Origin of the sequence: Alteribacillus sp. YIM 98480 (genome assembly GCF_009765375.1) — a bacterium.
Taxonomy (GTDB): Bacteria; Bacillota; Bacilli; order Bacillales; family Marinococcaceae; genus Alteribacillus.
The window spans coordinates 172,586-222,936 of the sequence record NZ_VTOK01000005.1 but is presented as its reverse complement, the minus strand read 5'-3'; the positions used below and the strand labels follow the sequence as shown (position 1 = coordinate 222,936).

53 protein-coding genes (1 of these 53 cut by a window edge) are annotated in these 50,351 nt (G+C 40.5%); 22 read left to right on the top strand and 31 right to left on the bottom strand.

Translation table 11 applies throughout. The annotated features are described in order from the left end of the window. The first annotated feature begins 45 nt into the window (after positions 1 to 45). Positions 46 to 318, top strand: coding sequence for a hypothetical protein (locus tag FZF09_RS22785; RefSeq protein WP_233269451.1), 273 nt, complete (start codon positions 46 to 48; stop codon positions 316 to 318). Here the strand turns inward: FZF09_RS22785 and FZF09_RS08595 are convergent. Next, positions 258 to 2,261 (bottom strand): bifunctional 2',3'-cyclic-nucleotide 2'-phosphodiesterase/3'-nucleotidase, encoded by a 2,004-nt coding sequence (locus FZF09_RS08595; protein WP_158736173.1) that lies wholly within the window; start codon positions 2,259 to 2,261, stop codon positions 258 to 260. The two genes, FZF09_RS22785 and FZF09_RS08595, sit on opposite strands and share 61 nt — an antisense overlap. Positions 2,262 to 2,488: 227 nt before the next feature. On the opposite strand from FZF09_RS08595, the gene FZF09_RS08590 reads away from it, so the two are divergent. Beyond that, positions 2,489 to 3,211, top strand: coding sequence for a hypothetical protein (locus tag FZF09_RS08590; protein ID WP_158736172.1), 723 nt, complete (start codon positions 2,489 to 2,491; stop codon positions 3,209 to 3,211). Here FZF09_RS08590 and FZF09_RS22645 read toward each other — a convergent pair. Beyond that, a complete protein-coding gene (locus tag FZF09_RS22645; RefSeq protein WP_199256764.1) occupies positions 3,208 to 3,384 on the bottom strand; it encodes a hypothetical protein in 177 nt (58 codons plus the stop codon). The two genes, FZF09_RS08590 and FZF09_RS22645, sit on opposite strands and share 4 nt — an antisense overlap. A gap of 119 nt (positions 3,385 to 3,503) precedes the next feature. Here FZF09_RS22645 and FZF09_RS08585 point away from each other — a divergent pair, with 119 nt between their 5' ends. Continuing rightward, on the top strand, positions 3,504 to 3,806 hold the full coding sequence (locus tag FZF09_RS08585; protein WP_158736171.1) for a hypothetical protein: 303 nt from the start codon (positions 3,504 to 3,506) through the stop codon (positions 3,804 to 3,806). Positions 3,807 to 4,011: 205 nt separating this feature from the next. Here FZF09_RS08585 and FZF09_RS08580 read toward each other — a convergent pair whose 3' ends face one another. Beyond that, positions 4,012 to 5,412: an NAD-dependent malic enzyme gene (locus FZF09_RS08580; protein WP_233269450.1), complete on the bottom strand. Its 1,401-nt coding sequence runs from the start codon at positions 5,410 to 5,412 to the stop codon at positions 4,012 to 4,014. Positions 5,413 to 5,554: 142 nt separating this feature from the next. Here FZF09_RS08580 and FZF09_RS08575 point away from each other — a divergent pair, with 142 nt between their 5' ends. Next, complete coding sequence (locus tag FZF09_RS08575; RefSeq protein ID WP_158736170.1) at positions 5,555 to 6,850, top strand: Glu/Leu/Phe/Val family dehydrogenase; 1,296 nt, start codon at positions 5,555 to 5,557, stop codon at positions 6,848 to 6,850. A 428-nt stretch (positions 6,851 to 7,278) separates the two neighbouring features. Here the strand turns inward: FZF09_RS08575 and FZF09_RS08570 are convergent, their stop codons facing one another. The 5 genes from FZF09_RS08570 to FZF09_RS08550 form a co-directional block, all read right to left on the bottom strand. Then, on the bottom strand, positions 7,279 to 8,022 hold the full coding sequence (locus tag FZF09_RS08570) for a 2-phosphosulfolactate phosphatase (RefSeq protein WP_158736169.1): 744 nt from the start codon (positions 8,020 to 8,022) through the stop codon (positions 7,279 to 7,281). Positions 8,023 to 8,165: 143 nt separating this feature from the next. Then, positions 8,166 to 8,327, bottom strand: coding sequence for a hypothetical protein (locus tag FZF09_RS08565; protein ID WP_158736168.1), 162 nt, complete (start codon positions 8,325 to 8,327; stop codon positions 8,166 to 8,168). Between the two features lie 225 nt (positions 8,328 to 8,552). Next, complete coding sequence (locus FZF09_RS08560) at positions 8,553 to 9,986, bottom strand: aldehyde dehydrogenase family protein (RefSeq protein ID WP_158736167.1); 1,434 nt, start codon at positions 9,984 to 9,986, stop codon at positions 8,553 to 8,555. Between the two features lie 16 nt (positions 9,987 to 10,002). Continuing rightward, positions 10,003 to 11,643 (bottom strand): acetolactate synthase large subunit, encoded by a 1,641-nt coding sequence (locus FZF09_RS08555; RefSeq protein WP_233269449.1) that lies wholly within the window; start codon positions 11,641 to 11,643, stop codon positions 10,003 to 10,005. A 723-nt stretch (positions 11,644 to 12,366) separates the two neighbouring features. Beyond that, the gene (locus tag FZF09_RS08550) at positions 12,367 to 12,567 is read right to left on the bottom strand and encodes a YuzK family famiily protein (protein ID WP_158736165.1); all 201 of its coding nucleotides are present in this window, start codon (positions 12,565 to 12,567) and stop codon (positions 12,367 to 12,369) included. A gap of 125 nt (positions 12,568 to 12,692) precedes the next feature. Between FZF09_RS08550 and FZF09_RS08545 the strand changes: the two genes are divergently transcribed. After that, positions 12,693 to 13,595: an aldo/keto reductase gene (locus FZF09_RS08545; protein ID WP_158736164.1), complete on the top strand. Its 903-nt coding sequence runs from the start codon at positions 12,693 to 12,695 to the stop codon at positions 13,593 to 13,595. 42 nt (positions 13,596 to 13,637) lie between these two features. Here FZF09_RS08545 and FZF09_RS08540 read toward each other — a convergent pair whose 3' ends face one another. Continuing rightward, positions 13,638 to 13,970: a metal-sulfur cluster assembly factor gene (locus tag FZF09_RS08540; RefSeq protein WP_158736163.1), complete on the bottom strand. Its 333-nt coding sequence runs from the start codon at positions 13,968 to 13,970 to the stop codon at positions 13,638 to 13,640. 283 nt (positions 13,971 to 14,253) lie between these two features. Here FZF09_RS08540 and FZF09_RS08535 point away from each other — a divergent pair, with 283 nt between their 5' ends. Next, positions 14,254 to 14,631 carry a sulfurtransferase gene (locus FZF09_RS08535; protein ID WP_158736162.1) on the top strand — a complete coding sequence of 126 codons (378 nt, stop codon included), beginning with the start codon at positions 14,254 to 14,256 and terminating at the stop codon, positions 14,629 to 14,631. Positions 14,632 to 14,805: 174 nt separating this feature from the next. Continuing rightward, complete coding sequence (ablB, locus tag FZF09_RS08530) at positions 14,806 to 15,657, top strand: putative beta-lysine N-acetyltransferase (RefSeq protein ID WP_158736161.1); 852 nt, start codon at positions 14,806 to 14,808, stop codon at positions 15,655 to 15,657. A 3-nt stretch (positions 15,658 to 15,660) separates the two neighbouring features. Here the strand turns inward: ablB and FZF09_RS08525 are convergent, their stop codons facing one another. The 5 genes from FZF09_RS08525 to FZF09_RS08505 all read right to left on the bottom strand — a co-directional run bounded on the left by FZF09_RS08525 (position 15,661) and on the right by FZF09_RS08505 (position 20,579). Continuing rightward, positions 15,661 to 17,634, bottom strand: coding sequence for a hypothetical protein (locus FZF09_RS08525; RefSeq protein WP_158736160.1), 1,974 nt, complete (start codon positions 17,632 to 17,634; stop codon positions 15,661 to 15,663). Positions 17,635 to 17,668: 34 nt separating this feature from the next. Then, positions 17,669 to 18,919 (bottom strand): ATP-grasp domain-containing protein, encoded by a 1,251-nt coding sequence (locus FZF09_RS08520; protein WP_158736159.1) that lies wholly within the window; start codon positions 18,917 to 18,919, stop codon positions 17,669 to 17,671. A gap of 179 nt (positions 18,920 to 19,098) precedes the next feature. Further along, complete coding sequence (locus tag FZF09_RS08515) at positions 19,099 to 19,389, bottom strand: hypothetical protein (protein WP_158736158.1); 291 nt, start codon at positions 19,387 to 19,389, stop codon at positions 19,099 to 19,101. Positions 19,390 to 19,476: 87 nt separating this feature from the next. Next, the gene (locus FZF09_RS08510; protein ID WP_158736157.1) at positions 19,477 to 20,235 is read right to left on the bottom strand and encodes a TatD family hydrolase; all 759 of its coding nucleotides are present in this window, start codon (positions 20,233 to 20,235) and stop codon (positions 19,477 to 19,479) included. Between the two features lie 74 nt (positions 20,236 to 20,309). Further along, on the bottom strand, positions 20,310 to 20,579 hold the full coding sequence (locus tag FZF09_RS08505; RefSeq protein ID WP_158736156.1) for a hypothetical protein: 270 nt from the start codon (positions 20,577 to 20,579) through the stop codon (positions 20,310 to 20,312). Between the two features lie 164 nt (positions 20,580 to 20,743). Between FZF09_RS08505 and FZF09_RS08500 the strand changes: the two genes are divergently transcribed. Together FZF09_RS08500 and mbcS are read left to right on the top strand one after the other, a co-directional pair. Beyond that, a complete protein-coding gene (locus FZF09_RS08500) occupies positions 20,744 to 21,976 on the top strand; it encodes a DNA polymerase IV (protein WP_158736155.1) in 1,233 nt (410 codons plus the stop codon). A 181-nt stretch (positions 21,977 to 22,157) separates the two neighbouring features. Next, positions 22,158 to 23,741 (top strand): acyl-CoA synthetase MbcS, encoded by a 1,584-nt coding sequence (gene mbcS / locus FZF09_RS08495; protein ID WP_158736154.1) that lies wholly within the window; start codon positions 22,158 to 22,160, stop codon positions 23,739 to 23,741. Positions 23,742 to 24,098: 357 nt separating this feature from the next. Here the strand turns inward: mbcS and FZF09_RS08490 are convergent, their stop codons facing one another. Continuing rightward, complete coding sequence (locus tag FZF09_RS08490) at positions 24,099 to 24,806, bottom strand: helix-turn-helix transcriptional regulator (protein ID WP_158736153.1); 708 nt, start codon at positions 24,804 to 24,806, stop codon at positions 24,099 to 24,101. 238 nt (positions 24,807 to 25,044) lie between these two features. After that, positions 25,045 to 25,605 (bottom strand): NADPH-dependent FMN reductase, encoded by a 561-nt coding sequence (locus tag FZF09_RS08485; protein WP_158736152.1) that lies wholly within the window; start codon positions 25,603 to 25,605, stop codon positions 25,045 to 25,047. Positions 25,606 to 25,985: 380 nt separating this feature from the next. Between FZF09_RS08485 and FZF09_RS08480 the strand changes: the two genes are divergently transcribed. Both FZF09_RS08480 and FZF09_RS08475 read left to right on the top strand, forming a co-directional pair. Then, on the top strand, positions 25,986 to 27,314 hold the full coding sequence (locus FZF09_RS08480) for an alanine/glycine:cation symporter family protein (protein ID WP_158736230.1): 1,329 nt from the start codon (positions 25,986 to 25,988) through the stop codon (positions 27,312 to 27,314). A gap of 360 nt (positions 27,315 to 27,674) precedes the next feature. Further along, complete coding sequence (locus FZF09_RS08475; protein ID WP_158736151.1) at positions 27,675 to 28,178, top strand: hypothetical protein; 504 nt, start codon at positions 27,675 to 27,677, stop codon at positions 28,176 to 28,178. Positions 28,179 to 28,278: 100 nt separating this feature from the next. Here the strand turns inward: FZF09_RS08475 and FZF09_RS08470 are convergent, their stop codons facing one another. Together FZF09_RS08470 and FZF09_RS08465 are read right to left on the bottom strand one after the other, a co-directional pair. Further along, positions 28,279 to 29,247: a 2-hydroxyacid dehydrogenase gene (locus tag FZF09_RS08470; protein WP_158736150.1), complete on the bottom strand. Its 969-nt coding sequence runs from the start codon at positions 29,245 to 29,247 to the stop codon at positions 28,279 to 28,281. 88 nt (positions 29,248 to 29,335) lie between these two features. Further along, complete coding sequence (locus FZF09_RS08465; protein ID WP_158736149.1) at positions 29,336 to 31,015, bottom strand: methyl-accepting chemotaxis protein; 1,680 nt, start codon at positions 31,013 to 31,015, stop codon at positions 29,336 to 29,338. Positions 31,016 to 31,284: 269 nt separating this feature from the next. Between FZF09_RS08465 and fumC the strand changes: the two genes are divergently transcribed. After that, entirely contained in the window at positions 31,285 to 32,673 is a 1,389-nt protein-coding gene (gene fumC, locus FZF09_RS08460; RefSeq protein WP_158736148.1) for a class II fumarate hydratase, read from the top strand. Positions 32,674 to 32,832: 159 nt separating this feature from the next. On the opposite strand, the gene FZF09_RS08455 is transcribed toward fumC, so the two are convergent. Both FZF09_RS08455 and FZF09_RS08450 read right to left on the bottom strand, forming a co-directional pair. Next, entirely contained in the window at positions 32,833 to 33,015 is a 183-nt protein-coding gene (locus FZF09_RS08455) for a hypothetical protein (protein WP_091273397.1), read from the bottom strand. Positions 33,016 to 33,306: 291 nt separating this feature from the next. Next, positions 33,307 to 33,858 carry a phosphatidylglycerophosphatase A family protein gene (locus FZF09_RS08450; RefSeq protein ID WP_091585004.1) on the bottom strand — a complete coding sequence of 184 codons (552 nt, stop codon included), beginning with the start codon at positions 33,856 to 33,858 and terminating at the stop codon, positions 33,307 to 33,309. Between the two features lie 152 nt (positions 33,859 to 34,010). Here FZF09_RS08450 and FZF09_RS08445 point away from each other — a divergent pair, with 152 nt between their 5' ends. From FZF09_RS08445 to FZF09_RS08435, 3 genes are all read left to right on the top strand, one after another. Beyond that, positions 34,011 to 34,727: an alpha/beta hydrolase gene (locus FZF09_RS08445; RefSeq protein WP_233269448.1), complete on the top strand. Its 717-nt coding sequence runs from the start codon at positions 34,011 to 34,013 to the stop codon at positions 34,725 to 34,727. A 501-nt stretch (positions 34,728 to 35,228) separates the two neighbouring features. Then, on the top strand, positions 35,229 to 35,741 hold the full coding sequence (locus FZF09_RS08440; protein WP_158736147.1) for a 2'-5' RNA ligase family protein: 513 nt from the start codon (positions 35,229 to 35,231) through the stop codon (positions 35,739 to 35,741). Between the two features lie 2 nt (positions 35,742 to 35,743). Continuing rightward, positions 35,744 to 36,199, top strand: coding sequence for a GNAT family N-acetyltransferase (locus FZF09_RS08435; protein ID WP_370514438.1), 456 nt, complete (start codon positions 35,744 to 35,746; stop codon positions 36,197 to 36,199). Here FZF09_RS08435 and FZF09_RS08430 read toward each other — a convergent pair. Both FZF09_RS08430 and FZF09_RS22780 read right to left on the bottom strand, forming a co-directional pair. Next, positions 36,196 to 37,101 carry an MBL fold metallo-hydrolase gene (locus FZF09_RS08430; RefSeq protein ID WP_158736146.1) on the bottom strand — a complete coding sequence of 302 codons (906 nt, stop codon included), beginning with the start codon at positions 37,099 to 37,101 and terminating at the stop codon, positions 36,196 to 36,198. The genes FZF09_RS08435 and FZF09_RS08430 overlap by 4 nt on opposite strands. A 244-nt stretch (positions 37,102 to 37,345) precedes the next feature. Next, positions 37,346 to 37,795, bottom strand: coding sequence for a hypothetical protein (locus FZF09_RS22780; protein ID WP_233269447.1), 450 nt, complete (start codon positions 37,793 to 37,795; stop codon positions 37,346 to 37,348). Positions 37,796 to 38,158: 363 nt separating this feature from the next. Between FZF09_RS22780 and FZF09_RS08420 the strand changes: the two genes are divergently transcribed. Continuing rightward, positions 38,159 to 38,638 (top strand): CotY/CotZ family spore coat protein, encoded by a 480-nt coding sequence (locus FZF09_RS08420; protein WP_158736144.1) that lies wholly within the window; start codon positions 38,159 to 38,161, stop codon positions 38,636 to 38,638. Between the two features lie 102 nt (positions 38,639 to 38,740). Here the strand turns inward: FZF09_RS08420 and FZF09_RS08415 are convergent, their stop codons facing one another. After that, a complete protein-coding gene (locus FZF09_RS08415) occupies positions 38,741 to 39,232 on the bottom strand; it encodes a CotO family spore coat protein (RefSeq protein ID WP_158736143.1) in 492 nt (163 codons plus the stop codon). Positions 39,233 to 39,398: 166 nt separating this feature from the next. On the opposite strand from FZF09_RS08415, the gene FZF09_RS08410 reads away from it, so the two are divergent. Next, positions 39,399 to 39,809 carry a hypothetical protein gene (locus FZF09_RS08410; RefSeq protein ID WP_158736142.1) on the top strand — a complete coding sequence of 137 codons (411 nt, stop codon included), beginning with the start codon at positions 39,399 to 39,401 and terminating at the stop codon, positions 39,807 to 39,809. Positions 39,810 to 39,874: 65 nt separating this feature from the next. Here FZF09_RS08410 and FZF09_RS08405 read toward each other — a convergent pair whose 3' ends face one another. Beyond that, positions 39,875 to 39,961, bottom strand: coding sequence for a YjcZ family sporulation protein (locus FZF09_RS08405; RefSeq protein ID WP_091584987.1), 87 nt, complete (start codon positions 39,959 to 39,961; stop codon positions 39,875 to 39,877). A 207-nt stretch (positions 39,962 to 40,168) separates the two neighbouring features. On the opposite strand from FZF09_RS08405, the gene FZF09_RS08400 reads away from it, so the two are divergent. After that, positions 40,169 to 40,543: a hypothetical protein gene (locus tag FZF09_RS08400; protein WP_158736141.1), complete on the top strand. Its 375-nt coding sequence runs from the start codon at positions 40,169 to 40,171 to the stop codon at positions 40,541 to 40,543. 353 nt (positions 40,544 to 40,896) lie between these two features. Here the strand turns inward: FZF09_RS08400 and ptsG are convergent, their stop codons facing one another. From ptsG to fabI, 3 genes are all read right to left on the bottom strand, one after another. Then, positions 40,897 to 42,954: a glucose-specific PTS transporter subunit IIBC gene (gene ptsG / locus FZF09_RS08395; RefSeq protein WP_158736140.1), complete on the bottom strand. Its 2,058-nt coding sequence runs from the start codon at positions 42,952 to 42,954 to the stop codon at positions 40,897 to 40,899. A 404-nt stretch (positions 42,955 to 43,358) separates the two neighbouring features. Beyond that, positions 43,359 to 44,195, bottom strand: coding sequence for a glucose PTS transporter transcription antiterminator GlcT (gene glcT, locus FZF09_RS08390; RefSeq protein WP_158736139.1), 837 nt, complete (start codon positions 44,193 to 44,195; stop codon positions 43,359 to 43,361). A gap of 117 nt (positions 44,196 to 44,312) precedes the next feature. Then, positions 44,313 to 45,101 (bottom strand): enoyl-ACP reductase FabI, encoded by a 789-nt coding sequence (gene fabI, locus FZF09_RS08385; RefSeq protein ID WP_091584978.1) that lies wholly within the window; start codon positions 45,099 to 45,101, stop codon positions 44,313 to 44,315. A gap of 244 nt (positions 45,102 to 45,345) precedes the next feature. Here fabI and prpE point away from each other — a divergent pair, with 244 nt between their 5' ends. Continuing rightward, positions 45,346 to 46,113 (top strand): bis(5'-nucleosyl)-tetraphosphatase PrpE, encoded by a 768-nt coding sequence (gene prpE / locus FZF09_RS08380; RefSeq protein WP_158736138.1) that lies wholly within the window; start codon positions 45,346 to 45,348, stop codon positions 46,111 to 46,113. A gap of 2 nt (positions 46,114 to 46,115) precedes the next feature. Further along, positions 46,116 to 46,562, top strand: a complete 447-nt coding sequence (locus FZF09_RS08375) for a hypothetical protein (RefSeq protein ID WP_158736137.1) — start codon at positions 46,116 to 46,118, stop codon at positions 46,560 to 46,562. Positions 46,563 to 46,601: 39 nt separating this feature from the next. On the opposite strand, the gene FZF09_RS08370 is transcribed toward FZF09_RS08375, so the two are convergent. From FZF09_RS08370 to FZF09_RS08355, 4 genes are all read right to left on the bottom strand, one after another. Next, the gene (locus FZF09_RS08370) at positions 46,602 to 47,501 is read right to left on the bottom strand and encodes an RluA family pseudouridine synthase (RefSeq protein ID WP_158736136.1); all 900 of its coding nucleotides are present in this window, start codon (positions 47,499 to 47,501) and stop codon (positions 46,602 to 46,604) included. A gap of 4 nt (positions 47,502 to 47,505) precedes the next feature. Further along, a complete protein-coding gene (locus tag FZF09_RS08365) occupies positions 47,506 to 48,300 on the bottom strand; it encodes an NAD kinase (RefSeq protein WP_158736135.1) in 795 nt (264 codons plus the stop codon). A 30-nt stretch (positions 48,301 to 48,330) separates the two neighbouring features. Beyond that, entirely contained in the window at positions 48,331 to 48,963 is a 633-nt protein-coding gene (gene yjbM / locus FZF09_RS08360; protein WP_158736134.1) for a GTP diphosphokinase, read from the bottom strand. Positions 48,964 to 49,038: 75 nt separating this feature from the next. Next, positions 49,039 to 49,422 carry a UPF0738 family protein gene (locus FZF09_RS08355; RefSeq protein WP_158736133.1) on the bottom strand — a complete coding sequence of 128 codons (384 nt, stop codon included), beginning with the start codon at positions 49,420 to 49,422 and terminating at the stop codon, positions 49,039 to 49,041. A gap of 154 nt (positions 49,423 to 49,576) precedes the next feature. On the opposite strand from FZF09_RS08355, the gene FZF09_RS08350 reads away from it, so the two are divergent. After that, complete coding sequence (locus FZF09_RS08350; protein ID WP_158736132.1) at positions 49,577 to 50,161, top strand: CYTH domain-containing protein; 585 nt, start codon at positions 49,577 to 49,579, stop codon at positions 50,159 to 50,161. Positions 50,162 to 50,258: 97 nt separating this feature from the next. Next, on the top strand, positions 50,259 to 50,351 hold the start of the coding sequence (locus tag FZF09_RS08345) for a lytic transglycosylase domain-containing protein (protein ID WP_483296079.1). 558 nt of this gene lie beyond the right edge of the window; the window shows 93 of its 651 coding nt (coding positions 1-93); its start codon is at positions 50,259 to 50,261; its stop codon lies beyond the right edge, outside the window.

The window sequence follows — 50,351 nt, the reverse complement described above, 5'->3', positions numbered from 1 at the left end:
GTCCTGTGACAACGCTGAACTGGCTTGCACAGGAGGTGTTGACTTTTGCGTTGCGACAGGACGTTCGCGGTTTTAGCAAAAGTTCCTCTTTATCGTGTGCGCCTGAGCGGCTGGGCGCTGGAGCTAGACATCAAAAACGCCAAAATGTATACTTCCTTACCCAATAAAATAAAGAATGCGGCCGGCTCCTTTTTTGAGCCGGCCGTTTTGTTTGAAAAGGTGGAACGATTTACGTTTCGCTGCCGTTCTATTTCTGATTATTCGTTTTCGTCGTGCGGATTGCCAGCATGGTCCGGCTTTCCTGGTTCACCAGCGTGATCTGGCTTTCCTTTGTTCCTAGCATGATCCGGCTTGCCAATCCCTTTTCCAGGGTGTTCTCTATTTTCTTCGTCGTCCTCTTCTGTTGCGTTAAACCGATAAGCAAACACAGCCATGCCGTTTTCTGTTTCGCGGAGGTAGTCGACGCCGTCTGTTTCAGAAGCTAAAGATTCTGCTTCAGATGGGCTTTCAAAGATAACATCTCCGCTTGTTTCAATATCAGACAGCTGCCAATTATCTGTCGGGTCTGGAGAAACCGGGCCGTCTTGCTCCATAATATAGTCAATGATAATTTGCCGGTTTTCATCAGTTGTAGCAAGTACCGTTTCCTGGTCGGCATCCGCGAGATGACCGCCTCCTCCGCCAGCACGGTAGTTATTGGTAGCTACTAGAAATTCCTGTTCATTTGACACACTTTCCCCGTTATACGTTAAATCTTTGATCCGCTCCCCAGCAGGTTCGGTTACATCAATTTCATATTCTACGCCTTCTATAATATCAAAGTTATAGCTGGAGAAACTTTGATCCACTAACCGCTGTTCTTCTTTTCCTTCCGGGTCAATCTGCTGAAAATTCTCTGCCGAGCGCTCGAGCCAGTTTTCAAGTTCAACCCCGTTCACTTTTACAACGTGAAGTGTATTCGGGTAAACATAAATGTCATTTACGTCTTTAATCGCAATATCCCCAGCTTCCACGTTTGTAAAATTACCGTCACGTCCAGCTCGAAACGGCGCCGCTGCAGAGAGCATTGGCAAATCTTTTTCTTCCCCTTCCACTTGCTCTTCCATATAATCAAGCTGAGCGTCATTGATTAATTGAACGACTTCATTATCTTTCACACGTGAAAAATAAGTATGTAAGTCTATGTCTGTTTCTCCAACAGGGGCATTCACGTACTCAATCGTTTCTTCATGAACGTCACTAATATAATTTTCTATCTCCTCATGAGACTCGTATTCAGCAATCTCTACTGTTTCCGCTGCTGAATTTACTATGTTCCATTCTCCTTCATCATTTGTTAACGTTAGAGTAATTTTCCCAAGATGACTTCCCCACGAGCCAGGCATTGCAGCCGGAACACCGTTAATCGTTCCTTCTTCTGCGTCGATTCCTTCGATGTCTTCATATGAATCAGACCCAGGAAATACATTATGCTGGTGGCCAAGTATCATGGCATCAATGCCTTCCACCTGGCTTAATTGGTACCCGGCATTTTCACTCGCTTCCTCCGAGACATCAATTCCCGTATGCGCCATCGCTGCAATAATATCGGCACCTTCGTCTTTCATCTCTGGTATAAACCTTTCAGCAGCGTCTGTAATTTCTTCTGTGTATACTTCCCCTTCTAAATGGGTTTGGTCCCACGTCATAATTTGAGGAGGAACAAAGCCAATAACCCCAACGTTTAATGTTTCTCCGTTGATTTCTTTTTCAATAATCGTATAAGGCTCGTACAATGGCTCGTCATTTTCTTCCTGTAAAACATTCGCCGACAACCACGAAAAATCGGCCCCTGTCACACTGTCTTCTAAAAATTCAAGACCAAAATTAAATTCATGGTTGCCGACTGCAGCCGCTTCATAGTCCATGATATTCATTGTTTCTATGACCGGATTGGTTTCATCATCAGCTAAACCTTCAGAAGCCAGCCGGTCTCCTAAGATGCTTCCTTGAATAATATCGCCATTGTCCAAAAGCATGGTGTTTTCATTTTCACTGCGAATATCTTCCACAGCACTATAAACCTTAGAAAGGCCTATCGTTTCGTCTTCATCATCCGCCATATAATCATACGGCAGGATATGGGCATGTACATCACTGGTTCCCATGATAACAAGTTCATCCGTGTGTTCTTCCGCCGCAGCATCTCCCCCGTTAGTAAATGCCAGCGCCGTTAATGCGGCAGCAGATGATAACAGACATGATATAGGTTTTTTTGACATATTTTCCCCTCCTTTGAAATAAATCGACTTTATCGTACAAAGAGAGGTATCGATTTACAATATAGTGTTTCAAAAAACCTACTATTTTATTGAATTTTCTTAATAATGAAGGAAGGAATAAGGACTATTTTTTTAGGACTTGTTTGTTTCTCTTTTCCCCCTTTCGTCTTTTTCGCATCCATTTATAAGATGAGAAACTTTATTAAGATGAAAAAGGAGAAATACTTATGACAAGATCTGCCCACCATGAAGCTGCCAAAAAGCACGTTTCTTTTACTACAGTTGAAGAAATGAATAACCACGTTTTAGAACATATCAAATCCGTTAAGATGAATCACACAGAAAAATACATTCTTACGATTCTAGCCCAACATTCTTTAAAATACCCAGGAGTAAGCTGGATTAAAGTGAAAAACATAGCCGCCCACGTACAAAAAAGCGAACGCATGACTAATTATGCACTATCTGCCCTTGAAAAGAAAAATGTTATTAAACGCATTCCTGTAATGAGAGACAAAACAGGCGGCAACAGCAGCAATTTGATTGTTATTTTGCAGGCTGCAATGTCAGGCCGTTCTGATTTCAGACCGTCTTTTTCAGAGCGTGCCCCTTCAGAAAATTCTGATATTCCAATGGTTTTAGAACTAGATTTGGATAAGGAATCTTTTTCTTTTAAAAAAAGATTTAAACAAGATAATAAAATATATAAATGCGAAGACCTTTTATATAAATTGTTTCAACACATATGGAAAGATAAACAAGTGTGCTACGGATCTGCTTACATGAACAAAGTGGTGGAAGCATTAATTAAAGAATATGAAAAAATCGAATTTGCAAAACGACAGCTTGAGAAAAGACGACAGTCTAAACGCATTCAAGTCCCGGATTATGACTGGCTGAATGAAATCGATTATACCAATTTTGAAGAACGCACCTCTTGGCTTTGTTAATCACCTTCTTGTTCCATTCGCTTTCGTACCTTTTCTTTTGGATCCCAGCAATTGAATTGGTATTTAGGATGGGTTTCATAGCCAAGCCTGATACAGTGATAGGTTGCTTTTTTTCCTTTCGTTTTTCTTACTTCATACCACCTGCAGGTTGCACAGCAATGGAATCTATTCATAATTCTCCCTCCCTTTCTTTCAGTATGATGGGTAAACATACTGCTTTCAAATAAATTTTTTAGCTGCCCTTTAAAATTAATCGCATTTTGTCGAAATAAGCAAAAAGGAGGTCACATCAATGAATAATGATGAAGTAACTCAAGCCATAAAGAAATTTCAAGAAATGATAGACACGTATCCTGACGATAAACATTCTGTTCATGACTTCAAAATGTTCCTAAGGTATTTTTTAAGAATTGAAACAAAAGACAATCCGCTCCCTACTTTAGAAATAATGTCGATTTTGAAATCAACAAAACCAAATGTCTTTTATTACTTGCGCCAACAAGGGAAAACAGATGTTATGCTAGAAGTGCTCACTAATGCTCCCATTTCTTTAGAAGTGGCAAAAAGCAAGCTCGAGCAATACATAAAACCCTAAATGAATGAGTGCTGGTTATGGGGAGGTGAAAACGTAGTATTAATAAAGTACGCCGTGTTCTTTATTTGATTTCTCGTATTTTAGGAGACGTAAATGCAGTAAAGCGCGGCACAGCCAGTAAACGTATAGCCAGACGAGCAGCAGGAAAACAAGCTGGAAAACTTCTGCGGAAACTATTTAAATGAGTTACTTGCTGCTTCCTTTTTCAACTGAAACGATGAGCTGCTCCTGTTTCATAACCGGCTTTCATAACCGCTTCACGGATGCTTGGAACAATTTTGTCGTTAAATACTCCTGGAATAATATAGTCTTCATTCAGTTCTTCTTCATCAATGACAGAAGCTATCGCGGTGGCTGCTGCAAGTTTCATTTCGTCATTAATGTCAGTTGCTCTGGCATCAAGAGCTCCCCGAAAAATTCCTGGGAAACATAATACGTTATTCACTTGATTAGGAAAATCCGATCTTCCAGTAGCCATTACTTTCACATAGGGTTTTGCTACTTCAGGTGAAATTTCAGGGCTAGGGTTTGCTAACGCAAACACGATGGGTTGATCTGCCATTTTTTTGATATCTTCCACATCAAGAATATCTGGAGCGGAAACACCGATGAATACATCTGCATCTTTTATAACCGCAGAAAGCGCCCCTTTTTCACCATAAGGATTTGTATTTTTCGCACACCAATCCCACATTTTATTGTCGTATTTTTTCTCACGAGTTAGTGCCCCGTCTTTGTCTACTCCAATAACATTTTCAGCCCCTGCCGTTAACAGCATTTTTGTAATTGAGATTCCCGCTGCCCCTAAACCGCAAACGATAACCTTGCAATCTGCTAATTCTTTTTTCGTCACTTTTAAAGCATTTAAAAGCCCAGCCAGGGCAACAATGGCTGTACCGTGCTGGTCATCATGAAATACGGGAATATCCAGCTCTTCCTTAAGCCTTTCTTCTACTTCAAAACATTGAGGCGAAGCAATATCTTCTAAATTAATTCCTCCAAATGAAGGACTAATTGCTTTAATGGTTTGAATGATTTCTTCTGAATCTTGGGATTGTAAACAGATGGGATATGCATTTACGTTCGCAAATTGTTTAAACAACATGGACTTTCCTTCCATGACCGGCATCGCTGCTTCAGGTTTGATTTTGCCTAATCCTAAGACAGCGGTAGCGTTTGAAACGACGGCAACAGCATTATTTTTCACCGTTAAATTATATGCAAGGGCGGGGTCTTTTTCTATAGCCATACAGACTCTTGCTACTTCAGGTGTATACACGTGAGAAAGTTCTTCCCTATTATCGATGGACTTTTTGGCGATAACTTCAATTTTACCGCCTAAATGCATTAAAAAAGTCCGATCGGAGACGTGCCGAATATGAACTCCTGATAAAGTTTTTATCGATTGAACAATATTGTCTTGATCTTTTTTATGATGGACATGAACACTAATGTCTCGCACTGTCGTTTCCGGACCTTCTTTGATTACATCAATAGCCACCATGTCTCCGCCCGATTCACTAATAGCAGTGGCGATGCGGCCAAAAGAAATGGCTTTCTTATGTATTTCTAAACGTAAAATCATCGTCATATTAGATTTAATCATCCTAATCAGTCCCCTTATAGCGAAGATTTCCTTATAGTATTCCTTACATTACAGGCAAATATTTGTCGGTATATTACTTACATATCCAAAGGGTAAATGCGGGACTTTATTAATATGCAGCCTGATTATAGGAGGTTATAGGATGACGCAAAATGATAAAGTCGAAGCAGATATTACGACACATAATAAAAACCCGTTAGAGATTGTGAAAGAACTGCTAAAGAGTTCAGTCGAAGAACTTGGATTTAATGAAAATATTTATCATTTATTAAAAAAACCGATTAGAGTGCTTGAAGTTTCTTTACCTGTTCGTATGGATGATGGGAATATTCGAAATTTTACGGGATACCGTTCTCAGCACCTTGATATACTCGGCCCTACCAAAGGCGGCATTCGTTTTCACCCAAACGTTCATATTGATGAAGTAAAAGCCTTGTCTATTTGGATGTCATTAAAGTCAGCCATTTTGGATCTGCCGCTTGGGGGCGGGAAAGGCGGGGTCATTGTGGACCCAGCTGAACTTTCTGAAAGAGAGCTTGAGGAATTAAGTCGTACGTACATTCGAAAAATAACTCCCATTATTGGTCCTCAAAAAGACATTCCTGCGCCAGATGTTAATACAAGTCCTACCGTGATGGGCTGGATGGTCGATGAGTATGATCAGTTAAGAGGCTATAACATCCCTGGGATGCTAACAGGAAAGCCGATTATTATTGGCGGGTCGCAAGGAAGACTAGCAGCTACAGGCAGAGGTGTCGTATTAACGATAAGAGAAGCAGCCAAAGTTCTCAGAATGGATTTAAGTGCATCCAGCGCTGCCCTGCAAGGATTTGGAAATGTCGGCAGCATGACAGCAAAATATTTATATCAATTAGGAGTTAAAGTGGTTGCAGTGACAGATGCAAAAGGAGGCATTTATGACAAAAATGGATTAGACATTCCTGAATTATTATCTTTTGTAAAAGATGGGAGAAGTGTGAGTGAATATACAAAAGCTGATCCATTAACTAATGAAGATTTATTTGGGTTGCCGGTTGATATATTCATCCCAGCAGCGATCGAAAATCAAATCACCAAAAATACAGCCCCCGCTATACAAGCAAAAATTGTCGCTGAAGCTGCAAACGGACCAACTACACCGGCAGGAGATCAAATTCTTGAAGAAAAAAATATATTTGTTATTCCTGATATTTTATGTAACGCTGGCGGGGTAACGGTTTCTTATTTCGAGTGGGTTCAAAATGAAATGAATTATTATTGGAAAGAAGAAGAAGTAAACAAAAAGCTGGAAGAACGAATGGTTTTCGGGTTTGAAAATGTCATAAAAATGAGAGAAGAAAAAAACATCCGAATGAGAAATGCGGCCTATATGGTTGGTATTAATCATATTGTAAAAGCATTAAGAGCAAGAAGCTGGATAAAAGAATCTGACTTATGATTGAAAAACGCATGTACCCTGAAAGATGAATTTAGGCAGCAAAGATAACCGCGTACAAAAAACCTTTGTCCCTATTTATAGGCAAAGGTTTTCATGTACTATTTATACCTAATCAATTTCATAAGTGCTATTTTGAATATCAAAAATGAGCATTATATCGATTGCAGCGCAAGGCGGCGATTCATGCGGGACAAGCTTGAGCTAAATACCCCGCAGGAGTTTGCGCCGAGGAGGCTGAAGCCACGCCCCGGCAAAGAAGACACTACGATAACAAACAAAGAAAATTGGAGTAAATGTCGCGCTTGTGCCCCGAGAGTGAAAGCGTCCGCCTCAAGCGAAAATCGAATGATAAACGAGGAAATGTTATAATATGTTCGTTTATAATGATATAGAAATGAATGATGGAATGCATTCACCTATCTAAAAGATTATCTCACTTCACTGCCGACAGAAAGAAAATATAATTCCCCCTCCTGATTAACGCCTATAATGGAATTAGAAGCACCGACATCCACCGTAAACTCAAATAAGTTTTCTAGTCCTAATTTAAGAGTATTATGACCTACACGGCCTTTTGCTATAAGTTCTCTTAATTTTTCTTTTAAATCTATCTCTTGTTCCAAAGCAAACATGGCCGCATCGTTTAATTTAACATTCTCTAAATGCAATTGGGATAAAATTAATGATGCACAAACGTAATCCTCCATTGAAAAATGGCCGCTGGCACCGGAGCATATAATGTATAGATTTTCTGTCGACTCACGGTTAAGATAATCTGCGACAGCATTTACGTTTCTTAAATTAGCCAGAATTATCTTTTGCGCATTTTGTACTTTCTTGATCGCACGGGTTCCATTGGTAGATAAAAAGATAATATCTTTGTCCTTTACCCGTTCTGGCATGTAGTCATCTAACAAATGAGAACAGTCAAATTCGTCTACAGCTTTCCCACCTTGTTCTCCCCCAGTAAGAGTAGTGGAAGGATCCAACTGCGACTTCAAATGATGAGCTTCTTCCATACTTTCTACTGGCAGTACACGACGAGCTCCACGTTCCATGATCGTAACAAGCGTTGTTGTTGCCAGCAGCACGTCGATCACAACGACGGTTGCTCCTTTTAATCGTTCTGGCTCTATTTCTTCTTTTGTCAACCATAGACTGCATCTTTCCATATCGGCCTCCTTGGGTCTAGTAAGATTTAAATGATTCACTCTTTAATTAATTCTGTATTTAAATCATTTTTCCTCTATAGACCCAGGAGCGGGGACTAGTATCGACCATTTTCTATCTACTTAGCCAGCTGTGGTGCTGCTAATTAATCTATTTTTGTGGTTGGCGAGTATTTTCTGGTTTTTGGATAGTATTCCGTCGCAAACGGCGAGTAAATCATCGAAATCGGCGAGTATTTGAAATTTTTTCCAGAAATAAACCGAGCGCGCCATCTCTGTAACGAAGCTTCTTCAACCAGTAATACCATTCGCCGCTCTCCTTTAGTTCTACTTTTTCGAGGGAATCATAGAAAAAGACATCCATTTTTTATCTGGATGTCTTTTTTCACAGCCGCTTGAAGAAGATTGGTAAAACTTTGCCAGCTGTTTTGCTGCTGATAATCTAAATTTTTGGATGGTGAGTATTTGTAAATATTTCCAGTTGTCGAGAGCACCGCCGTCTCTGCACGAAGCTCAGTATTACCGCGGACAGCTCATCCATTTCGTTTTATCCCGATAAATTTTATTTCAGTCATATCTTCTATCGCATATTTAACGCCTTCTTTTCCTATTCCGCTTTGTTTCACACCGCCGTAGGGATGATTGTCTTGACGGTACGTAGAAATTTCATTAATCCATACTCCGCCCGTTTCTAATTGATCAGCTAAACGCAGCGCTCGGTCGATATCTTTTGTAAAAACACCAGCTTGTAGTCCGTAAATGGAATCATTGGCAAATGCAATCACTTCTTCTTCATTATCAAAAGGAATGACGGATACTATCGGTGCGAACACTTCCTCACCGATAATTTTCATATTTTTATCCACATTCGTCATAATGGTCGGGGTCAGGATGGTCCCATCTCGTGTCCCGCCGGTTTCAATGTTCGCTCCTTTTTCTGCCGCGTCATCAATCCAGCGTTTTGCACGTTTGGACTCTTCTTCATTAATCATCGGGCCAATATCTGTTTCTTCCCTCTTTGGATCTCCAATTTTTAATGCGTTTGTTTGTTTGACATACTCTTTAAGAAATGTGTCATAGACATTTTTTTGTACATACACTCTTTGGGCTGATATACAGACCTGGCCAGAAAAAGCAAAAGCCCCTTTTACGAGAGCCGTTACCGTTTGATGAATATCAGCATCATCAAATATTATATTGGGTGAATTGGACCCCAATTCTAACGTCACTTTTTTAAACCCAGCATTTTCACGGATATTTTTTCCTACTGGCAAGCTCCCAGTAAATGAAATTTTATGCACTTTATCGTGTGCCACAAGCGGACTTCCAACTTCTTCGCCTGTTCCTATAAGTAAGTTTAAAATCCCCTTTGGCAGACCCGCTTCTTGAAATAAATGAACCAGCTTATACGCTGTAATTGGTGTTTTTTCAGCAGGTTTAAACACGATCGTGTTTCCTGCTGCTATAGCCGGAGCGATTTTATGCAGAGACAAGTTTAATGGGAAATTAAAAGGCGTGATCGCTCCGACTACACCTAAAGGCTCCCGTTTTACTATACCTATTCTATTCTCCCCGCCTACAGCGGCATCCATGGGAATAACTTCGCCCATTATATGCTTGGCTAGTTCAGAGGAAAAACGCAAAACTTGAACGGATCGTTTAATTTCTGCACGGCTGAACGTAATAGGTTTACCTGCTTCTTGCACGATGGTTTCAGCAAAATCTTCCGCTTGTTCTTCAAGCAGGTCAGCTGCTCTTCTTAAAATATCTGAACGTTCATGTGCCGGCATCGTTTTCATGATAGAGTGGAACGTTTCAAAGCTATTATTTACGGCTTCTTCTAAATCCGATTCGTCCGCTAAAGCCAAATCCGCTACTTTTTCTTGATTGTACGGGTTCCGTACTGGAAGCGTCTCCCGGTTTTCTTCTTTTCGTTCGATCCCATCTATAATAGAACCAATCCGCATGCTTTCCCTCCTATAATTAACAAATAATATCTCCTAATTTTTTCGTTAATTTCATGTTTTCACTATAATCGACTGGACAGTCAATCAACACAGGTTTCTTCATTGCTATGGCTTTTTCTAAGGTTTGCTTGACATCTTCTGCTTTATTCACTTGCAGGGCTTCAAAACCATAAGAAGAAGCGAGCTGGATAAAATCTGGATTTCCGAATTTAATATAGGCAGACCGATTAAAATTTCTCATTTGATGCCATTCAATTAATCCGTATCCTTCGTCTCTCCATAATAAAACGATAATAGGAAGGTTTAATCGTTTTGCGGTTTCTAATTCGGCACTTGTCATTTGAAAAGCACCGTCTCCGCAAACGGCTACAACTGTGCGATTGGGGTGAACCATTTTCGCTGCAATCGCCCCAGGAACAGCTATTCCCATTGATGCCAGGCCATTTGAAATCAAACATGTATTGGGCTGATACGTATGGTACATCCTTGCCATCCACATTTTGTGAGCACCCACATCCGAAATCACGATGTCGTCTTCTTTTAATACGGAACGTAAGTCTGAAATAATTTTTTGCGGTTTTACTGGAAAATGATTGTCTTCTTTGAATTCTTCTAATTCATTCAGTGCTTCTTTACGAACTTCACTCACCCAGCTGTTATCTCTTTCTGTAGGTGACAAAAATTGATTCAGCTTTTTTAAATTTTCATTGATATCACCTATTACGTTTAATGTAACAGGATAATGTGCATCCGTTTCTGCTTCTTCTGCGTCAATGTGTAAAATAGAAACGGCTCCTTCGGGGTTCCAATTTCTTGGCGGATATTCAGCCATGTCAAACCCAATCGCCACAATCAAATCTGATTCACTAAAGCCGCAGGTAATGTAATCTTTACCGCCTATACCTGCGGTTAATAAACTTAACTCATCTTCAAATGACAGTGCGCCTTTTCCCATAAAAGAGTGAACCACAGGTATGTTCGTTTTTTTCACGAGTGTCCGTAAGCTCTCCACTGCATCGCCCCGTGTTATTCCATTTCCCGCCAAAATAAGAGGGTGCTGCGATTTGTTTATAATAGAAGCAGCTTTTTCAATCACTTGCTCTCCAGCTGTGGAGATAGAATGAGCAGTAATTTCCAGCGGAGCTGCGTCAAATTTCATCCCTGCAATATCTTCTGGAACATCAATATGGGCCGCACCCGTTTTTTCCTGAGTGGCTACTTGAAATGCTTTACGCACGACTTCAGGTACAATGTCTGCTTTTTTTATTTGAGCGCTCCATTTTGTTACAGGATCATAAATCGATACTAAATCATAGTACTGATGGGAAATTTTATGCTGCCGGTAAAGACCTGCTTGCCCGGTTATAGCAATAATCGGATTTAAGTCCATATTGCTGTTTGCCACACCGGTTAAAAGATTGGTAGCGCCTGGCCCTAACGTTGCTAAACAAACACCGGGCTTCCCCGTTAATCTGCCATACGTTCCAGCCATAAAAGCTGCACCGGTTTCGTGTCTTGTTACGATAAATTCAATGTTTGAATCGAGAAGTGCATCCATAATATCGATGTTTTCTTCTCCCGGCACTCCAAACATGTATTCTACGCCTTCATTTTCTAAACATTTAATGAGCAATTCTGCAACTTTCAATGTAAACACCCTTTTCCGTTTAAGGTCCTGTTTACTATGTATTTTCTGTATAAATTTCGTTTTTACACTCTATTTTAGAAAATAGCCCAAATTATATAATAGAGCTAAGAAAAGCGTAAGCGCCTTAAAAGAAGGAAGTTCGGCTACGAGCGTCACGTCCTGTGACAACGCCGAACTGACTCCCATCCTGGGAGCCCGCGACAGGTTTTGGAGCTTTCGCGCAAGGTCGCCTGCGGCCCGGAGTCGAAAGGGAAGACATAAGACGTTCAGCTCATTTTAATGAACTTCTACTAAGATCGCACACGTCGACGCATAGGATGTGCTAATGTCGCCAATGCCACAGGACGTGGCGTTTTTGGCGACGAGTGTGCAACGTAGAAGTCACCACATTCGTGTGGAAGGACGTCCTGTGACAACGCTGAACGGGCTTGCACAGGAGGTGTTGACTTTTGCGTTGCGACAGGACGTTCGCGGTTTTAGCAAAAGTTCCTCTTTATCGTGTGCGCCTGAGCGGCTGGGCGCTGAAGCTAGACATCAAAAACGCCAACTATTTATAATTTCTTACCTTTCAAAAAAATCGCACCCAGCCGTAATTGTGGGTACGATCTTTTTTTAATATCCCCTTTTTCTTCGTGTTAACAACCGTTTGCCATAACGAAACAAGTATCCAATCACGGCTGTTTTAATAAATTTTTTAATCATCTTATTGTTCCTCTCCCTCATCGGTTTGTCCTATTTTTTCATATGATTGTCGACTTCAGTTTGGATTTCTTTGTTTTTCTTATAATCTTTTTCTCTTTCTTTTTCCACTTCAATCTTTTTATCAAGACTTCGTTTATATTCTTCTTGCGTCACTCCATGAGCTTTATGCATACTTTTTTCTAGATTTTCTGTTGTTTCCTGTTCCTTGTTTGATTTAGTTTCGTCTGTCATGATGTGAAGCCTCCTTCTTTGTTTATTACTATTCCTGATTTTTTCTTACTTTAAACGTAACAGATCTGCTTCTCCATACATGCTGATTTCTGTAGAATATGTAAGACAAAGAAAGGAGAGAGAACATGAAACGTATTCAGATCACGGATGATTTATCATTTTCTTCTGTTATTCACGGCTTATGGCGGTTAAATGAGTGGGGGCTTTCGACAAAAGAGCTGCAGGAATTGATGGAGTGGAACATCGAACAGGGGATTACTACCTTTGATCATGCCGATATTTATGGCAGCTATACTTGTGAGGAGCTTTTTGGCAAGGTGTTAAAAGAAGTTCCTTCACTGCGTAAGAAAATGGAGATCGTAACGAAGTGCGGCATTGTTCTCCCATCTGAAAACCGTCCAGCGCATAAAACCCATCATTACAATACTAGTAAAACTCATATTATAGCGTCGGTTGAACGTTCACTTCTAAACCTTCATACAGACTATATTGATACGCTGCTCATTCATCGACCTGATCCGCTGATGGATCCCGCTGAAATGGCAGACGCCTTTAACACATTACATAAACAAGGAAAAGTCCGTACGTTTGGTGTTTCTAACTTTAAACCCCGCCACTTGCGAATGTTGTCATCTCATATGAATGTGGAGCTTGTCACAAATCAAGTTGAAGTTTCTGCTTATCAGCTTGAAAATATTTGGGACGGCACACTTGATTATGCTTTAGAAAAAAAGATGCCGATCATGGTCTGGTCGCCGCTTGCCGGTGGTAAGATTTTTACTAGTTCAGATGCTAAAGCAGTTCGGATTCGAGAAGCAACGAAAAAAATTGCATCAGAAATAGATGCCTCTTCTATCGATGAAGCTCTTTACGCCTGGATTTATCAGCATCCTTGCCAAGTTATGCCTATCACCGGCTCGCACCAGAAACATCGTATTCAAGCAGCTTTAAAAGGAAGCAAGTATACTCTTACGCGGGATCAATGGTTTGAAATACTTCATGCCTCGATGGGACATGATGTCCCATAAGAAAAGCTGTCCGGTACCACTTTTAGCCGGACAGCTTTCTTTTTAATTTTCCGGTACGCCAAGTGCTATTTTCGCGTAACGGGACATCTTGCTTTTATCCCAAGGTGGATTCCACACAATTTCTACATCGACTTCATTAATTTCTCCAAATTCTTGCAGATCCTTTAGTGCTGATTTTATATCATTTACAATCGTTCCAGCTAGCGGGCATCCCATAGCCGTCAATGTCATGGTGATAAATACATTTTTTTTTTCGTCAAGGTCTACACCGTACACCAGTCCTAAATTTACAATGTCGACGCCGAGTTCAGGATCAATTACCTTTTCTAGCTCAGCATATATGCGATCAATAAGCTCTTGTTGTTCCTCTGACATTCCGATCACCTCCTGCTATATCTTTCCTTCACTGTATCAAATATTCTACTGTTTCTAAATTCATTTGCATTTTTCTATTCTTATCTCTATGCCAACAGCTTGTCCTTGTAGTATACTATTTCTTGTTGTGTGACATGCATTTTATTTGCTCTTCATACCCGGTTCCCTATAAAGTAAAACATGACTGGAACACAAATACAGGCGCTGGAGTATAAAGATACATTTCCAGTAAGAAATTAATGTCTATCAGTACATGATGATAAACATTCGGGAGGGAAACTCATTGACGTGGTCGATCATCGTTCTACTAGGTGCTTTACTGCTGGTCGTTGGATATAAAAGATGGATACCGGTCCCTGGTATAAAATGCGCTCCACTTCCGGATAAGCCGCTTCCATCAGACATGGTAATCCTGGACATCCGCGACTATCAGGAGGCGGACCGCTACCCTGTAAAAGAAGCGTATACTTTGCCGTATCCTTATTTAAAAAGACATATTAACACTATTCATGCTGATACTGTTTTCCTTGTTGCTCCAGATAAAGTGTCTAAAAATCTGAGCATACGACTTCTGCAAAAACATGGTATGACCGTTCAAAACTTTGCCGTTGTACATGGAAACCAACACTCCTCCCAGCCAATAAAAGCCCATTGCAGTTAGAATAGCTTCGCACCCTGTATGATTAGGTAAGTCGTTTCTGAATTTTTCGGGAACGGCTTTTTGTTTCATTAAATTGCAAAAATATTTACATTCTAATTCCCTGTTTTCCTTCGTATAGATAGTACGACACGCCGGAATAACACCGGTCATTTTTCGGAAGACTGGAGGGCTATCATGAATCAACTCATAAAACATTTTCCGATGTTATTAACCAATTATATGCAAATAGAACCATTTAGCGAACGTATAAAAATTTATGCTTTACCAAAAGAAGAAAAAATGCCTCTTTTCCTTGATTCGTTAAAAAGAGTCGCAAGAACACAGCATTGTGATAAACTGATTTTTTATGTGACACAAGAAGATAGAACAAGGGAATCTTTAAAACAATTTGAATTAGAAGGAGCAATTAAAGGATTTTTCAAAGGCAAAGATGCTTTCATTTATTCCTTCTTTTTACATCCTTCCCGTAATTATACTGTGGACCCTCAAAAGGAAAAAAGGGTGATAGAGCAGGCTTGTGCGGTGACAAAAAAAGCAGGCAGATCGATTCTGCCCGCCAAGTACACGATGCGCCGTCCTACCGAGAACGATGCCGAAGAGATGTCTCGGTTATATCGTTCTGTGTTTAAAACGTATCCAACTCCGATGCATGATCCAGACTTTATTCGTGGAGTTATGAAAAACGAAGTATACTTTACTGTCATTGAGCATAAAGACCGGATTATCAGTGCCTGTTCAGCTGATGTCCTGCCATCGTTTCAGTCAGCAGAAATGAGTGATTGCGCCACGATAGAAGAGCACCGAAACAAAGGGCTGCTTTCTTATCAATTTTCTTTTTTAATTCGCCTGATGCAGCAAAAAAAGATATGGACCTTGTTTTCTTATTCCCGTTCCCTATCGCTTGGCATGAACGTAGTAAATATCTATCACGGCTTTACCTATGGAGGCCGGATGGTCCGCAACAGCAACATTTCTGGTCAACTTGAGTCGATGAATATTTGGTACAGACAGCTTCGTACCACTTAACTATTACAACCATTGAAATTCTTGCCCCCAACTTTCTTTAGCAAGACGTTCAATCTCCTCTAAATTATTCGAATCAACCGCAAACGAATCACCTTGTTCATAAGGATTGTAATGAAAAGCATACAAACGTGAAACAAATTCATGAAATGGAAGAGAAGATTCTCCTTCTATTTCACCGTGTCCTTGTACAGCAGGCTCAATTCCCTGTCCCCAATTTTGAGAACTGTCATTATTAGGATTATAAAAATACACGCGGTAATTACCTTCGGAGTCTTTGGCAATCCGTTGAATCGTTATCGCGTGGAATCCTAAAAAGTTTCCATAGACGGTTGTAATAGCGATCCCTACAGGATTAGGATAAATCATTTCGTGGCCTTCATTGTACTCTGGGTGATGGGTTGCATAAAATAAACGGACAAATCCTTGATAATCGACGATGTTTTGCGTGTTATGCTGAAACACTTTACTGAACCCTTTTGGAATCCAGTCACCATAAAACGCTGGATTTACCCATTTATGTGGGTCATCTCCTCTAAATTGTACGCGTCTTACCATTTCCGCATAAATTCGATCTAAATGCGGAACCAGAACAAGGGAAACTGGATCTAATTCTTCATGCAGCTCTGGAGCAAGTCCTCCCGGCAAATCTTTTGAATGGATAGGCTGCCCTTCAAAACTAACATCAATATCTCCATCTCTAGCTGCTCTTGGTATTAATTCAAGCAAATAGCCCGGCGCATGAATAGACCACAGACTTAGAGCTCTTGCGCTTTGACAGGTAGGATTTAATCCTTGGCCTATTCCAAGCGGCTGACCGAGCACACTCATAACACCTGCTGTCAATACATCATTGGCGGTCAGCCCTTCCTTTTTGCTATGCGTCGCATCCATGAGCGTATTACGGACATCCTGGTTAATATCAAGTTCAATTAAACGTCTTAAACCAGGCTTTACCGGGGTTTGGGACAAGACTCCTCTTTCTAAAAGACGCGCCAGTCCATATATCGATTGCCTTGTAGGTATGTGAACCGCAACTTTTATTAATTGCTGCACCATCTCATAATGTTCTTCTAGGTGAGCATAACCATTATCACTCAGTCCTAAAGCAAATTTCATTAATTCTTTTTTATCATTTCGATTTAAATGCCTCATTAAAACAACATGATAAGGAGAAACAAGTCCGGTATCGTGCAAGGAGCTGCCAAAAGCTTTTGCTTCTTCTTCTAATTCTTCCTCACTTATTTCTTTTAGCTGCTGCCTGTACTCTCCATAGTCCTCAAATTCTCTAGTCAAAGGAGTGAGAGTCGAAATAGCATAATGAAAGCGTTCAATCTCCTCTCTGTCTTGTTCATCAACATCTTCATGCATTAATTGCTCTGCTTTTCGGATCATGACACGAATCCGATTGGTCATAATCGGACGCTGTACGGTAAGCCGTTTAATCTCTGATATAAGCGTGCTCGAAATCGATTGTAGTGTTAATTCATCAACAACCAATTCGAAAAGGCGCTGCGCCCTCTCTGTTTCTTTGCCTTGTTCATCGCCGTCTTCATCTACTTCTTCTGGAAAAATAAAATCTAAATTATTAGCCATCACTTCGTTTAAATATTCATGTGCATCTTCTGCCGTCACGTTTTCGTGAGTATACGTTTCTTTTGCAAGTGCGAGCATACGAAGCTCGCTCAAGAGCGCCACAATGGATTCGACACCGTCTACTCGTAAGGAGCCGTTCACCAAGGCCGGCTGTAATTTAGATGGGTTTTCCCATGGTCCTCCCTCAAACACACCGGCTTCTTCAAACTTGGGGGCAAATTCATATAATTCTTTGATTCCTTCCCTGGTTTCTGCCAACTTTTTGGCCACTTGAAATACATGATTTTGATACATTTCTTTTGCATACGGAGCAGCCTGTTGTAAATTGTTAAAAGCAGCTTCAAATGTGTTAATTTCTCCGCCAGTATTCATTTGTACAGCCATTTTCTTATCCCACCTTTACATTTAAAATGTTGTTTTATATGAAGAAATCATGTTGTGCGTAATCTTGCAGTGGTTGTTTAACGTGATCGCAATCATCATGATGGAAGAAGACAACTCCATGAGGATTTCCAAATCCTTCTGACTCTTCTACTTTTCGCTGAACAGGGGTAAACATAGTGTGACGGTCAAATCCCGGGTGCTCTTCTAATTCTTGCGGTACGTTTAATTTTTCAATTTTCTCCACTCGCGGATAAACCATCAAACTGCCTGCATGCCCTTTGAATTTGTGTTCTTTCGGGAAAAATTTATTCAGTTCTTCATCGGTCGTATTTGGATCCGAAACAAGAATATGGGCTTGATATGGATTGAAATTATACGTTTTTTGGATTAAATCAAAGATGTTTCCCCCTGGTATACGGTGCGCTACTTCAATAAAACTAATGGAACCATTTTCGTCTATAAAAAATTCTGGATGGATGAGACCATTTTTGATATCAAACGCTTTTATCAGAGCTTGAACGGCACCGCGAATTTTCTTTCGCTGCTTTTCTATTGGAGGAGAAGGCGGGGCCATCATCGAATAACCGAATACGATATATTCCGTAATGTTTAAAAAGCGGATTTTTCCGTTATGAATAAATACTTCACAAGATACCTCGACACCATCAAGGTGACTTTCTAATAGACATGGAAATGTCTCCTCTTCAAGCTGTTCAGCATCTTGTTCAGAACGAATAACACGATGACCGACATCGCCTGCTTTGTTAAATGCTTTTACGTGTATAGGATCTAATTCTTCTTCTTCTTTCAATAGCGCATCATTTACTCGTCTTAAAAATTGTTTTACTTCCTCTTTCGTCCGCGCTTCTTCAAATACTCCTACTTTTAAGCCTCCCATTAGCGCCCGCCGTTTCATTTTTGCTTTATCACGGAACAATAAGCTGTGTTTGAAGATTTTCGGGTCATTTTGCAATCGAGCATTAATAGCGGCAGCCCATTCGACTGTATCTTCAAATAACGGAACAGCAAGCTTTACATTTTCATTTTCTAATGCATGAAACAACTCTTCACAGTGATCACATACTTCTTCCATTGATACTCGTTTTTTATAATCTTCAAAGTCCCACGAAATATAGGGAAGATCATATTTTTTTGCATAATCTTCCATGCCCGGTGGTCCTACGATCACAAATGGCCGTTTCATCTGGTCGATCGCCTCGATTGAAGGGAGACTCCAGCCAATTAATGCTGTTTTATAGTTAATATCCCGCTTCGTTTTTGTCATAATTTCCGCATCCCCTTTTCTCGCTATTGGTTTGACTGATTACACAATGATATTTTGACCTGTCTGGCAGCAGATTATGACTCGATTTCAAAAGAAAAAAAAACTGAACTGTCATGGACAGTTCAGGCTTTTTTTACTTGGCAGGACATTTAAAAGCTGTCCTTTCCTTTTCTTCGTTTTTATTGTTTGTAGCCATTTAATGTGCTTGTCCCTTTCATGGTTACCACGTTTTCTTCAGAGGCCGAGTCAAAGGTTTCAATATCTACGATGCCATTCATCGTTCCTTTGTTTGTTTCAAACGTTAGATGTTCTTTACGGTTGTCTCGCAGACCTTCCATAAAAAAGCGCTGGTTTTCGACTCCATATATTTTTACTTCCCAATTTTCAGGATCATCATTTTTCACCTTAATTTCACCGGAATCAAATTGAATCTCTTCGTTTTGTTCATTAAATAATTGGTCTACTTTCATTTTAGCACGCCTCCTATCTATTCTCTGTTGTCTTTGTGCTTGTTCTTTTCCCTCGTGTTATGTCTCTCAAACGTCTAGAATAATTGCTCACCCATACATTTTCAGCGTATTATGTACGATTGTCTTTTCGATTGCTTGTTTGTTCTTATTTCTTTCTTTAGCTAAAAATGACACTATATTTGAAAGAAACAAGGGTGTCGTTTGTTTTTCTTTAAAAGGTCCCTCAAACGGCCATGGCCCATCTGTTTCTATTAATACTTGTTCGGTTGGAATCATGGAAGCTAACATTTGATCTCTATGGCGGTAGCAAACTTCTGGGGTAAGAGAAATGTAATAACCGGAGGCGGTAATCTGCCGGACAACTTCCGGCTGTGCTTTCAGCCAGTGAAAATGAGCGGGCAGATGCGGGGTTTCTTGCTGCAAAAGCTGATATACGATTTCTGCTTTGTCATGAACCGCATGCAATGCAACCGGAAGCATGTGATCTTTTGCTGTGTGCAAACATCTATTTAAAAAATTAATGTGTTGTTCGATAGAAGTTGGGAGCTGCTCAAGCTCATAATGAGGCAGACCAATTTCTCCTATGCATGCTATTTTATCTCGCTCCTGGTATACAAGACGCTGCCATTCTTGAAAATCGGCTTCTTTGGGCAGACCTTTCTCTGGATGAAAACCGACACCTGCCAAAATAAAGTCTGAAAATTTCTCTTTTAGCTCTAGTGTTTTGTAGGAAGAAGCGAGATTATTGGAAACAGCTACGACTTTTTGGATGCCGGCTTTTTTCCATTTTTCTATGCTGGATTCAATGTTTTCGTATTGTTCTAAATGGATATGAGCATCTATCATAAAATACTCCTTTTTATACCCATCATAACGTAAGGAAGACAAGTTCGGAAAGGATTCTAAGGGGAAAAGCGGGTTCATTTTAAACAACCTAATGTGTTTTTTATGCGGTATATATCTTTTTTGTTTGTCCATGTTTCATCTTTTAGTACGTCATGGCTTGCTTCAAGGTTCTCCAACCGGTCTTTTATTTCGCTGAATTCTTTGGCATTCTGTACTTTCACGCTGTCTATTTCTGCTTTTAATTCTTCCTGGCCCGTTTTTAAGGCTGAGAGCATTTGTCCATGTTCTCTTAGAGTTTCCTGAATGTTGTGAAGCGCTCCTAAAACCTGCTTTTCCATTTCCATTATCTTCTCCTCCTTTCTCGACGAATGTAAAGCTATTATATCACGGGCTATCTTTTTTTAAAAAGAATTCTGGCAGCGGCTGATGGAAAATGTCTACTGTTGTTAAAGAACGTTTGTTCCCATATAATAGAACTATATCGAGTCTTTTTAATGGAGCGATGAGAATGGAGCGGATCGTCTTTTTAGTGGATATGCAATCGTTTTATGCGAGTTTTGAAAAGGTCTGCCGCACCGATCTTGAAAATAAACCCGTCGTGGTGGCAGGAGACCCAAAAATCCGCAGCGGTGTCATCCTGGCAGCCTGCCCGACTGCTAAACAGTGGGGAGTAAAAACAGCTGAAGCTCTTTGGGAAGCAGAAAATAAATGTCCGGATCTCGTTGTCATTAAACCACGTATGCAGGCCTATTTAAATGCATCGGTTGAAATTGCCTCCGTGCTTGAAATGTTCAGTGATGAAGTCGAACCGTACAGTGTAGATGAAATTTTTGTGGAAATGACCTATTCTCTTGAACCGTTCGGGGGCGATCCTGTGAAAGCAGCAGCGCGTATGAAACGGCAGATTAAACGAATGCTCGGCGTAAACGCCCGTGTTGGCATTGGTCCGACAAAAGTGCTTGCCAAAATGGCTTGCGACCATTTCGCAAAAAAATCGCCAGAAGGCATTTTTACGTTATCTCAAAATAATTTACAGCAGAAGCTGTGGCCGCGTTCGATTGGGGATTTATTTGGTGTGGGAAAACGGATGGAGCGCCACCTTCGCAACATGGGCATCCGCACCATCGGCCAGCTTGCCCGCTTTCCGCTCGAACAAATGAAAAAGCGCTGGGGCATTAATGGAGAGCTGCTTTGGCGGACGACGTACGGATGGGACCCCTCTCCGGTAACAGTCGACACCCATATCCGCCGCAAAGGTATTGGTCATCATATGACGCTCCCGCGCGATTATTATACGTGGGACGAAGTGAAAGTCGTTTTGCGGGAACTAAGTGAAGAAGTGGCGCGCCGTGCCAGACAGAACGGCTACATGGGCACCACGGTGTCAGCCGGTGCAGGTGGCCATGATTTTGACTTCCCGGCTGGCTTTCATCGCCAGAAAAAACTCGAGGATTACACCAATGACGGAAGAGTGATCTATGATGCGGCTGCCGAGCTTTTTCATGAGCATTGGGACGAATATCCCTTACGAAGTGTCGGTATTACGCTCGACCAGCTCGCAGATGACACTTTTCGCCAGCTCAACCTGTTTCACTCCCTTCACGACCGCGAAACTTTGAATCAAACAGTAGATGAATTAAAAGAACGTTTTGGTAATGGCACGCTCCTTTATGCTTCTTCTCTTACCAATGCAGGCCAGGCTCAGCTGCGCGCACAAAAAATCGGCGGCCATTATAAATAGCTCTCGCATCCACCGATAAATAACTGGGCTTCCACCAAATTTAGGGGTGGAAGCCTTTGTTTGCTCTACGTGAAATTTTCATCTAATTCAAACGCCTTTCAAAAAAGATTTCAAAATTTTATTTATTTTAGTATAATGAAACGAGAACATAGTCTTTTTAGATTTAAAGGGAGGGGATTTTTTGAACAGAGAAGATTTAATTGCTCCAGAAAAGTACAATGTAACAAATGAATTGGAAGCGTTTACAAATGATGAGAACCGGATTGCGGTACGCTGGTTAAGTGAAGACGGCAACCGACTGGAAGTGTCTTACGCTGAGTTAATCCGGCGAACCAATCAATACGCTAACGCCCTGGCTGCAGCCGGATTTGAAAAGGGTGACCGGATTCTTATTATTCTGCCGCGCCTTCCAGAAGCCTATATGACCTACCTCGCTTGTCTAAAAGCAGGTATTGTAGCCATCCCCTGTTCAGAAATGCTCCGGGCTAAAGACTTAACTTACCGGATCAACCATTCTGGAGCAAAAGGTGTCATCGCTTATCACAACGCGACAGCGGAGACCGACAAAATAGAAGAAAGCACGCCTTCGTTGCAAAAGAAATTTGTTATCGGCAAAAATCAAAGAGGCTGGGAACCATTTGAAGAAACCGTTATGCTTCAAAGCGACCAATGCAGCGGTGAAAATACTTCCCGTGATGATATTGCTTTTCTTTCTTATACATCAGGAACGACAGGAAATCCAAAAGGGGTGGTACATACCCACGGCTGGGCATATGCTCACGTGCGGACAGCTGCTAAAGAATGGCTCGGTGTAAGAGAAAATGATATCGTCTGGGCGACAGCAGCACCTGGCTGGCAAAAATGGATATGGAGTCCGTTTTTATCGACAATCACCCTGGGAGCAACGGCGTTTGTTTACCAGGGAAAATTCGATCCACATACGTATCTTGGCCTGCTCGAAAAAGAAAAAATACAAGTGCTCTGCTGCACTCCGACAGAATACCGGCTGATGTCAAAAGTCGATAACTTGTCTGCTTATAAGTTACCAGATCTGCGCAGCACTGTTTCTGCTGGTGAACCGCTTAATCGTCCTGTCATAGAAGCTTTTAAAGAAGCCTTTAATGTTGATGTCCGTGACGGCTATGGACAAACAGAAAATACGCTCTTAGTCGGTACACTGCTCGATATGACCATAAAGCCAGGTTCAATGGGTAAACCGACGCCAGGAAATACAGTGGAAGTGATTAATGATGAAGGACAGCCGGCAGCACCAGGAGAAGTCGGCGACATTGCTCTTCACAAAGATAGTCCGGCTCTTTTTAAAGAATACTATAAAGATCCGGAACGAACAGCAGCTGCATTTCGAGGAGACTGGTATTTGACCGGTGACCAGGCGTCTAAAGATGAGGATGGCTACCTTTGGTTTGAAGGACGCAGTGATGACATTATTATCAGTTCCGGTTACACAATTGGCCCGTTTGAAGTCGAGGATGCACTCACCAAACATGATACGGTAAAAGAGTGTGCCGTCGTAGCTTGTCCAGATGAAGTCCGCGGCAGTATTGTAAAAGCTTATATCGTTTTAAAAGATCCCGATAACGTTAAAAATGAACAATCGTTAATACAAGAGCTCCAGGATCATACAAAAGCGCTCACGGCTCCTTATAAATACCCGCGCCGTATTGAATTTATTAAGGAGCTCCCAAAAACTACTTCCGGAAAAATCCGCCGCGTTGAACTTCGTCAAAAGGAATTACAACGGTGATAAAGTATCTGAGTGCCAACCTACACAATCTAGCTACTCATGTCACATGATATCTCACCACCAGATAAGGAGCTTAGGATCCAAAATCCAAGCTCCTTTACTATTGGAATATAGTTGTCCAGCGATGATTCATATCTAGGACTCATATGCTTTTTCGTGTATCAACTCCATGACTAGTTTCATTTCTCATGTTTTGCATGATAATCTGAACAAAATCATTTTATTCATCCTCATAAACAATCCATCATATGTGTCATAATCAACTTTTTTGCCAAGTCCAATTTTCCTATGGATGAGGAAATGCCTTGACGTAACAAACGTTTTACCTTTTTTCATTTCAATCATACTTTAACCAGCTTAGTTACGGAATTTGGAGATAAGCCTCTCCCATATCCCTTTAGGTTTATGTACTGCTTCTTCTAAACGTTTATTAAAATCATTTTGTGAACGCCATTCTATTTGCTGCTCGTCCCGCATAGCTTGTATTTCTTTTCGTAACAATTCACTTTTTTGTTTTTCTTGCTTCAGCAAGAGTTCGTAATGGTTCTTTTGTTGTTCCGTTATTTTATCCATTTTAGCTTGAGCTTTTTGAGCTGCATTTCCAACACCAGAGCTTATAACATGATGATCTTGCTGGAGCTTAGAAACCGTTGTTTTAAGCTGGGACATATCGTTTTTCAGTTGAACATTCATCTCCCGTGTGGCTGCTAATTCATTGGCTAAAACCTTTAATAAATCTTTAACTTGATTGGGATCTTGAGAGGACATATCATATGTATCAGATATCGCAAGGTCGGTTTTATTGAATCCTTCTAATCTTTTTGTCTGTTGATAGGCAAGGTCTTTAGCTGTTATATCTATGGGCTTTTCCGTATCACGTATGACAATAACAGCTTCGATGTCAGATCGAACAAAAATACGCCTATCACCATCTTTAAAAAACTCATATCCATTCCGCTCTAAGATTTGACCGTATTTTCGAACAGTGGTTGTTGCAATTCCCACTTCTTCTGCAACTTCCTTTGTTGAGAAAGCTCGTTCATTTGGTTGTATATCGTATCGCATGCCGAACCCCCTTTTCTGTCAAATATGAAGGTTCTTGTATGAATTTTCAAGGTAAATTCGCCCAGTGATGCGAAACATAAAAAAGAGCCAAACAGCCCATTGCATAAGGGATTCTATTAAATATAACGCTTGATTTTGAGGCTCAACTCCCATTTTAGTAAAGAGTAAGAAGAATTGGCGCTGCAACGAAGGAATTTGGCTCTACATTCACGCAAAGCGGCAATTCACTATTGTATGCTTACCTATTCATTTTTTGTATCCATTGAATAAACGTCTCCATTGATTGACCAAGCGCTTTGCTTGTTTTTTTATCTGTAAGATTGCCGGCTTCGTCTAGTTTGTTTTGAATGCTCCCAATATAAAGCTCAGGCTGCTGCAGCACAAGCGCTCCAGCGGCTGCTAAGGTTTGTTTCACTTGTGCTTGAGCAAAAGCCGTCCCTAGCGGAGAAGGAGAAGCACCTAAAACGAAAGCTGGTTTATTATCCAGCACATTTTGGTTTGTTACACTCGCTGCCCAGTCAAGCGTATTTTTTAATACACCTGGAACCCCGTGGCTGTATTCAGGCGTCACAATCACTAATCCATCAGCTTTATCTACTGCTTTTTTAAAATGTATGACTGCTTCGGGATCACCATTTTCTTCAAGGTCTCCGTTAAATAGAGGGATATGTTTCAAATCGTATATCGAAAAATTGACTGTTTTCGGCCGTTGTTGTTCTGCCATATGCCTCAATATTATTTTATTAAAAGAATCTTTTCGCAAGCTGCCAGCTATCCCTATCATTTTCAAAAGCTGCATTTTTGTTATCACCTCGTTTTATTCATTGCTATTTATTCTCTAAATACCCTGACATTTTTTATACAAACATAAAAAAACACACAAGCATCGTCCGTTGCGTTCCATTTGATTCTGTTATGTAATTGTGCCTCATGCAAAAAGAAATAACCTTTCCATATCTCCATTTTTTGGATTTTAAAAAGTTTTTATTTGGCAAGCCAAGTTTTGAGATTTTTTTGTTCACATCGTTATTAGTCTGATATACTGAAAATATCTTCCATATTATCAGAATACTACTAATATTAGTGCTATTCCTTCCCCGTTTAAAAAATTAAACGGGGATGAAATAGAAAAAACAAATATAGGAGGGATTTTTATTGAATGTAAATGAGATTTTAGACATGATAAGCGGTTTTGTGTGGGGGCCTCCCTTTCTTATTTTATTAGTAGGTACTGGGGTCTATTTAACATTCCGCTTAACTTTTTTACAGTTTAAAACGCTGCCTTATGCTTTAAAACTGGTTTTTACTAAAAATCAAGACAAGAAATCTGAAGGAGATATTTCTCACTTTCAATCTTTAATGACAGCGCTGGCGGCCACAGTCGGAACTGGTAATATTGCTGGGGTTGCCACTGCCGTTGTAGTTGGTGGACCAGGGGCTGTGTTTTGGATGTGGATTTCAGCAATATTTGGGATGGCTACCAAATATGCCGAAGCGATTCTAGCTGTTAAGTACCGCACAAAAGATGAACGCGGCGAGATGGCGGGCGGTCCCATGTACTACATTGAAAAAGGACTTGGCTGGAAATGGCTGGCCGTATTGTTTGCCATTTTTGCTGCTGTCGCTTCTTTTGGTATTGGCAACACAGTACAATCCAACTCCGTGGCAGATGTGCTGCAGGAAAACTGGAGTTTCCCGTATTGGGCCACTGGTATCATACTTATGATTTTAACCGGAATTGTTATTATTGGCGGAATCAAATCGATCGGACGGGTTGTAGCGTTTATCGTCCCGGTAATGGCCGTTTTCTATGTTATAGGAGGCCTTATTCTTATCCTGTTTAATTTCGATCTTGTTCCATCTGCTGTGAGCTTAATTTTCACCGATGCCTTTACTGGGCAGGCTGTAGCTGGCGGTGCGATTGGTGCTGTCATTCAAATGGGGGTGGCCCGCGGTGTATTTTCAAACGAAGCCGGGCTTGGTTCGGCTCCGATTGCTGCAGCATCCGCCCGCACCGATTATCCAGGCCGGCAAGCATTAGTATCGATGACCCAGGTGTTTATCGATACGATTATTATCTGTTCTATCACTGGGATATCGCTTGTGATGGGAGAGCTTTATTTGGACGCAAATTCCGATGTAGATGGGGCTGCATTGACATCGGCAACCTTTGAAATGTTTTTAGGGCCAATCGGTGCCTTTATCGTTTCCATCGGCCTTGTTTTCTTTGCCTACTCTACCATGCTTGGCTGGTCTTATTATGGAGAGCGCTGTATTTATTATTTGACGAAGAAACCTTCTTCCATCATGGTTTATCGGGTCATCTTTGTTGCTGCTATTTTCTTTGGCGCCATATTAGAGCTTGATACGGTATGGGCAGTAGCTGACATAATGAACGGCTTGATGGCTGCACCAAACTTAATTGGACTGCTAGGCCTATCCGGCATTGTTGCTGCTGAAACTGCGTTTTTCTTACAGAGAAAACGAGAAGAAGAACGAAAATTATAATACAGGCTTTACGCGTGGGCTGTCCCAAACGAGGGGCAGCTCTTTTTAAAAGGGTAGAAATTATAAATAGTTGGCGTTTTACATGTCTAGCGCAAGCGCCTACTCGCTCGAGATTCCTTCGGTTCGTCAATGGAAAGCAATGATCAGCTTTTAGTATGCCGCCCCTGCAGGACTTGTCGCTCGTGAGCAAGGCGTTTGCGCTTTTCTTAACGCAGCAGCGGATACTTGTACCCGTTTATTTTACAACCTTCGTCCGCTATCTTTCATAACTTTTTCGGAGGTCTTCTGAACGAGTTTAAAAAGAATAAGAGCAGGATATACCAGACAATAGATATGAAACAGCAAAAGGAGGATGCGCACGTGAGAACACTTCTATTTTCCATCATATTAAGTTTTGCTCTTTTACTTGCAGCTTGCGGTACAGCAGAAGAGGACCAAACGGCTGAAGAAAACGACAACGGAGCAGATGTAACCCAGGAAGAGTCCGAAGCAGAGGAAGATCTTGAAGAAGATGCAGAAAAAGATGAAGACAGCAATGAAGAAGAAGGATCAGAAGCAGATTTAGCAAGTGGGATAGAAGAAGTTCAATCAAGTCTAGACAGTTTAAATGAAACAGCAGAAAATGCTTCAGATAATCTTGAAAACATTCAAGCTGAAGGCGAAAAGGTAGAGGAAAACTGGGATGTCATTGAAGATCCTGTAGGTGAAAAATACCCGGATGATTATACAAATATCGAAGAAAGTCTTTATCCGCTAATAGATGAAGCAAAAGCAGAAGAGCCGGATACAGACACTATCCAAGAACTGACAAAAGAAACACAAGACAAATTAGAAGAATTTCTTACTAAAGTAGAAAAAGAATAATCTTAAATCTCTGTAAGGATCAGCCTATTTCCTTACAGAGATTTTTCTTTTTGTTTTGGCATCAAAGAAACACTATATCCTTAAAAGTTCACCAGTGCCTTTACAAGCTAACTAAATGATCTGGTTTTTCTCCTCTAAGCCCTTGTAGAATGTGATTGGCTGTCATTTCTGCCATATTCCATCTTGTATTTTCACTGGCACTGCCAATATGCGGAAGAGCTGTCACATTTGGAAGCGACAACAATGGATGATCGGCTGAAATCGGTTCGTTTTCAAACACGTCAAGCCCTGCTCCGCGAATATCTCCATTCTTTAATGCTTCAAACAATGCCTCTTCATCCACTGTTCCTCCGCGGGAAGAGTTAATGAAAATTGCCGTGTTTTTCATTTTCTGAAAAGCTTCACGGTTCATCATATGGTGTGTCTCATTGGTATATGGAGTCATTACACAGACAAAATCGGATGTTTCGAGTAATTCATCCAATTCTACGTAACGCGCGCCTATTTCTTTTTCTGTTTCTGGTTTTCTAGAACGATTATGATAAACGATATCCATGTCAAAACCAGTTCCTCGTTTTGCTACAGCTTCTCCTATTCTGCCCATGCCGATAATTCCAAGCCTGGCATGATGAATATCTTGTCCGGTTAAAAAGAAAGGAGCCCACGCCCCCCATTCATTATTTTTAATCACTTCTATGCCTTCAGGAATCCTTCTCGCTGCTGCCATTATAAGAGCAAATGTCAAATCGGCAGTTGTTTCTGATAATACACCCGGTGTATGAGCTACTTGGATATTTTTTTTAGCAGCAGCTTCTACGTCAATATTATTAAACCCTACGGCCATCGTGGCTATAATTTTTAAGTTTTCTGCTTGTTTTATTTTCTCTTTATTGATTGGATCTGTAATTGTGCAAAACAGAGCATCAGCTGTTTGCATCTCTTTTTCTAGTACTTCTTCTGGAACTGGTTCTTCTTCTTTTTCCCACATCCCGATATCGCATTCTGCTTCTAATTTTTCAACGATAGATGCTGGCATTTTTCGTGTCAGGTAAACATAGGGTTTTGTCATGCTTATTCCCTCTCTTTCTAAGCGGTTTCACATTTCATTATAGCATAGTAAACATGCCATTCCGGTAACGGAATGGCATGCTTCCCATTTATATTTTAAATTTATTTACTTCTTCTTGAAGCTCTTGCGCCATTCGGCTTAACTCCTCGGATGAGCTTGACACCTCTTCCATAGCGGCGAGCTGCTCCTCAGCACCTGCAGCAACATTTTGGGCATTTCCTGCAGTAGATTCAGCTACATCGTTCATACCTTCCACGGCATGGAATACTTTCGCTGAATTAGCTGACATTTGACTGGACACTCCGGAGACGTCCTCTATATGCTGGGCGATTTCTTGAACCGACATAAGAATAGTTTCAAAAGCGCTTCCGGCTCGTTCAATAACGGTCACCCCTTCTTTTGCTTCTGTTTGTCCGCGGCTCATTTTTTCTACGGCTTTTTCCGTTTCTTCTTGAATCGTCTCGATTAAACTAGTGATCTTATCTGCTGACTGTTTTGATTCTTCGGCAAGCTTTCGTACTTCATCAGCAACCACTGCAAACCCTTTACCGTGTTCTCCAGCCCGTGCTGCTTCAATAGCTGCATTCAAAGCGAGCAAATTTGTTTGTTCTGAAATATTTGTAATGGTTTCAATGATAGAACCAATTTCTGTAGACCGGTCTCCGAGCTGTTTCACAATTTCTGCTGTTTCCTGTACTTCTGAATTAATGATACCCATTTGCTCTGACGAACGCTTAATCTCATTGTTACCGCTTTCAGCAGCTTCTTCTGTCTCCTTTGACTTTTTTGTAAACTCATTTAAAGACTCTGAAACTTTTTCAATATCTCCTGAAAGCTGCTCCACCGCCTTCATGCTTTGTTTGGAATTAGACATTGCTGTTTCTGAAGAATTCGCTACCTCTTGAATCGTACTTGAAATTTCATTCGTGGAAGCAGACGTTTCTTCAGAACTTGCTGACAACTGTTCAGACGTAGATGCAACCTGTTCTGCCGCTTCTCGTGTAGAGCCTATCAGACTTCTTAAGTTATCTGCCATATCATTAAAATTAGCGGCCAGCTGACCAATTTCATCCTTGGATTTTATTTTAATATGGTCTACTGTTAAATCTCCATTCGATAAATGATTTGCTTTCTCAGAAACTTCTTTAATCGGACGTGACATTCTGTTTGCAATTATAACAGCAACCACCAGTCCTAATAATGTGGCACCAGCCCCTATAATCACACTGAGCGAAGATATAAAACCTGCTTGATTATTCAGCGCGGCTGCGTTGTTATCGACACTTGCCTGCTCCTCTTCGATCAATTCTTGCAGGTCGTTTTTGATATAAGTGCCAAGCGGAGTTAATTGCGTACTCATGATCGACTCGGCGGCTTTCATTTTGCCCTCATCATAACTTTGAAAAGCATCTTCTTCGGTACGCTGTTCAAAAACTTGGCTCCTTTGTACAATATTATCTAATCTTTCATCATTAACCATGTTGAGCAATTGTTCCTCAATTGCTCTAGCTTCTTCTGAGTATTCATCAAAACTTTCACGATACTCCAATTTTCCAGTTAAAATATAAGACAGGGCTAAAGAATTTCGCTCCGTAAGATTATAAGCCAGCTCCTTGTATGCGGAAATTTTAGAAAAATCTTCTTCTACCACTTGGTTAATTTGACTATTGGTATCGTTTACAAAATAAAATACAATACCGGTAAATACTAGCAAGAGTGCCAGTATAATTGAAAAACCTCCAATTAGTTTTGCACGAATAGACTTCATGAACACCAACCTTCCTAGCTTATTAATTAAAAAGGACTTTAGAACTATAAATTCTCATAATGCCATGTTTTCATTTACTTATATCGTCACATTATTGAAAATGTGAAGAAAAATGTTTAAAAAATTAAGTCTTTTTACTTAAGCTTATCGTTGGGGTTTTCTTTTTGTCTATTTTTTTCTACTCTATAAAGAGGGAATTCGACATTCCTCCCGAAAATGTTAGGTGGGCATTAATCAGAAACACACAAAAAAACCAGGAGGCATTCAACATGGACTACAGAATTGAAAAAGACACGCTTGGAGAAATGAAAGTACCCGCTGATAAACATTGGGCAGCTCAAACTCAGCGAAGCCTTGAAAACTTCAAAATAGGAAAAGAGATTATGCCAATTGAAGTTGTTCATGCTTTTGCCATTCTAAAAAGGTCAGCAGCTCTTGCTAACAAACGTCTTGGAAAAATTGAAGCAGAAAAAGCTGATGCGATTGCAGCAGCAGCAGATGAAGTATTAAGCGGAAATTTAGATGAACACTTTCCTCTTGTTGTGTGGCAGACAGGAAGCGGTACGCAGTCCAACATGAATATGAATGAAGTCTTAGCTCGCCGGGCAACCGAAATTTTAAAAGATAAAGGAGAAGACCTCACCATTCATCCAAATGATGATGTCAACCGCTCCCAAAGCTCAAACGATACGTTCCCTACCGCTATGCATATTGCAGCAGTCGAGAAAGTAGAAAATGATGTGCTGCCGGCAATTGACATACTTAAAAACACGTTAAAAGAAAAGCAAGAAGCATTTGAAGATGTCATTAAAATTGGACGTACTCATCTTCAAGATGCGACACCTCTCACGCTCGGACAAGAGATCAGCGGATGGCACCGCATGCTTGAAAAAAGCAGTGACATGATTAAACAAAGCATTGATCATGTCAAAGACCTGGCCATTGGCGGAACTGCTGTTGGTACTGGTATTAATGCTCATCCTAAATTTGGTGAATATGTAGCAGAAGAAATCAGCACGGTGACAGAAAAAACGTTCCGTTCTGCTCCAAACAAATTTCACTCTTTAACAAGCCATGATGAGATTAATTATGCTCACGGTGCTCTAAAAGGACTTGCCGCTGACTTGATGAAGATTGCCAATGACGTACGCTGGCTTTCAAGCGGTCCTCGCTCCGGACTTAGTGAAATTACGATTCCTGCTAATGAGCCAGGCAGCTCCATCATGCCGGGGAAAGTTAACCCTACTCAGTCCGAAGCTTTGACGATGGTTGCTTCTCAAGTAATGGGAAATGATGCAACGATTGGTTTTGCAGCCAGCCAGGGGAATTTTGAATTAAACGTGTTTAAGCCAGTAATTATTTATAACTTCCTGCAGTCTTCTTACTTACTGGCTGATGCTATGATTTCCTTTAACGATAAGTGCGCTGTCGGCATTGAGCCAAATCATGAAAAAATTGAAGAGCATTTGCGTAATTCATTAATGCTCGTGACGGCTCTTAACCCTCATATTGGTTATGAAAATGCAGCAAAGATCGCTAAAACGGCTCATGAAAAAGGCCAAACGCTAAAAGAGGCAGCACTTGAGAGCGGATTGTTAACCGAGGAACAATTTGAAGAAGTCGTGGATCCATCTAAAATGGTTTCCCCAAAAGAATAAACAGATAGCTTAACTACGTTGTATAAATACAAAAGCTGACCGGGCTTGTTTTTCCCGTGTCAGCTTTTTTACTCTAGGGATTCTAAAGTATAAGTAAAACTACGTCTCACCATAAGGTTTCGGCGGCAAGCCGAGCTTTTCTAATATTAAGAAGATGCGCTAAGCTTCATCGTATGTATAGCGCACCACGTATTTATTCGTTTTTAATTTACGGATTTCTACAAATGGACCAATTTCATAGCCATTATGCCAGTTTTCCTCCAGCTTTGCTTTCAAGCACCCCGCCTGAAATTTGGAGCGAAATGTTTGTTTCCAGTAGATCCAGCGTGGTTTATATGCCATCGCACTATCTCCTACTCCTTTTGGTTTGTTTCCTTACTATTTTATCCCATTTCTATAAAAAAATCACGGCTTGTGCGTATTTTTTATAAGAAAAACTGGCTTGTTGTCTGTGCAGGAATCCACCTAATTAAAGGAACTTCTGCTAAGTCCGCAAACGTCCTGCTCCCGGCGCAGCAGTCGCCAAATGTGTTCAGACGAATTGGCCGATATAACTTAAATTTTCTAACAGTGTAAAAAGAGGCCTCGTTTCCTTCCTGCGAGCCCTCTTTTTTCTTCACTTATAATATTTTATCAGCCAATTAATTCTTCGTCTTCTCGTTTTTTAATTTGATCTTTTCTTCTATTCTCTTCTTTGTCTCTCATTCTATGCGCTAATCTAGCAGATGCGCTTGAAGCAATACTTGCTACGAGATCATCCATAAACGTGTGCACTTCCTCTTTTTTTTCATCCAGCCGTTTTATAACGCCATGTTTTTCTTTATCTAAATATCCAAATGTCGTTACCGCAATGCTTCCAAATCCGAATACAGATCCAAGCGCAATCGTTTCATCTACGCCAAAAAGACCTTCATCGGTATCCACTAAAGATTGCAAAGGTTCTGACAACATATTTTTTTCTGCTAACTTATCTAATTCGACTCCCACAAGGATGGCGTGCTGGATTTCTCTTTTACAAAGAACAGCATCTGCACTCTCATAGCAATCTTCTTTTGTTAAATTAGGGGCGTATTTTACTTGCATTTCATAAACGATATCAGCGATATCTTTAATCTCAACGCCTCTTTCTTTTAATGCTTTACGAGCAGCATCTTCGACTACATCACAAGGTACAGGTTTTTTCATAGTAAAAGCCTCCTCTTATTTCCATTCTATCATATGCGTGGAATATTTGTTTCATTTCTGCATGTGATACAATAAAGATTAGTTTGATATTTATTACTATATGTGAAGATCTACGTATTCGATATTACCGTGCGGAAAGGAAGATAAACATCGTGAACGGTAAAATGACATCCCTGCAATTTAAAAGTGACCTGTTACGCCATACTTTTGAGCTTCCTGTATACTTGCCGCACCATTATAGTCCTTTACATACATATCATCTTGCCATTGCCCAAGATGGCAGAGATTATTTCCAGCTCGGACGGATCGGACGGAAAATGGAAGCAGCTATTGAAGAAGGAGCAAGAGACACTATTGTTGTCGGCGTTCCTTATCCTTCTGTAGAAACACGAAGAAAATGGTATCACCCAGATAATGAAACACACCATACTTATCTGCAATTTATGGTTAAAGAACTGCTGCCCTTTTTAGAAGATACATACTCTACCTGGCGGCTCGCTCACGGACGAATGTTAATGGGAGATTCATTAGGCGCTTCTATCTCATTAGTGGCTGCTCTTTCCTACCCTAACTCGTTTTCAAGAGTAATGATGCATTCTCCTTATGTCGATGAAAATGTTTTACATTTAGTGGAAAAAAATAAAGAATGGAATCATTTTGATATCTATCATACGATTGGTACAGAAGAAACGGAAGTAAAAACGACCAATGGCAGTATAGAAGATTTTCTTACCCCAAACCGCCGTTTGCATGAAATCTTTAAAAAAGGAACAGCCCGTTATTTTTATAACGAATTTGAAGGAGGCCACTTCTGGAAATACTGGGAAAAAGACCTCCCTCAAGCTCTTCGATTTATGTTTGATCTTTAAATAAAACGGGAATAAACATAAAGTATTTTATTTAAAATCGGGGTTGATCCATAAATCGGGTCTGCTAAATTTTTTAATTAACGTCAGCTGAAAGACACGTAGATTCCAACGGGAAAAGCAAAGATAAAGGAACTTCTACTAAAACCGCACACGTCGACGCACAGGACGTGGCGGTTTTGGCGACGAATGTGCCACGTAGAACCTGTGGAAGTAAGATCCCGCAGTGAGCGGTCTTTGCTCACGAGATAACTGAAGCGTTACCCGCGGCAAAGAAGACATTACGAGAACGAACAAAGAGAGCTGGAGTAGATGTCGCCGCACTTGTGCCCTGTGGGTGAGTATTTCAGCTGAAAAAACCTTTTGGAACTGCCTTTTTATGGCGAATGCTTAGAAAAAACTCGGCTTGCTATGGCGGAAGTCGTAGCTTTGCTTTGGTCCTTTAACAAAATTAAACATTCCTGGTGGATGAAACAATAGAATGACCAAAATGGAGGGTGAAAGATGAAATATGGTTTAGCTTGTTTTCCTTCAAAACAAATACAAGACATGGCCAACAATTATCGTAAACGCTATGATACCCATTATTTATGGATACCGCCGCATGTCACGTTGAAACCTCCTTATGAACTAAAGGAAGATCAGCTTGAGCAAGAAATGCAAAGAATACAAACCATTTCGTCAAAAACACCTCCTTTTCCGCTGACAATCTATAAAGCAGATACATTTTATCCAAAAGAAAATAAAATATTTTTTAAAATCAAGCCAAATGACATCCTTCTTTCGTTATATGAGGCTTTAAATGAACAACAAAACAGCAAAGAAAAAGAAGAATTCACTCCTCATTTGACGATTGGCCAGGATTTAACAAACGATGAACATTTTGATGTGGTGGATCAACTGAAAATGAAAGATATCCATCATGAAGAAATAATAGACCAGATACAGCTTTTGTATCAGTTAGAAGATAAGTGTTGGACCGTTTATGAAACATTTCATTTAGGAAAGGAAGAATAACTGTGAATGTAAAAGTGAAAGAAGTCTCTCCTGAACAGCAGCTCGAATTAAACGACGCATTTAAAGTGCGGTTTGAAGTGTTTGTACAAGAACAAAAGGTACCAGAAGAAGAAGAAATAGATGAATTTGAAGAAACAGCTGTACACTTTGTCGCTTATGAAGACAGCCGCCCTGTTGGAGCAGGACGGCTCCGTTTTGCAGATGGTTACGCAAAAGTTGAACGCATATGTGTGCTTGCATCTCACCGCCACACAGGAGCAGGACGTCTGATAATGGAAGCGGTCGAACAAAAAGCTAAAATAGAAGGGGTTCACTCTATGAAACTAAATGCTCAGATTAGTGCTTCAGGTTTTTATAAAAAGCTTGGCTATCACGTCACTTCTGGAGAATTTATGGATGCTGGCATTCCTCACCTTGAAATGAAAAAAACACTTTCAGCCGAGTCCCGGTCTGTCTAAATTTCTGTCTGGATTGGCTGAATAATAAACTGATGATCTTTCATCTTAAATTCAGCCTTTCCTTGTTCTTTTAATGCTTTCAAATAAGCTAATACGGCTGTTCGAAATAAAACCCAGGCCCCGATATTTGGCACTGGTATATTTTTTTTGCGTAGAAAATGGCTCGTCAGCGATTCTACCGGCATGTCCTTTAGTTCGTGTAATTCCTGTTCGAGTTCTTTTAATAATGAGGTATGCCAGTCTATATTTTGTTTGACAGTCTCTTTATAATTCGTTTCATACATTCCGTGTCCTGGTACTGCTCCCTCTCCTTCCAAAGAAAGCAGAAACTGAAGGGAGGCTTGTGCTTTCTCTATATCAACCATAAATGGTATCACGTGCTTTTCTAAATATGCTTTTGCAAAATAGCTGTCCGCCGCAAAAAGTATGCCATCTATATAAAAAGCTATTTGATCATAGCTGTGCCCTGGTAAGGCGTACAGCGTTCCTTTTATACCTGCAAGAACAGAGGGACCTTCTTTTACATAATGATCTACCTTAACAGGCGGACCTTCTAAAAATTTATTTCTTAATTCAGACAGAGGCTCAACACCTTGAAATAAGTAAATTGGTTCGAGTCTTGGATTTTCTAACACCGCTCCCTCAAATTGGGTCGCATGTACTGTAACATTACCGTTTTCTTTTAACCAGAAAGCCCCTCCAAAGTGATCAGCATGAGCATGCGTAATGAGCAGGTCTGTAACAGGGAGACCTGCTTCCTTTAAGAGTTTCCAGACTTTTTTACCTGTTCCTTTATCAATCCCGGAATCAATAAGAAGTCCTTTGCCGCCGTTTTGGATATATCCCATATTAACTGCGTGATCAATGTAATAAATATTTTCTTTTATACGTACAAGCTCCATTTTAAACTCCTTTATAGGTATTTTTCTTAAACTGCCAAGTTAAAATGGCGGACATTTTTGTATAAACACATTATAAAAGAAAATATTTCCAAATGAAAATAGGAGCTCTCCTAAGGAAAGCTCACTGTTTGTGTAACAGTTCTATTCGTCCTATCCAAGTTTGTTGAAGATTTTTAACAGATATGAATGCGGAAACTTTGCCTCAAAGGAGACATAAAATGATATATATTGATTTTGGTTATGCTCATGCATTGGCGTCAAAGCGCCGGCCTTTCCCATAAAATTTTTGTTCGATTTCTCTTCGTTTGTTCATACGCTCCATATCTTCTTCTAAGTGATAAGCATTCCTAGTATCTTGAGAACTTATTCTCTGCCATGTGGCTGGTTGAATTGGCTGAATTTTTCGAATAGATGGTTCATTCTCCACCAATCGACTTCCATAATTGACTGCTTGCTCGTTTTTAGTCGGTGCTACATACCCCATCCTTCTCACCTCTTTCATAAGAAAAGTGCAAGCGCCCTGGTCAGCCGCGACAGGTTCTGGAGCTTTCGCGCAGGGTCGCCTGCGGCCCGGAGTCGAAAGGGAAGAAATAAGACGTTCAGCTAAAACCGTCACGTCCTGTGACAACGCTGAACTGGCTTGCACAGGAGGTGTTGACTTTTGCGTTGCGACAGGACGTCGCGGTTTTAGCAAAAGTTCCTCTTTATCGTGTGCGCCTGAGCGGCTGGGCGCTGAAGCTAGACATCAAAAACGCCCAATATTTATCATTTCTTCCCTTTTAAGAAAAGTGCAAGCGCCTTGGTCTGCCGCGACAGGTTTTCTGGACCTTTAGATAATAAGAAAGGCTTAAATGCTCTGTATGCAGGGACGACGTCCATTTACCCAAAGGATAACCGGCCCAATGACGTTTCTTTTATTCTATGTATACCCTTTTCTCTGTGTTTTAATCTCCTTTAAGGCACTCGCCCAATTCTTCATCATTAGCGGAATATTTAACACCTTTTTAGTCATTCGTATATATGATAGTAAAGAAAAGAAGCTAAAGGAGTGAAAGACATGGGTTGCAGAAAACACGACAGCGATGCTGGAAGCTGCGTTTGCGATGCCGTTGTTGCCATCAAAGAAGCTCAGGATGCAGTAGATGATAGATCTGATTGCAGAAACAGCTGTTTTAACAATTTATTAAGTCCTACGGGCAACAACAACGGTTTGGATACTGTTCCGTTTGTTCTTCAAAACAAAAAAGGTAATTATTTCTTCGCTACAGGTGCACTTGGAAGAGATGACTGCTTCCAAACTGTTTTCTTCCGTGTAGAAAAGGTAGATGAAAAGAACTGCTGTGCCACACTATCTTTGTTGCGTCCGGATAACGACTTAGAATTTACGGACTGCTGTGTCGACCCTGAATCTTTGTGTGATATTGATGAGCTTGAACGCACAAGATTCTGCATTGAAGTAGATCTTGATTGCTTCTGCGCTATTCAATGCCTTGATCCAAACTTAGTAGGCGACATCGATAAGCACAAATGCAGATAATCACAAATATATATAAGGTGAGGGAACGCCCCCCTGTTCCCTCTGCCTTTCTTTTTCATTTAAACCCTGGCCTTACCGTCAAGCCAGGATTGTGTGTATATTTTATAAACTCACAATGTACATATCTGTAATGTCTTTGTCTTGAATAGTAATTCTAGAAAAGTTTCTTCTATCCTGCATCACCACTTCCCCATCTTCTGCGTATAATAGTTTTCCTTGTATATGTTTTTCTTTCGTTTCACAAGCAACAACAGGCTGAATAAAATGAGGGAGTTTTGCTATATAATCAAGCATCTCTTGCACACTTTTATTTGTTTTTTGATTGGATCCTTTCTGTTGCTCATCCTCGAATTCTTCTATCTCATTTTTTATTTCTTCTTGTTCTTGTTCGTTTGTTTCCATAGGATCCTGTTGTCCCTTTTTTTGTTTTGCTTTTTGTTTCATTTTTTTTTCTTTTTTATCTGATTTTTGCTCGGTTTTACTGCCTATTTTTTTGCGAACCGATAATGTCTGTGACTTTCCGCCGATATTTGAAAAAGTAGGCTGTTCAATATAATACAACGGCTCGGCCTGTTTTTCCTTTTTTTCCTCCATCAATTCTCCTACCTCCCCGCAAGCACTGTTTAGCTCCTGCTTCATTATATGCTTGTGGTTGATGATCATTCTTATGGATTTCATTAGCAACCTTTAATTTGTTGGCGCATAAACATATGGATAAGCTGTCGCTCAAAAGTATATGAAGGGTAATAGGAGGGATAAAATGCTTTGGTTTCTTTTTGGGGGAAATATTTTACTCATTATTTCACTATATATGTATTTGGCTGAGCGCAAAGAAAAATGGCGGCCCTCCTCGTTTATTATGAATGCAATTATGACCCCAGTAACATTATTTGCTCTTTGTACAGGCTTTTTGTTTACTTATATGCATCCTGGCTTTCTGATTGAAACAAGTATCGCAGCAGGTGTGCTTGGCTTAAGCTGCGGGCTTTTGTTTGGTAGTTTATTTAACTTTGATTCTGCGATGACGGGGGCTTGCAATGGTTTAATGGCAGGTATTATGACACCGATGCTTGGAGAAATGGCCGGCCGCTCTCCTTTATTTCTAGTTTTTACCCAGCTGTTGTTTTACTTGTTATTATATTATTTTCGTTTTGGTGCTCGTCTGCCTTAATGCAAAAAGGTTCTGGCCGTTTTCTACCAGGCCAGAACTTTTTCCACCACTAAAATGGCTTGTTATTAGCAAACGTACGCAGAGCCTACAATAATGAGCAAAATAAACAGTACAACGATGAGAGTGAAACTGTTGTAATAACCGTGGGACATTTGCCTTTCCTCCCTTTCTAAGGAAGATTGAGAAATCCTTCTCACCATAGCTATATGCGTATTACCTAGAAAGGTGCGTTAGATTTTGTAATTAAGTCGCATACCTAAACTTCACTTCGCTTTCTAGATATATGCACAGATTTGTTATTCCACCATATGCTGTTACAGGTATATTCCTTTTTATAAATAATCAGGATGGTGATGATCGTGCATTTTTATCATGGTGAAAGCTTTCCAGAGCCCTATCGCCAGCAGCAGCCTTCTGTTCAATATATTCCTCCAGTTGTGATAGGAAGATATGTCAATCAATGGATACAAACATTTATTCCTGGATACGGAAGAGTTATTGCTTATGTGCTTGACTATAATCGTCGTACGGGGATGGTGTCGATGTTTATTTATCAGCCGCCATTTTATCGGCGCAGATATTTACAAGTCTATCATGGCGATTTAGTAGGGATCAGTCCTTATTTCGGTCCTACTCCTCCTCGTCCAGGCGGCGGTGGCCCTCCACGTCCGCCGTATGGTGGTCCAGGGCAAGGCGGCGGTTTTTGGCCATGGCTGATCGGCCAGTTCTTCTAGGAAGAGCAAAACGTATTGTATTAGAAAAGCGCAGCATCCTAAACGTTCCTATATTGGAAAAACTCGGCTTACCGCCGAGTCCAATATTCGAGTATTTTGATCTTAAAGTGTAAAAAAGGCAGGAAAATTCCCTCCTTATTTATGATTTAAAGCGTCAGAAGATTATTCAATCGCGTTTTTACCTTTTTTAAGTGAAGCTGGAATCACAAATAGCGGATGGGAATTTCCTTTTTTTTACAACACTTTCCGAATATGCTTATTTACTCGCCGTTCCTAGCCAAATACTAGCCAAAAAACGTCTTTTTTCTCGCCGACGATCACTATTTACTCGCCAATAACCGCAGGATGACGTATTATTGAATCTCTGCTACGTTTTTATCCTCTTTAGTGACTGTTTGATTTTTTTTCACGTTTACGGATTGCTCTTCGGTTAAGTTAGTAAAAACCACCGGAGTTATCGTCGATTTAGCTTTCTCTTCAACCAGTGAAAGATCTGCTTTCACTAAAAGTTGTCCTTTTTGTACGCTGGCTCCTTCTTCTACAAATACTTCAAAGCCATCTCCTTGCATATTAACGGTATCAATACCAATGTGAAGCAGAATTTCGAGACCATCGTCAGCTTTAATTCCTACCGCATGTTTGGTTGGAAATACATTATTAATGACTCCGTTTACCGGCGAAACAAATTCACCGTCTGAAGGCTTGATGGCAAATCCATCTCCCATCATTTTCCCAGCAAAAACGTCGTCTGGTACTTCTTCAATGGAAAGAATTTCACCGTTTGCTGGACTTCCAATAGAGACAGGGCCGCTCGTTTCTGGTTTCACAGCAGGTTCTGCTTCTTTTTTCGGGTCAAATTCCGGTTCTTTATTTAACGGCTCAGAAGGTGCTCCGCCTTCGATGATTTCTTGCATTTGAGATTTTAAAGCATCCGATTTTGGTCCAAAAATAGCCTGTACATTATTACCGACTTCCATCACTCCGGAAGCACCAAGCTGTTTTAAGCGGTCTTTGTTCACTTCACTTTTATCATTAACAGTAATACGGAGTCTTGTAATACAAGCATCCAGATTTTTTAAATTCTCTTTTCCGCCAAAAGCTTCTAACACGTTATACGGCAAGTCGCTGTTTTTGCCCTCAGATGTTGTTTGTTCCTGGTTTTCAGCTGTATCTTCGCGTCCAGGCGTCATTAAGTTAAATTTCGTAATAGCAAAGCGGAAGCCGAAATAGTAGATAACAGAGAAACAAAGACCTACTGGGATGACAAGCCACCATGCTGTGGCGTTTGGAATAATACCAAACAAGAAGTAGTCAATGACCCCGCCAGAGAACGTCATGCCAATTTTAACATCGAGCAAATGCATTACCATAAACGATAACCCGGCAAAGATTGTATGAACAGCAAACAAAAGCGGCGCAACAAACAAAAAGCTGAATTCAAGCGGTTCGGTAATACCAGTCAGAAACGATGTTAGGGCCGCTGATCCCATAATACCAGCCACATATTTTTTGTTTTCTGGTTTAGCGCAATGATAGATAGCAAGTGCTGCGGCGGGAAGACCAAACATCATAAAAGGAAATTTTCCTGTCATAAAGGTACCTGCTGTAAATTCCTCGACACCGTCACGGTATTGAGCAAAGAAAATTTGCTGGTCGCCTGTAATCGTCTGTCCTGCAGCATTAACATAAGAGCCAAATTCATACCAAAACGGATTATAAAATACGTGATGCAAGCCGAATGGAATAAGTGCTCTTTCAATAACACCAAATACAAAGGCAGATATTGTCGTGTTTGCTTCGGTCACTAGATATGACATTCCGTTCAACAATTCTTGAATAGGAGGCCAAACGACAGTAAGGACCGCACCAATAATTAATCCGCCAAACGCTGTTGCAATCGGAACAAAACGTTTGCCTGCAAAAAATCCTAAATACTGCGGCAGCTCAATATTATAATAGCGGTTAAACATAAATGCACCGAGAGCCCCGGCTATAATACCTCCAAAAACCCCGGTTTGTAAGGTTGGAACTCCGAGCATTTCCGCATACGCCGGGCTGTCCCCTACCATGTCAGCATCCACACCAACAACGACGCCCATCGTTACATTTATAATAAAATAGCCAATGAGAGCTGCCAGACCTGCAACCCCGTCACCATTTGCAAGACCTAAGGCTACACCAATCGCAAAGATAACAGGCAAATTATCAAACACTACACCTCCAGCTTCAGACATAAGATCTGAAATCAATTGTGCAGGAGCTGAATCTAAAAACGGCAGAATGTTGATCATGTTGTCTTCTTGCATTGCTGTTCCGATCGCTAGCAGTAAACCTGCCGCCGGAAGCAGAGCTACAGGAAGCATTAGTGCTCTCCCGATACGCTGAAGCACACCAAACGCATTTTTAAACATTTTTCTTGTCCTCCTTTAATTCTTGATGCAAAGCACCCATCGTTTCATAAACTCTCCAATCGCTAATTAATACTGTTTCCAAATAATACGAAAAATAATTAGGAAAACTTGGCTTGCCGTCCAATCTTATGACGGAAGCCATAGTTTTGCTTATACTTTGATCCTTATGAAACCTAATTTTCCTAAAGTATTAGGAAAACTTGGCTTGTTGTCCTATTAAAGGAACTGCCTAAATACGACAAAATATTAAACTTCCCTCAAAATACAAAAAAGGCATGAGAGAAATCGGTTCGCTGAAATAAAGACATAAGTGTACGAATGTACACTAGTCCTGTCTATCAGTGAACCAATCTATTTCTCTCATGCCTGCATAACCAGTAACACGGAATAGTAATTGGATAAGTTCATTTATATGATTGTCTTGAAAGCCTTTGCAAGTGGAGTGTTAAATATACCGCTTCACTTTCTGGAACCGGCTTTCGAAGTGCTTGCTGCATCATTTTAATTAATTTCCATGACAAATTGTAGCACAACGGATATTCCTTTTTCAACACATTTTTTAAAGATTCCGGTTCATCAGCATAATCATCATTTTGAATTCTTTCTAAAGCCTGGTGCAGATGACGCAGCAGACGTTGATGGTCTAATTCTTTTGGATTCATCGAAATATCAAACGTCTCTTCAATAAGCTTTACCAAATCTGACACTAGCATTGTATGTTCATTTACTTCTTTTAAGGAGCGCCGCGTCAGGGCACTATGAATATGGAGAGCAACAAAGCCGACCTCTCCTTCTGCCATCGGAGTACCCGTACATTCTTCTACGTGTAAAAGCAGCTCACGTGCCGTTTGAAATTCCTCTGGATAGGCAATCTCGGTTTCAGCTAGAAACGGATTTCGCACCTCAAGACCTTGTTTCTGGCGGTGAACAGCATAATATAAGTGATCGGTCAGTGCGACGTGAATGTGTTCATGAAGCGTTACGTTAAACCGGTTCTCTACCATTGCCATGCACTCATTCATGCAGCCGATAAACGCTTCATCTATTTCTATTAAGAGCTGCTTATATTGTTCTTGTTCCCGTTGGTCTTTTAATACAAAAAATTTTTCTGCCCCGCTGTCATCTACGGTATCACCGGGTTTTTTACCAAATCCCAATCCTTTGCCGGTAAGGACGACTTCTTCATAGTCTGGATGTTCAGCAATGATGACGTTGTTATTTAAAACTTTTTTGACATTCATACCCCAACCCCATCTTCTTATAAGCTTCAGTCTATAATCATACCGAACCTTTTGTCCTACCGTCAACAAAGAAAAGCCGTGCATCCTTAAATGAATAACACGACTTTGAGTTAAAGCTTAATTAAACATTCCAATTTTGTTGTAGCCGCCATCTACATGGATGAGTTCACCCGTAATCCCTCGGGATAAATCACTCATTAAAAAGAGAGCGGTATCTCCTACCTCCTCTTGAGATGTAGGCCTTCGGAGCGGAGCTTTTTCTTCCATTTCTTTTAGCACATCATTAAATCCGCCAATCCCTTTTGCTGCAAGTGTTCGAATCGGACCTGCTGAAATGGCATTCACCCTAATGTTTTCTTTCCCAAGGTCATTTGCAAGGTAGCGGACACTTGCATCGAGTGAAGCTTTTGCGACTCCCATAACATTGTAGTTTTTCACTACTTTTTCTCCGCCGAGATATGTCATCGTTACAATTGAACCGCCTTCACTCATAAGGTCAAGCTCCCGAACAGCTTTTGCGACTCCTGTAAGAGAATAGGCGCTAATGTTATGGGCGAGTAAAAATCCTTCACGGGTAGTATTTAAGTAATCGCCATCCAACTCATCCTTATTAGCGAATGCGATACAGTGCGCGAGTCCATGGATAACGCCAACTTCATCTTTAATTTGCTGAAATGCTTTTTTAATTTCATCATCATCAGAGATGTCACACGGCAAGATAACGGAATCATCCCTATCCAGTGTATCTGCCAGTTGCCTAACGTTTTTTTCCAGACGCTCGCCTGCATATGTAAACACTAATCTTGCTCCTGCTTTTGCGAGACTTTGTGCAATCCCCCATGCAATACTCCTTTTATTGGCAACACCCATAACGACATAAGTACGCCCTTCTAATGACAGGTTCATAACGATCGCTCCTTTATTATAGATTTCTTTAACTTCAACAGTTGCTCTTATCACCTGGTAACAATCACATTATATCATTCTTTTCTGCTCTATCCCAACCTGGAAACAAACATCATGTTTAAATCTTCCATATAGAGAGAAAGTAGGAAGACAGAAGTACGCATTTTATATTAGGATGTTTTCATAACTTTTGTTATTATTCATGCTATAATACATTAAGTCAAATCTTGGAAGGAGAACAGGTATGACCGCCTACGATTTTATAGGAGATATACATGGCTGTTTTGATGAATTAATTACTTTGTTAAAAAAGACCGGTTATCAAAACAAAGATTCTATTTATACACATCCTGCCGGTCGTCTGCCTGTTTTTATAGGGGATTTAACCGATAGAGGTCCAAATTCTGTCGCTGTGATACAATTAATTACTGACATGGTTTATCAGGGATCAGCTTACTACGTTCCTGGTAACCATTGCGATAAGCTGTATCGTTATTTTCTTGGAAGAAACGTCATGATTAAACATGGTTTGGAGACAACCACAGCTGAGCTTGAAGCTCTTTCCAGGAGAGAATACAAATTTATTCGAAAAGCTTTTATGGACTTATATGAAAATGCCCCGCTCTACGAACGGCTTGATGATGATCAAGTCGTAGCTGCACATGCCGGTATTCGTGAAGATATGATTGGAAAAGAAAATAAATCCGTGAAAACGTTTGTATTATATGGGGATATTACTGGGGAAAAAAATTCAGACGGTACTCCTGTGAGACGAGACTGGTCTGCTGCTTACAAAGGAAAACGGCTGATTGTTTATGGGCATACGCCGGTTAAAGAACCTCGAATAGTGGGTAAAACAATTAATATTGATACAGGATGCGTATTTGGCGGGAAGTTAACTGCATTGCATTACCCTGAAATGACATTTAGTCATACGCCTTCTACTATGCCGTTTGTGCCAGAAAAATTTCGAACATTTGAAGATACACCGAATCAAAAAGCGGGGGAATAATTATGAGGCGCACTGCATCTATTCTATACATCATTATAGGCTGTACTTTATTTTTGATGGGATGCCAAGGAGAATCCTCCATTCATCTGGATGAAGAAGAAAGTTATATTTTGACGGATAACGATCGCAGTACGCTGACTGTTTACGCAATGCTTAAAAATGAAGGGGATCGATCATCCAATGAACTATATGCCGATTTCACTATTAAAGATGAGCAGCTAGCCGATCAATTGGGATCGGAAAAAATTCTTTTCAATACAAATGAACAAGGTATACCTGAACGGTTCTCTATAGAAGAAGGAGGAGGCTATTTTATCAGCGAAAGCTTTTCAGTCGAAGAAGAATTGGAAAAGACAACGATCGAAGATACCTTTTTCATTAATGTATATAATGAAGAGGAAGAAAAAATACTTGAAGAAACCATTGAAAACATAAGAGAAAACAAATAATGAGGAAGGCGCTTCATATTAATAAAGAGCCCTGCCTCGTTATTGTTTTTCCATTATTAACTGCGCTATATCGTCTGGAAGCTTGGCGTGAACAGTATGCCAGCTTTCAAAAACAGGATGACAAAAATGAAGCATTTCTGCATGTAAAGCCTGCCTATTTATATAGAAGCTGGCTTCTCCGTACAAGCTGTCTCCTAATAAAGGATGCCCTGCATACGCTGCATGAACTCGGATTTGATGGGTTCTGCCGGTGTATAAAGTAAATGATGTTACATCGCTGCCATCTATGGTTTTCATTACGTGATACCCTGTTTTGGCTCGTTTTCCTGCCGGATGTACCTGGTGTTCAATAATGCTATTTGGACTTCTTACAATAGGCGCATCTATTATCCCTTCCGGCTGTTCCCACCTACCCTTTACTACTCCGATGTACTGTTTATCCCCTTTTCCCGTTTGAAAAAAAGACGCTAAACGGTGATGCGCATAAGCATGCTTTGCTATAGCCACGACGCCGCTCGTTTGTCTGTCTAATCTTGATACAGCATGAAAGGAGGAAGAAATGTTCTGCTCCCGGTAATAATTCAAAACAGCTCCTGCAAGGGTGACTTTTTCTTGCTCTCTTCCCGGCAATGTAGAAATTCCCGGGGGTTTATTTACAATCAAAAGATGATCGTCTTCAAAAAGAATATCTAACGGCATAGAACATAGCGGTATAGCTGACGGAAAAGGAGCAGCCGGAAGGAAGACTTTCAAAGTTTCTCCTCCTTGCAGCGTATGGCGCACCGTTATATGGCGGCCGTCACATAAAATGCTGCCATGCATTTTTGCTGCTTTTAACGTGTTTAGAGACATGCCTTTTTGATCACGTAAAAATTCTTTGACAGATATGTTTTCCTTTATCGTTGGAACGTTCCATTCAAGCTTATGCCTATATTGCATCTTTTTACTCACCGACAAATGATTCTTTGACTCTTTTCCAAAACGTAAAAGGTCTAAATCTCGCAAATCTAACTTTCTCTTCCGCTACCCGGCATTGTATCGATTTTACCGATTGATCAACCATCGATTTATGGTCAATTGTTATTTGCATTTCCACGTCATTCAGCGGTTTAAGAAGGCATGTATGGTGCTGAGGCATGATGAGCGGCGAACCAACTGTACGGTAGACACGGTTGTTAATAGATGCCATTTCAGAAAGCTGCATGGAAGCGAGCGAAGGATGGAGAATGGCTCCTCCTAGCGCTTTATTATACGCGGTACTACCAGAAGGAGTGGAAATACACAGACCATCCCCCCGAAATGTTTCAAATTTTTCCCCTTTAATGTCAATATTGCACACTAAAGATCCTTCCATCGTTTTTACTGTGCACTCATTCAGTGCCAAGTAACGATCGGCATGCGGACCATCATGATGACGGACAACAACTTCTAGGAGAGGATATTCAACTACTTGAAAAGGCGTTTTTGCAATGTGAATCACTAGTTTTTCGACCTCTTCTGGTTTCCAGTCCGCATAAAAACCTAAATGGCCGGTATGAATCCCGACAAAACAAGTTTCTTCAAGGAATTCATGATAATAATGAAATGCTTGCAAAAGGGTGCCATCTCCGCCTACAGTAATGACAATATCGGGTTTCTCGTTATTTTGTGTCAAGCCAAATTCTTGTAAATAATCGGTGATTTTTTTTTGTAATGCGTTTGATGTATCGTCTCCCCTTGAGGTAACAGCGAAATGCAAGAGAAACGCCTCCTTTCCTTTCTGTCATTATTATTTTGGGTGATGTTGTTCACGGTTTTTAATAAGAATTTGCTGCGCTTCTCGCACTTCCCCTTTTATCTTGGACATCTCCTCATCAAGCTTAAAAGCTGCTTCGGCTGCGCTTTGCAGCCGCTCTTTAATATCGGAAGGAATTTCACCGCTGTATTTATAATTTAAAGAGTGTTCTATGGTTGCCCAAAAATTCATCGCCATCGTACGTACTTGCACTTCAACAAGTACTTCTTTTTTTCCATCGATGGTATGTACTGGATATTCAATCACCATATGATACGAACGATAGCCGCTTTCTTTTTTCTTTTTTATATAATCTCTTTCCTCCATAACGTTAAAATCGGTTCGCGAACGAATGAGATCAACAATCGTATCAATGTCATTTACAAACTGGCAAACAAGTCTTACCCCTGCAATATCCTGCATATCTCTTGAAAGCCGGTCCAAAGGAATGCTTTTTCGTTGTGCTTTTTCTAAAATACTGGTGACAGGCTTTACTCTTGCCGTCACAAATTCAATCGGCGTATGTTTTGAAGACCGTTGATATTGTTCCCGTAATCCCTTTAGTTTTACTTTCAGCTCTTCTACCGCTTGTTTATAAGGTGACAAAAACGTATCCCAGTTACTCATTACAAGCCACCACCTATGTTTAGTGTATATAGCAATGCTGTCTCAAAGCTTTCATTCCATTATTCGAACGTCAGGTTATGCTTTCACGTCGAATGCTTCTTCGACAGCTTCTACCATATCAGAGCCATAGTTTCCATTCCCAGGGATGTTATCGAGCAAATATTCCATTTCAGAATGAAATTGTTCGAGCTTTATTAGTGACGGGCCGCCAGCACTTACGTCCCACCCATTTTCGTAAGCTTTTTTCAGCTCGGGCCATATTTGTTTAGGCAGACGCAGCTGGACAAATGCTTCTTCTGAATCCAGGACGTATACAAACGTCAAAGCGTCAGAATCAGCCAGCATGCGCATTCCATCCTTTAATGTATTCCATTCCTTTTCCGGCCATTCTTCAATTGGAAGTAATATTAAATGATTATCTTTTAGCTTTGTTTCCGTTACCGTTAATACATGTTCCATTATTACACCTCATTTTCTGCTTGCTCCACATTTCATTTTACCATATCTTGTTATGAACATCGTGGCAGCCTAAACTAATTCCAAACGATATGGTATCATACAACCACAACCCGCGTCTTTGATTTTGACAAAACATAAAGAAAGGATGACACCAATGGCACAGGAAAACGAAATAGAGAAGAAAAATCTGCTTACAGAAGCTGAATTTCAGACACTTTGTAAGGCATTTAACGTGAATGACGAAGACTTTTTCTGGCAGGCTAATACATATTTTGATACAAGTGACTATGAACTGAAAAATAAAGGAGCGGCACTTCGTATTCGTGAAAAAAACAGCCAGTTTGAGCTCACTTTAAAACAACCTGCTAAGGAAGGATTGTTAGAAACAAACCAGCCGCTAACCAAAAAAGAAGCAGTGGAAGCATTCACTTTTAGCCGTCTGCCTGCAGGAGAAGTGAAAACTCAGCTAGAGAAGACATTGTCGATTTCATTAGATGATGTAAAAATGCTTGGCACATTAAAAACAAAACGTACTCACGTTCCTTATCAAGCCGGTATGTTATTTTTAGATCATAGCGTTTATTTGAATACAGAAGATTTTGAAGTAGAAATCGAAGGACCTTCCTTAAAAGAAGTAGATAACTGGCTGAATGAAGTGTTAACGACATATAATATTCCTTATCGAACAACCCCAAATAAAATCAAACGCTTTTTCACTAAAAAACAAGAAATACAATAAAAAAGCGCACATCATCAGATTGCCGGGTCAATCATTTTTTGGTATATTTTAACTATAATACATTCGATATTTATAATACTTTTATGAGGTGACAAGGTTGGCTATTTCTCCTTTGCTGCAGTTGATGAGTCCTATAACAAATCTTTCGTCGTCATCCGGTATCCATCCTTCTTCCTATGTTTCTGCTTTT

What these genes read in the sequence shown, in the direction of transcription:
- FZF09_RS08595 (WP_158736173.1), bottom strand. Translation starts at nt 2,261, where the DNA reads ATGTCAAAAAAACCTATATCATGTCTGTTATCATCTGCTGCCGCATTA.
- FZF09_RS08590 (WP_158736172.1), top strand. Translation starts at nt 2,489, where the DNA reads ATGACAAGATCTGCCCACCATGAAGCTGCCAAAAAGCACGTTTCTTTT.
- FZF09_RS22645 (WP_199256764.1), bottom strand. Translation starts at nt 3,384, where the DNA reads ATGAATAGATTCCATTGCTGTGCAACCTGCAGGTGGTATGAAGTAAGA.
- FZF09_RS08585 (WP_158736171.1), top strand. Translation starts at nt 3,504, where the DNA reads ATGAATAATGATGAAGTAACTCAAGCCATAAAGAAATTTCAAGAAATG.
- FZF09_RS08580 (WP_233269450.1), bottom strand. Translation starts at nt 5,412, where the DNA reads ATGATTAAATCTAATATGACGATGATTTTACGTTTAGAAATACATAAG.
- FZF09_RS08575 (WP_158736170.1), top strand. Translation starts at nt 5,555, where the DNA reads ATGACGCAAAATGATAAAGTCGAAGCAGATATTACGACACATAATAAA.
- FZF09_RS08570 (WP_158736169.1), bottom strand. Translation starts at nt 8,022, where the DNA reads ATGGAAAGATGCAGTCTATGGTTGACAAAAGAAGAAATAGAGCCAGAA.
- FZF09_RS08565 (WP_158736168.1), bottom strand. Translation starts at nt 8,327, where the DNA reads ATGGTATTACTGGTTGAAGAAGCTTCGTTACAGAGATGGCGCGCTCGG.
- FZF09_RS08560 (WP_158736167.1), bottom strand. Translation starts at nt 9,986, where the DNA reads ATGCGGATTGGTTCTATTATAGATGGGATCGAACGAAAAGAAGAAAAC.
- FZF09_RS08550 (WP_158736165.1), bottom strand. Translation starts at nt 12,567, where the DNA reads ATGACAGACGAAACTAAATCAAACAAGGAACAGGAAACAACAGAAAAT.
- FZF09_RS08545 (WP_158736164.1), top strand. Translation starts at nt 12,693, where the DNA reads ATGAAACGTATTCAGATCACGGATGATTTATCATTTTCTTCTGTTATT.
- FZF09_RS08540 (WP_158736163.1), bottom strand. Translation starts at nt 13,970, where the DNA reads ATGTCAGAGGAACAACAAGAGCTTATTGATCGCATATATGCTGAGCTA.
- ablB (WP_158736161.1), top strand. Translation starts at nt 14,806, where the DNA reads ATGAATCAACTCATAAAACATTTTCCGATGTTATTAACCAATTATATG.
- FZF09_RS08525 (WP_158736160.1), bottom strand. Translation starts at nt 17,634, where the DNA reads ATGGCTGTACAAATGAATACTGGCGGAGAAATTAACACATTTGAAGCT.
- FZF09_RS08520 (WP_158736159.1), bottom strand. Translation starts at nt 18,919, where the DNA reads ATGACAAAAACGAAGCGGGATATTAACTATAAAACAGCATTAATTGGC.
- FZF09_RS08515 (WP_158736158.1), bottom strand. Translation starts at nt 19,389, where the DNA reads ATGAAAGTAGACCAATTATTTAATGAACAAAACGAAGAGATTCAATTT.
- FZF09_RS08510 (WP_158736157.1), bottom strand. Translation starts at nt 20,235, where the DNA reads ATGATAGATGCTCATATCCATTTAGAACAATACGAAAACATTGAATCC.
- FZF09_RS08505 (WP_158736156.1), bottom strand. Translation starts at nt 20,579, where the DNA reads ATGGAAATGGAAAAGCAGGTTTTAGGAGCGCTTCACAACATTCAGGAA.
- FZF09_RS08500 (WP_158736155.1), top strand. Translation starts at nt 20,744, where the DNA reads ATGGAGCGGATCGTCTTTTTAGTGGATATGCAATCGTTTTATGCGAGT.
- FZF09_RS08490 (WP_158736153.1), bottom strand. Translation starts at nt 24,806, where the DNA reads ATGCGATACGATATACAACCAAATGAACGAGCTTTCTCAACAAAGGAA.
- FZF09_RS08485 (WP_158736152.1), bottom strand. Translation starts at nt 25,605, where the DNA reads ATGCAGCTTTTGAAAATGATAGGGATAGCTGGCAGCTTGCGAAAAGAT.
- FZF09_RS08480 (WP_158736230.1), top strand. Translation starts at nt 25,986, where the DNA reads ATGATAAGCGGTTTTGTGTGGGGGCCTCCCTTTCTTATTTTATTAGTA.
- FZF09_RS08470 (WP_158736150.1), bottom strand. Translation starts at nt 29,247, where the DNA reads ATGACAAAACCCTATGTTTACCTGACACGAAAAATGCCAGCATCTATC.
- FZF09_RS08465 (WP_158736149.1), bottom strand. Translation starts at nt 31,015, where the DNA reads ATGAAGTCTATTCGTGCAAAACTAATTGGAGGTTTTTCAATTATACTG.
- fumC (WP_158736148.1), top strand. Translation starts at nt 31,285, where the DNA reads ATGGACTACAGAATTGAAAAAGACACGCTTGGAGAAATGAAAGTACCC.
- FZF09_RS08455 (WP_091273397.1), bottom strand. Translation starts at nt 33,015, where the DNA reads ATGGCATATAAACCACGCTGGATCTACTGGAAACAAACATTTCGCTCC.
- FZF09_RS08450 (WP_091585004.1), bottom strand. Translation starts at nt 33,858, where the DNA reads ATGAAAAAACCTGTACCTTGTGATGTAGTCGAAGATGCTGCTCGTAAA.
- FZF09_RS08440 (WP_158736147.1), top strand. Translation starts at nt 35,229, where the DNA reads ATGAAATATGGTTTAGCTTGTTTTCCTTCAAAACAAATACAAGACATG.
- FZF09_RS08430 (WP_158736146.1), bottom strand. Translation starts at nt 37,101, where the DNA reads ATGGAGCTTGTACGTATAAAAGAAAATATTTATTACATTGATCACGCA.
- FZF09_RS08420 (WP_158736144.1), top strand. Translation starts at nt 38,159, where the DNA reads ATGGGTTGCAGAAAACACGACAGCGATGCTGGAAGCTGCGTTTGCGAT.
- FZF09_RS08415 (WP_158736143.1), bottom strand. Translation starts at nt 39,232, where the DNA reads ATGGAGGAAAAAAAGGAAAAACAGGCCGAGCCGTTGTATTATATTGAA.
- FZF09_RS08410 (WP_158736142.1), top strand. Translation starts at nt 39,399, where the DNA reads ATGCTTTGGTTTCTTTTTGGGGGAAATATTTTACTCATTATTTCACTA.
- FZF09_RS08405 (WP_091584987.1), bottom strand. Translation starts at nt 39,961, where the DNA reads ATGTCCCACGGTTATTACAACAGTTTCACTCTCATCGTTGTACTGTTT.
- ptsG (WP_158736140.1), bottom strand. Translation starts at nt 42,954, where the DNA reads ATGTTTAAAAATGCGTTTGGTGTGCTTCAGCGTATCGGGAGAGCACTA.
- glcT (WP_158736139.1), bottom strand. Translation starts at nt 44,195, where the DNA reads ATGAATGTCAAAAAAGTTTTAAATAACAACGTCATCATTGCTGAACAT.
- fabI (WP_091584978.1), bottom strand. Translation starts at nt 45,101, where the DNA reads ATGAACCTGTCATTAGAAGGGCGTACTTATGTCGTTATGGGTGTTGCC.
- prpE (WP_158736138.1), top strand. Translation starts at nt 45,346, where the DNA reads ATGACCGCCTACGATTTTATAGGAGATATACATGGCTGTTTTGATGAA.
- FZF09_RS08375 (WP_158736137.1), top strand. Translation starts at nt 46,116, where the DNA reads ATGAGGCGCACTGCATCTATTCTATACATCATTATAGGCTGTACTTTA.
- FZF09_RS08370 (WP_158736136.1), bottom strand. Translation starts at nt 47,501, where the DNA reads ATGCAATATAGGCATAAGCTTGAATGGAACGTTCCAACGATAAAGGAA.
- yjbM (WP_158736134.1), bottom strand. Translation starts at nt 48,963, where the DNA reads ATGAGTAACTGGGATACGTTTTTGTCACCTTATAAACAAGCGGTAGAA.
- FZF09_RS08355 (WP_158736133.1), bottom strand. Translation starts at nt 49,422, where the DNA reads ATGGAACATGTATTAACGGTAACGGAAACAAAGCTAAAAGATAATCAT.
- FZF09_RS08350 (WP_158736132.1), top strand. Translation starts at nt 49,577, where the DNA reads ATGGCACAGGAAAACGAAATAGAGAAGAAAAATCTGCTTACAGAAGCT.